Source organism: Burkholderia sp. KCJ3K979, assembly GCF_016759955.1.
Taxonomy (GTDB): domain Bacteria; phylum Pseudomonadota; class Gammaproteobacteria; order Burkholderiales; family Burkholderiaceae; genus Burkholderia; species Burkholderia orbicola.
Genome location: NZ_JACFYV010000036.1, coordinates 1 through 42482, shown reverse-complemented (window position 1 = coordinate 42482; position 42482 = coordinate 1). Strand labels below are relative to the sequence as shown.

At 68.6% G+C, this 42482-nt stretch carries 36 protein-coding genes and 2 pseudogenes; 8 read left to right on the top strand and 30 right to left on the bottom strand.

Annotated features, from left to right (window positions below; all coding sequences use genetic code 11):
• From H3O04_RS11310 to H3O04_RS11295, 4 genes and pseudogenes are all read right to left on the bottom strand, one after another.
• A pseudogene (locus H3O04_RS11310) lies at nt 1-487 on the bottom strand (glutathione synthase); the annotation flags it as partial.
• Nucleotides 488-514: 27 nt separating this feature from the next.
• Nucleotides 515-1804 (bottom strand): glutamate--cysteine ligase, encoded by a 1290-nt coding sequence (gene gshA / locus H3O04_RS11305; RefSeq protein WP_006477713.1) that lies wholly within the window; start codon nt 1802-1804, stop codon nt 515-517.
• 243 nt (nt 1805-2047) lie between these two features.
• Complete coding sequence (locus H3O04_RS11300) at nt 2048-3550, bottom strand: ammonium transporter (RefSeq protein ID WP_006477712.1); 1503 nt, start codon at nt 3548-3550, stop codon at nt 2048-2050.
• 37 nt (nt 3551-3587) lie between these two features.
• Nucleotides 3588-3926 carry a P-II family nitrogen regulator gene (locus H3O04_RS11295; RefSeq protein ID WP_006398175.1) on the bottom strand — a complete coding sequence of 113 codons (339 nt, stop codon included), beginning with the start codon at nt 3924-3926 and terminating at the stop codon, nt 3588-3590.
• Between the two features lie 355 nt (nt 3927-4281).
• Here H3O04_RS11295 and H3O04_RS11290 point away from each other — a divergent pair, with 355 nt between their 5' ends.
• A complete protein-coding gene (locus H3O04_RS11290; protein ID WP_006489451.1) occupies nt 4282-4533 on the top strand; it encodes an accessory factor UbiK family protein in 252 nt (83 codons plus the stop codon).
• A 261-nt stretch (nt 4534-4794) separates the two neighbouring features.
• Nucleotides 4795-6399, top strand: a complete 1605-nt coding sequence (locus H3O04_RS11285) for a YifB family Mg chelatase-like AAA ATPase (RefSeq protein ID WP_054928067.1) — start codon at nt 4795-4797, stop codon at nt 6397-6399.
• Nucleotides 6400-6732: 333 nt separating this feature from the next.
• Here H3O04_RS11285 and H3O04_RS11280 read toward each other — a convergent pair whose 3' ends face one another.
• The gene (locus tag H3O04_RS11280) at nt 6733-7305 is read right to left on the bottom strand and encodes a hypothetical protein (protein WP_202587679.1); all 573 of its coding nucleotides are present in this window, start codon (nt 7303-7305) and stop codon (nt 6733-6735) included.
• 157 nt (nt 7306-7462) lie between these two features.
• On the opposite strand from H3O04_RS11280, the gene H3O04_RS11275 reads away from it, so the two are divergent.
• Nucleotides 7463-7999, top strand: coding sequence for a peroxiredoxin family protein (locus H3O04_RS11275; protein WP_006477707.1), 537 nt, complete (start codon nt 7463-7465; stop codon nt 7997-7999).
• A 103-nt stretch (nt 8000-8102) separates the two neighbouring features.
• On the opposite strand, the gene H3O04_RS11270 is transcribed toward H3O04_RS11275, so the two are convergent.
• The 9 genes from H3O04_RS11270 to H3O04_RS11230 all read right to left on the bottom strand — a co-directional run bounded on the left by H3O04_RS11270 (nt 8103) and on the right by H3O04_RS11230 (nt 21076).
• Nucleotides 8103-9455, bottom strand: a complete 1353-nt coding sequence (locus H3O04_RS11270) for a sigma-54-dependent transcriptional regulator (RefSeq protein WP_054928068.1) — start codon at nt 9453-9455, stop codon at nt 8103-8105.
• 87 nt (nt 9456-9542) lie between these two features.
• Complete coding sequence (locus tag H3O04_RS11265) at nt 9543-11552, bottom strand: sensor histidine kinase (protein ID WP_202587678.1); 2010 nt, start codon at nt 11550-11552, stop codon at nt 9543-9545.
• A 4-nt stretch (nt 11553-11556) separates the two neighbouring features.
• Nucleotides 11557-12849, bottom strand: coding sequence for a dicarboxylate/amino acid:cation symporter (locus tag H3O04_RS11260; RefSeq protein ID WP_006477705.1), 1293 nt, complete (start codon nt 12847-12849; stop codon nt 11557-11559).
• A gap of 359 nt (nt 12850-13208) precedes the next feature.
• The gene (locus H3O04_RS11255) at nt 13209-14894 is read right to left on the bottom strand and encodes a cation acetate symporter (RefSeq protein WP_202587677.1); all 1686 of its coding nucleotides are present in this window, start codon (nt 14892-14894) and stop codon (nt 13209-13211) included.
• Nucleotides 14895-14905: 11 nt separating this feature from the next.
• Nucleotides 14906-15211 (bottom strand): DUF485 domain-containing protein, encoded by a 306-nt coding sequence (locus H3O04_RS11250; protein ID WP_006477703.1) that lies wholly within the window; start codon nt 15209-15211, stop codon nt 14906-14908.
• A 95-nt stretch (nt 15212-15306) separates the two neighbouring features.
• Nucleotides 15307-16512 (bottom strand): CaiB/BaiF CoA transferase family protein, encoded by a 1206-nt coding sequence (locus tag H3O04_RS11245; RefSeq protein WP_202587676.1) that lies wholly within the window; start codon nt 16510-16512, stop codon nt 15307-15309.
• A gap of 30 nt (nt 16513-16542) precedes the next feature.
• Nucleotides 16543-17688, bottom strand: coding sequence for an acyl-CoA dehydrogenase family protein (locus tag H3O04_RS11240; protein ID WP_077180381.1), 1146 nt, complete (start codon nt 17686-17688; stop codon nt 16543-16545).
• A 14-nt stretch (nt 17689-17702) separates the two neighbouring features.
• Entirely contained in the window at nt 17703-18911 is a 1209-nt protein-coding gene (locus H3O04_RS11235; protein ID WP_006477700.1) for an acyl-CoA dehydrogenase family protein, read from the bottom strand.
• A 38-nt stretch (nt 18912-18949) separates the two neighbouring features.
• On the bottom strand, nt 18950-21076 hold the full coding sequence (locus H3O04_RS11230) for a 3-hydroxyacyl-CoA dehydrogenase NAD-binding domain-containing protein (RefSeq protein WP_054928072.1): 2127 nt from the start codon (nt 21074-21076) through the stop codon (nt 18950-18952).
• Nucleotides 21077-21254: 178 nt separating this feature from the next.
• Here H3O04_RS11230 and H3O04_RS11225 point away from each other — a divergent pair, with 178 nt between their 5' ends.
• Nucleotides 21255-22217, top strand: coding sequence for a LysR family transcriptional regulator (locus tag H3O04_RS11225; protein WP_200161487.1), 963 nt, complete (start codon nt 21255-21257; stop codon nt 22215-22217).
• Nucleotides 22218-22318: 101 nt separating this feature from the next.
• Nucleotides 22319-24193, top strand: coding sequence for a gamma-glutamyltransferase (gene ggt, locus H3O04_RS11220; protein WP_054928074.1), 1875 nt, complete (start codon nt 22319-22321; stop codon nt 24191-24193).
• 63 nt (nt 24194-24256) lie between these two features.
• Here ggt and H3O04_RS11215 read toward each other — a convergent pair whose 3' ends face one another.
• The 6 genes from H3O04_RS11215 to H3O04_RS11190 form a co-directional block, all read right to left on the bottom strand.
• On the bottom strand, nt 24257-25222 hold the full coding sequence (locus H3O04_RS11215; protein ID WP_202587680.1) for an ABC transporter permease subunit: 966 nt from the start codon (nt 25220-25222) through the stop codon (nt 24257-24259).
• On the bottom strand, nt 25222-26019 hold the full coding sequence (locus tag H3O04_RS11210) for a taurine ABC transporter ATP-binding protein (RefSeq protein WP_011546301.1): 798 nt from the start codon (nt 26017-26019) through the stop codon (nt 25222-25224). The genes H3O04_RS11215 and H3O04_RS11210 overlap by 1 nt, the downstream gene beginning before the upstream one ends.
• A gap of 40 nt (nt 26020-26059) precedes the next feature.
• On the bottom strand, nt 26060-27076 hold the full coding sequence (tauA, locus tag H3O04_RS11205) for a taurine ABC transporter substrate-binding protein (RefSeq protein ID WP_054928076.1): 1017 nt from the start codon (nt 27074-27076) through the stop codon (nt 26060-26062).
• Between the two features lie 260 nt (nt 27077-27336).
• Nucleotides 27337-28329 (bottom strand): lipoyl synthase, encoded by a 993-nt coding sequence (lipA, locus tag H3O04_RS11200; protein WP_006477693.1) that lies wholly within the window; start codon nt 28327-28329, stop codon nt 27337-27339.
• On the bottom strand, nt 28322-29077 hold the full coding sequence (gene lipB / locus H3O04_RS11195) for a lipoyl(octanoyl) transferase LipB (RefSeq protein ID WP_054928077.1): 756 nt from the start codon (nt 29075-29077) through the stop codon (nt 28322-28324). The genes lipA and lipB overlap by 8 nt, the downstream gene beginning before the upstream one ends.
• Nucleotides 29078-29161: 84 nt before the next feature.
• The gene (locus H3O04_RS11190) at nt 29162-29488 is read right to left on the bottom strand and encodes a DUF2917 domain-containing protein (RefSeq protein WP_011546304.1); all 327 of its coding nucleotides are present in this window, start codon (nt 29486-29488) and stop codon (nt 29162-29164) included.
• 102 nt (nt 29489-29590) lie between these two features.
• Between H3O04_RS11190 and H3O04_RS11185 the strand changes: the two genes are divergently transcribed.
• Nucleotides 29591-30580 (top strand): transcriptional regulator GcvA, encoded by a 990-nt coding sequence (locus H3O04_RS11185; RefSeq protein ID WP_006485238.1) that lies wholly within the window; start codon nt 29591-29593, stop codon nt 30578-30580.
• 22 nt (nt 30581-30602) lie between these two features.
• On the opposite strand, the gene H3O04_RS11180 is transcribed toward H3O04_RS11185, so the two are convergent.
• The 10 genes from H3O04_RS11180 to H3O04_RS11135 all read right to left on the bottom strand — a co-directional run bounded on the left by H3O04_RS11180 (nt 30603) and on the right by H3O04_RS11135 (nt 39793).
• Complete coding sequence (locus H3O04_RS11180) at nt 30603-30911, bottom strand: HP0495 family protein (protein WP_011546305.1); 309 nt, start codon at nt 30909-30911, stop codon at nt 30603-30605.
• Nucleotides 30911-31837, bottom strand: coding sequence for a D-amino acid aminotransferase (locus H3O04_RS11175; RefSeq protein WP_011546306.1), 927 nt, complete (start codon nt 31835-31837; stop codon nt 30911-30913). The genes H3O04_RS11180 and H3O04_RS11175 overlap by 1 nt, the downstream gene beginning before the upstream one ends.
• 48 nt (nt 31838-31885) lie before the next feature.
• Nucleotides 31886-33196: a D-alanyl-D-alanine carboxypeptidase family protein gene (locus tag H3O04_RS11170; RefSeq protein ID WP_011694421.1), complete on the bottom strand. Its 1311-nt coding sequence runs from the start codon at nt 33194-33196 to the stop codon at nt 31886-31888.
• A gap of 548 nt (nt 33197-33744) precedes the next feature.
• Nucleotides 33745-34389: an alpha/beta hydrolase gene (locus tag H3O04_RS11165; RefSeq protein WP_012329296.1), complete on the bottom strand. Its 645-nt coding sequence runs from the start codon at nt 34387-34389 to the stop codon at nt 33745-33747.
• 13 nt (nt 34390-34402) lie between these two features.
• Entirely contained in the window at nt 34403-34720 is a 318-nt protein-coding gene (locus H3O04_RS11160; RefSeq protein WP_077180384.1) for a (2Fe-2S) ferredoxin domain-containing protein, read from the bottom strand.
• A 154-nt stretch (nt 34721-34874) separates the two neighbouring features.
• A complete protein-coding gene (locus H3O04_RS11155) occupies nt 34875-36026 on the bottom strand; it encodes a VanZ family protein (RefSeq protein WP_011546310.1) in 1152 nt (383 codons plus the stop codon).
• A 31-nt stretch (nt 36027-36057) separates the two neighbouring features.
• On the bottom strand, nt 36058-36681 hold the full coding sequence (locus H3O04_RS11150; RefSeq protein ID WP_011546311.1) for an ABC-type transport auxiliary lipoprotein family protein: 624 nt from the start codon (nt 36679-36681) through the stop codon (nt 36058-36060).
• A gap of 129 nt (nt 36682-36810) precedes the next feature.
• On the bottom strand, nt 36811-37740 hold the full coding sequence (locus H3O04_RS11145) for an MlaD family protein (protein ID WP_006477682.1): 930 nt from the start codon (nt 37738-37740) through the stop codon (nt 36811-36813).
• 17 nt (nt 37741-37757) lie between these two features.
• Entirely contained in the window at nt 37758-38672 is a 915-nt protein-coding gene (locus H3O04_RS11140; RefSeq protein ID WP_011546312.1) for an ABC transporter ATP-binding protein, read from the bottom strand.
• On the bottom strand, nt 38669-39793 hold the full coding sequence (locus H3O04_RS11135) for an MlaE family ABC transporter permease (RefSeq protein ID WP_041489611.1): 1125 nt from the start codon (nt 39791-39793) through the stop codon (nt 38669-38671). The genes H3O04_RS11140 and H3O04_RS11135 overlap by 4 nt, the downstream gene beginning before the upstream one ends.
• A gap of 367 nt (nt 39794-40160) precedes the next feature.
• Here H3O04_RS11135 and H3O04_RS11130 point away from each other — a divergent pair, with 367 nt between their 5' ends.
• Complete coding sequence (locus H3O04_RS11130) at nt 40161-42230, top strand: bifunctional 2',3'-cyclic-nucleotide 2'-phosphodiesterase/3'-nucleotidase (RefSeq protein ID WP_202587675.1); 2070 nt, start codon at nt 40161-40163, stop codon at nt 42228-42230.
• An 8-nt stretch (nt 42231-42238) separates the two neighbouring features.
• Nucleotides 42239-42482 (top strand): annotated as a pseudogene (locus tag H3O04_RS11125) (tetratricopeptide repeat protein); the annotation flags it as partial.

Below are 42482 nucleotides of genomic sequence, written 5' to 3'. Positions count from 1 at the left end.
GGATCACGTCGCCATGCTCGGCGTGGAACGCGCGCAGCCGTTTCGCGTCGCGCGTGACGAGCGTCGGTGCGACGAACTGCGGAAACTCGCCGATCGCGAGCTTCTCCGAATGGTCGCGGATCGACTGCGCCTTGTTGAACACGCGCGCACCCGCACGCTCGGCCAGCTCGAGCAGCCACGTCGACGTCACGTACTCCATGTCGAACGGCGGGTCCTTGCGCATCAGCACCGCGCCGAACGATTCGAGACGGCGCGCGTCGACCGGGCCCGCTTCGAACCAGGTGTCGCGATGCAGGTCGTCCAGCTCGCCGACGAACGTGATGCGCCGCACGTCGGCCTCGACGGCCGAGCCCGTCCACGCGAGATGGCGCGGTTCGCACGCGTACACCGCATGCCCGCGCCGGGCGGCCTCCGCCATCATCGCGTAGGTCGAATCCTTGTAGATCTTGAAATGCTCGAGCGGGTCGGCGATAAAAAGAATGTCCATGCGGGTCCTGTACGTAGCGAAGGTCCGTTACACCTGGATGGCTTCGGGATCGGTCTTTTCCAGTTCGATCGACGACGCGATCAGCGACAGCCGCGCGACGACGCCGTACATGTAGAAACGGTTCGGCGGCGCGGCGCCCGGCTTCGCGCCCGCATCCGGCAGCGCGGTGTGCTCGAAGCCGAGCGGCACGTAGTGCATGCCGGGCGCGTTCAGGTTCTGGTCGCGCTCGCGGCCGCCGTGCGTGCGGTAGAAGCCGCCGACCACGTAGCGGTCGATCATGTACACGACCGGCTCGGCCACTTCGTCGCCGACGCGCTCGAACGTGTAGACGCCTTCCTGCACGATCACGTCGCGCACCGCGAGGCCGGCCTTCGATTCGGCCATCTGCGCGCGCTCGGCCTTCGTCATGCGGCCGATCTCGGCCGCGTCGTGCACGGTCATCACGCCACGGCCTGCGGTGCCCGCGTCGGCCTTCACGACGACGTACGGCTTCTCGCTGATCCCGTATTCGCGATACTTGCGCGCGATCTTCTTCAGCACGCCGTCGATCGCGTCGGCGAGCGCCTGCTCGCCCTCATGCGCCTGCCAGTCGACGCCTTCCACGTGCGCGAAATACGGATTCACCATCCACGGATCGACGCCGACCATCTTCGCGAACTTCTTCGCGACGTCGTCGTAGCACGAGAAATGCGTCGACTTGCGGCGCACGGCCCAGCCCGCGTGCAGCGGCGGCAGCAGGTACTGCTCGTGCAGGTTTTCCAGCACGGCCGGGATGCCGGCCGACAGGTCGTTGTTCAGCAGGATCGAGCACGGATCGAAATTCTTCAGGCCGAGGCGGCGCTGCGAACGCTCGAGCGGTTCGAGCACGATCTTCTGGCCGTCGGCCAGCGTGATCGGCGTCATGTCGGTGATGCTCGGGTCGAGCGAGCCGAAGCGCACGTTCAGGCCGGCCTGGCGCATGATCGTCGCGAGGCGCGCGACGTTTTCCAGGTAGAACGCGTTGCGGGTCGGCAGCTCGGGAATCACGAGCAGATTCTTCGCGTCCGGGCAGATCTTCTCGATCGCGGCCATCGCGGCCTGCACGGCGAGCGGCAACACTTCGGACGGCAGATTGTTGAACGCGCCGGGAAACAGGTTCGCGTCGACGGGCGCCAGCTTGAAGCCGGCATTGCGCAGGTCCACCGAACAATAGAACGGCGGGGTGTGTTCCTGCCATTCGAGCCTGAACCAGCGTTCGATCGCAGGCGTCGCGTCGAGGATCTTCTGCTCGAGTTCGAGCAGCGGACCGTTCAACGCGGTAACGAGGTGGGGAACCATGAATCACTCGCGAGCGGGAGAATGAAGATTGTAGAGCAATTGCCTTGCCCATTTGGGGATTGTTCCCGGCTTCGCAAGGATATCGAGGAACTTTTCGGCTATTGACCCGATAGAGTGAAGGGTTATCCGCTACGGCAGCGGGTGGCAGGAGAAAAAAAGCCCGCCGGGTAGGCGGGCCGAAGTCGCTGCGCTCATTCGGAGCGGGCGCCGTCGTCGCGGCGGCCCGCCGTTGATTCGTGTGACTTATTCCACGTGCTCGCCGTGCAGGATCACGTCGAGACCTTCGCGCTCTTCCTCTTCGGTCACGCGCAGGCCGATCGTCAGGTCGATCAGCTTCAGCAGCACGAAGCTCAGCACGCCGCTGTAGACCAGCGTGATCAGCACGCCCTTGGCCTGCAGCAGCAGGCTGCCGTCGAACCCGCCGATGTCCTTGACCGCGAATACGCCCGTCAGCAGCGCGCCGAGAATCCCGCCGATGCCGTGCACGCCGAACGCGTCGAGCGAATCGTCGTAGCCGAGCTTGGACTTGAGCCAGGTTGCCGACCAGAAGCAGACGACGCCCGCCGCGATACCGATCACCAGTGCGCCCGCCACGCCGACGAAACCGGCGGCCGGCGTGATCGCCACGAGACCCGCGACCGCGCCCGACACGATGCCGAGCACCGACGGCTTGCCCTTCGCGATCCACTCGGCAAACATCCAGCCGAGCGCCGCGCAAGCGGTCGCCACTTGCGTGGTCAGCATCGCGAAGCCGGCACGGCCGTCGGCCGCGACCGCGGAGCCCGCGTTGAAGCCGAACCAGCCGACCCACAGCATCGAGCCGCCGATCATCGTCAGCACCAGGTTGTGCGGCGCCATCGATTCACGGCCGTAGCCGACGCGCTTGCCGAGCACGAGGCACGACACGAGGCCCGCGATACCGGCGTTGATGTGCACCACCGTGCCGCCCGCGAAGTCGAGCACGCCGTCGGCCGACAGCCAGCCGGTCGGCTCCCACACCATGTGCGCGATCGGCACATAGACGATCAGCGACCAGAGCGTCATGAACACGAGCATCGCCGAGAACTTCATCCGGTCGGCGAACGCGCCGCAGATCAGAGCCGGCGTGATGATCGCGAACGTCATCTGGTAGACGAAGTAGACCGATTCCGGAATCGTCGACGCGAGATGGCTGACGGTCAGCGTCGTCGCCTTGTCGCCCTTGATGTAGTTCATGCCGTGCAGGAACGCACGCGACAGGCCGCCGATGAAGCCGTTGCCCGGCGTGAACGCGAGGCTGTAGCCGACCACCGTCCACAGCACCGTGATCACCGCGGTGATCGCGAAGCTCTGCATCACGGTCGCGAGCACGTTCTTCTTGCGGACCATGCCCGCGTAGAACAGCGCGAGGCCGGGGATCGTCATGAACAGCACGAGCGCGGTGGACGTCAGCATCCATGCCGTGTCGCCCGCGCTGATCTTCGACGAATCGACCGAGAACGGGGCGGTGGGCGCGGCCGGGGCGGCCGGCGCGGACGCGGCGGCGGCAGCCGATGCGTCGGCCGTGCCCGAAGCCGGTGCGGCAGCGGCGGATGCGTCGGCGGCCGGCGCCGATGCGGCCGGTGCAGCGGCAGCCGACGCGTCGGAAGCGGTGGCGGCGGGCGCGGAAGCTGCCGCGGCGGACGCCGCGTCGTCGGCGAGCGCGGAGCCGACGCCGGTCGCGATCAGCGAACCGGCCATCAGCAGGGACATCAGAAGTTTTCGCATCTTGGGTTTCCTCTTGTCGCTTGTCTTGTCTGTTCTGTTACAGCGCGTCCGCGCCTGTCTCCCCGGTGCGAATCCGGATCACCTGTTCGATCGGCGTGACGAAGATCTTGCCGTCGCCGATCTTGCCGGTGCGCGCGGCCCGCTCGATCGCTTCGACCGCCTGGTCGACGAGATCGTCGGACACGGCCGCCTCGATCTTCATCTTCGGCAGGAAATCGACCACGTATTCGGCGCCGCGGTACAGCTCGGTGTGCCCCTTCTGGCGCCCGAACCCTTTCACCTCCGTCACCGTGATGCCGGAGACGCCAAGCGCCGACAGCGCCTCGCGCGTCTCATCGAGCTTGAACGGCTTGATGATTGCGGTAATGAGTTTCATGAAGTCCTCTCGCTGGGTTGTCCCGTCGAATGAGTTGGAATGTTGTAACGGACTCTTCTCAGCAACTCGCATGCCATGTTGGCCCGAACACCGTCTCGAACGGCTCCGGAACGGGGTCGCATCCCGCGATGTAAGGCGCAAAAGCCCGGCCGAATGGCCAACATGGCCCGGTTTGCTGGCGCGGCGAAAGGATCGTTGCTAGAGTGCACGCACGTCCCGGATCGCCGGGCCATTCACCCATGCGGGCGCCATGCCCGGAATTCGCGCCCCGCGCGCACCATTTCCGGTCATGCGTGCATCATGGGCACGTACGCAACTGAAGATGCACATTTTTTGTGCAAGGAAGGGGAATCACATGAAGCAACCCAGCGACGTTTTCAACGATCTGCAGTCGCGCGTCAGCGATTTGCTGAAAAACTCGCCGGCCAAGGACGTCGAGCGCAACGTGAAGGCCATGCTGTCGCAAGGCTTCTCGAAGCTCGATCTCGTCACGCGCGAGGAATTCGACACCCAGGCGCAGGTGCTCGCCCGCACCCGCGTGCGCCTCGAGGAACTCGAAAAGCGCGTCGCCGAACTCGAGCAGAAGCTCGCGGCCCCGCAGGCCTGACGCTCTACCCGGGTGCGGGCCGCGTCGTGCGGCCCGCATCCGCCACCGTCCGCCACGCTTCGTCGTCCGTCGTTCTTCGCTGCACCCCGCTCTTCGCTGCATCCCCGCTCTTCGCAGTCCATCGCTCTTCGCAGTTCGTCGTTCCGCAACACCTCGTTCTTTCCCCGCGCCACGCCGGCAAGCGCGCACCCGATTCCTCCGATTCCCGCGGCATGCGGCCCCCAACGGCTGTCGTCCGCCTGCTTTTACAGGAGCCTCGCCATGTCGCTCGCCGTGGTGCGCAGTCGCGCGCCCGCCTCCGGCCGCGCGCCGGACGTCACCGTCGAAGTCCATCTCGCCAACGGGTTGCCGTCGTTCTCGATCGTCGGCCTGCCCGATCTCGAAGTCCGCGAAAGCCGCGAGCGCGTGCGCGCCGCGCTGCAGAACTGCGGGTTCGAATTCCCGGTGCGCCGCATCACCGTCAATCTCGCGCCGGCCGATCTGCCAAAGGAGTCGGGCCGCTTCGATTTGCCGATCGCGCTCGGCATCCTCGCCGCGAATGGCCAGATCCCGGCCGACGCGCTGGCCGGCCGCGAATTCGCCGGTGAGCTGTCGCTGACGGGCGCACTGCGGCCGATGCGCGGCGCGTTCGCGATGGCGTGCGGCGCCGCGCGGGATTGGCGTGCGGAGGAATCCGGCGCGGGCCTCGCCGGCGGCCCGGGCCTGGATGCCGGCGAGACGCGCGCTTGCACCGCGACGTCGCGCTCGCCCGAGTTGTACTTGCCGCTCGACAGCGCCGCCGAGGCCGCGCTCGTGCCGGGCGTGACCGTATTCGGTGCACGCGACCTGCCCGCGCTGTGCGCGCACCTCGCCGATGCGCCGGACGGGCGGCTCGCGCCGGTCGCGGCGCCCTGCCTCGACGGCCTGCCGGCACCCGCCGCGCCCGACCTCGCGGACGTCGTCGGCCAGCGCGGCGCCCGGCGCGCGCTGGAAGTCGCGGCCGCGGGCGGCCATCACATGCTGATGGTCGGCCCGCCCGGCGCCGGCAAGTCCATGCTGGCCGCGCGCCTCGCGGGGCTGCTGCCGCCGCTGACCGACGACGAGGCGCTGACCTCGGCCGCGCTGCTGTCCGCGAGCCGGCTCGGCTTCTCGCCCGCGCAGTGGCGCCGCCGGCCGTTCCGCGCGCCGCACCACTCGTCGAGCGCCGCCGCGCTGGTGGGCGGCCGCAATCCGCCGCAGCCGGGCGAAATCACGCTTGCGCACCTTGGCGTGCTGTTTCTCGACGAACTGCCGGAATTCGACCGGCACGTGCTGGAAATGCTGCGCGAGCCGCTGGAAGCCGGCCGCATCACGATCTCGCGCGCGGCCCAGCAGGCCGACTTCCCCGCCGCATGCCAGCTGATCGCCGCGATGAATCCGTGCCCGTGCGGCTGGCATGGCGATCCGTCCGGGCGCTGCCGCTGCTCGCCGGACGTGGCCGCCCGCTATCTGCGCAAGCTGTCGGGGCCGCTGCTCGATCGCATCGACATCCAGATCGATCTGCCCGCGCTGTCGCCGGCGGAACTCGCGACCCGCGCGACGGCGCCCGGCGAACCGAGCGCGTCGGTGGCCGCCCGGGTTGCGCAAGCGCGTGCGCTGCAGCTCGCTCGGCAGGGCAAGACGAATCACATGCTGAGCGGCCGCGAAACCGACGACCTGTGCCGGCCCACCGACGAAGGTGAGCGATTGCTGCGCGAGGCCGGCGAGCGCTTCGGGTGGTCGGCGCGCGCGTATTTCCGCGTGCTGAAAGTCGCGCGGACGATCGCCGACCTGGCCGGCGACCCGTTGCCGACGGCCGCGCAGATCGCCGAGGCGATCCGCTACCGGCGTGCGCTGACGGCGCTGTAAGCGCGCTGGGAGGACAAAATCAGGCTGTCAAGACTTGACTTATGCACAATTCCCCTAATCCGGCCCCGGATCGCGGCTCGCCACGGCCTTTGCCGGACGGAATGCGTATCCCGTTGTTTTGATTGATTTTTCTCAAAGGGCGAATGGGCGACCAAACGAGCCGGAGGGCCGTCCGGCGCGGCTTTGCGGGAAATCCGTGCGACTTTTCAACAAAGTTATCCACATGCGCTGTGGATAGCCGAAAAACCCTCGCAAAATCCGGTGATTAGCGTCGAAAGCTGCGAATGAACTTTCAGTTGCCGTTGCCTGTCGGAGCGCCCTCGCCGGCCGTCGTCAATCGAGTTTGAACGAGCCGAAAAACTGGTCCAGCTGCTCCTGCGCGAGCGGCCCGTCGGCGATCACGACGGCCTGGTACGCGTGCCGGCCGCGCGCGGCAAGCCGCGCGACGATCGTCTTGCGCGCGCGATCGCCGCCGGCGGCGGCCCCCGCGATACGCAGTTCGAGCCCGTTCACCGCGCCGCCGGCGGCGAGCGGCACGGGCACCGCGGCCGTCTGCGGCGCGCCTTCGAGGTTGCGCGACAGCCCCGCGCGCAGGAAGTCGAGTGCCGTGCGGCGCGTGTCGTCGCGGTCGTCCGGCAGCGTCAGCGTGCCGACCGCGAACACCGCGCCGTCGACGTGCGCGGCCTGCATCCGCATCGGCATCGACGTGCCGCCGAGCGCCACCGGCTGCTCCTCGACGGTCGGCTTCGCCGGCAGGTCGATCGTGTAGCCGGCATCGTTGTGCAGCGTGCGCCAGTCGTACGACGGCGAGCACGCGGCCAGCGCAGCGCTCACGCAGGCCAGCGCGGCGAAGTGTCGCAGCGGGCGAAAAAGGGGGCGCAACGAATCGATGACTTCCTTCGGCATGGCGTGGATCGCGGCAGGCAAAGCGGCCATTATCCGCCGAACCTGAAAACCGGGATGCGAGGCCGCCGCCGGTGCACACGCCGCATTCGCGCTAAAATGAGCGCCGAATTTCGACGTCCTTTGCATCGATCCGCGTCATCGACTCCGAGAGCACCAGATGAACACCACGCCTCCCGCCCGCCGCAGTACCGGCCCCGTCCGCTATATCGTCGCGGCCGCCGTCGTCGCGGCGATCGCCGTCGCCGGCTTCTTCGCGTTCAACGGCAAGTCCAGCGTGCCGGACGCGACCTTCACGCTGCTGTCGGGCCAGAAGGTCTCGACCGGCGGCGACCTGAAGGGCAAGGTCTATCTGGTGAATTTCTGGGCGACCAGTTGCGCGACCTGCATGCAGGAAATGCCGCAGATGGTCGATACCTACAATCGCTTCAAGGGTCAGGGGCTGGAATTCGTCGCGGTCGCGATGAACTACGATCCGCCGATGTACGTCGCGAACTACGCGCAGACGCGCCAGTTGCCGTTCAAGGTCGCGCTCGACGACGGCAGCGTCGCGAAGCAGTTCGGCAACGTGCAACTCACGCCGACGACCTTCGTCGTCGACAAGGACGGCAAGATCCTGAAGCGCTACGTCGGCGCGCCGCAATTCGCGGAACTCGACGCGCTGCTCAAGAAGGCGCTCGACGGCAACGCGGCCTGAGCGCCGCCGAATCGGATTCGAAGGGGCGCGCACCGCACCGCCTCTTTCGGTAAAACAACGGACCGCATGACCGGGCACCCCGGTTCCGCGGTCCGTTTGCTTTTCAGCGCTCGGTTTCGCCTTTCGCCGACAGCCCGTAGCGCTTCATCTTCTCGTACAGCGTCGCCTTGCCGACATGCAGCCGGTCGGCCGTCGCGGCGACCGCGCCGCCCGTCTGGTTCAGCGCCTCGGCGATCACCGCGCGCTCGAACTGCTCGATGCGCTCCTTCAGCGTCTGGTCGTTGTCGGCGTCGTCGCCCGCGCCCGTTTCCGGCGGCATGTCGGCCACGCCGAGCACGAAGCGGTCGGCCGCATTGCGCAGCTCGCGCACGTTGCCCGGCCAGTCGCGCTGCATCAGGCTCGCGCGCTGCCGGTCGGTCAGCACCGGCGCGGGCCGCCCGTAGCGCACGGCCGCATCGAGCATGAAGTGCTCGAACAGCGGCACGATGTCCTCGCGGCGCTCGGCGAGCGGCGGCAGCGCGATCGTCACGACGTTGAGCCGGTACAGCAGGTCGCGCCGGAACGTGCCGGCCGCGACGAGTTCGCTCATGTCGCCCTTCGCAGCGGCGACCACGCGGCAGTTCACGCGGATCGGCTGGTTCGAGCCGAGCCGTTCCAGCACACCGTCCTGCAGCACGCGCAACAGCTTCACCTGCAGCGCGAGTGGCATGCTTTCGATTTCGTCGAGGAACAGCGTGCCGCCGGACGCGTATTCGAGCTTGCCGACGCGCCGCTTCGCCGCGCCGGTGAACGCCCCGGGCTCGTAGCCGAACATCTCCGACTCGAACATCGGCTCGGGCAGCGCGCCGCAATTGACCGCGATGAACGGCTTGTCGCGGCGCGGCGACAGCTCGTGCAGGCTGCGCGCGATCAGTTCCTTGCCGGCGCCCGTGTCGCCGTTGATCAGCACCGACGCGTCGGTCGGCGCGACGTTCGCGATCAGTTTGCGCACCTGCTCGATCGCGGGGCTGCGGCCGATGATGCGCGGCGCGACCACGTTCTGCCCGGCCAGCTCGCGCCGCAGCGCGTGGTTCTCGAGCACGAGCTCGCGGCGCTCGAGCGCGCGGCGCACCGTCTCGATCAGGCGCTCGGCCGCGAACGGTTTTTCGATGAAATCGTACGCGCCGTCGCGCATCGCCTGGACGGCCATCGAGATGTCGCCGTGCCCGGTGACGAGAATCACCGGCACGTCGGGCACACGCTCGCGGCACTGCGCGAGCACGTCGAGCCCGCTCGCGCCGGGCAGCCGGATGTCGCTGACGATCACGCCGGCGGTATCCGCGACGATCGCCTTCTCGGCCGCCTCGGCCGACTCGAAGCCGGCGACGTCGAAGCCCGCCAGTTGAAGGCTCTGCACGCTCGCCCGGCGCACGAGCGCATCGTCTTCGATATAGATCACTTGCAGCCGGTTGGCCATCTTGGTCACTTGCTCCTGACAGGCCGCGCGGCGCTGGTGCGTGCGGCTCTCGTTGATCCCGGTCGTTCGTCGACCGGCCTGTTCACGCTAATGCGAGCCCGCCGGCTCGGACACGGAGTCCGGATGATGCGTGCGGGCGCGCCGCAGCGTCAAGACGAACAGCGCGCCGCCCGATGGTGCGTTGCGCGCGGTCAGCGCGCCGCCCGCGTCACTCGCGATCGACGACGAGATCGCGAGGCCGAGCCCGAGCCCGCGCCCCATTTCCTTGGTCGTGAAGAACGGCTCGAACAGGCGCGGCAGCAGATCGGGCGCAATGCCGGAGCCGTTGTCGCGCACCTCGACCGAGAGTGTCGCGGCCGACACCGCGATCGTCACCTCGATGGCCGGCGCCGCGACGCCGGCCACCGCGTCGAGCGCGTTGCCGAGCAGGTTGATCAGCACCTGTTCGAGGCGCAGATCCTCGCAGCGCGCGACGAGTTCGGGATAGTCGCGCGCCAGGTCGAGCGGCGCGTCGTGCGCGGGCGACACGGTCGCGTCCTGCAGCGTCAGCGTGAGCGCGACGCCGCGCAGGCGCTCGCCGAGCAGCGACAGCACGCTGCGCAGCGCACGCACGACGAGGGCCCGCTCGTTGCGCGGCTTCGCTCGGCCGACGAACAGCTTCAGCTGGTTGGTGATCTTGCCCATCCGCTCGGTGAGCGCGGCGATCGCCTCGAGATTCTCGCGCGCGGCGGCCTGCTCGCCGCGATCGAGCAGCACGCGCGTGTTGTCCGAGAAGCTGCGCAGCGCCGCGAGCGGCTGGTTCAGTTCATGCGTGATGCCGGCCGCCATCTGGCCGAGCGCGGCGAGCTTGCTCGCCTGGATCAGTTCGTCGTGCGCGGCGCGCAACTCCTGCTCCGCGCGGATTCGGTCGCCGACTTCCTTCTGCAACTGCTCGTTCGCTTCGGACAAATCGGCCGTACGCTCCTCGACGCGCCGGTTCAGCTCCGCGTACGCCTGCTGCAGCAGCGCGCGGCCGCGGATCATCTCGCGCACGCGGGCGCGGCGCATCCGCCAGTAGAACGCCAGGAGCGCGACCGACACGAAGCCGAAACCGGTGACGATCGTCGCATTGCGCGCATCGGCATCGATCGGCGCGATCGGCGCGAGCGTGACGAGCAGCCAGTCGGGCTCGCCGATCCGGCGCTTGCTGGCGAGGAAGCGCGGCGCGCGCCGGCCGGCGCCGAGGCGCACGATTTCCGCGTCGGCGCCGAGCGTCTGCTCGACGCGCAGCGGCAGCGGCGTGACCGGTTGCTGCGCGTACTGGCGCGTTTCGTAGATCGATGCGGCCACAGGCCCCGTGAGCGGGCGCAGCGTGTGGTACTTCCACGCGGGCACCGACGACAGGAACACGACGCCGTGATCGTCCACGACGACGAGCGGCTCGGACGCGTCGGCGCCCTGGAACCATTCGAGATTGAGCTTCACGACGACGACGCCCGCGATCTTGCCGTCGCGCCACACGGGCTGCGAGATGTAGTAACCGGGATCGCGCGAGATCGTGCCGATCCCGAAGAAGCGGCCGACCTGGCCGTTCATCGCGTCGAGGAAATACGGGCGGAAACGGTATTCGATCCCGACGAAGCTGTCGGGCGCGCGCCAGTTGCTGGCGGCGACGCACAGGCCGTCCGCACCGATCACGTAGGTGACGGTCGCGTGCGCGTGTTCGTTGAGGTCTTCGAGATAGCGGTTGACGCGGGCGGTGTAGTCGCCGCGCTTCGGGTCGGCGAGCAGATCCTGCACGTACGGATGGCTGCCGAGCAGATAAGGCAGCGATTCGTAGCGGTCGAGTGTGCTCTTGAGCGCGCTGGTGGTGCGGTCGACCCGCACCGCGGCATTGCGCTGCAGCTCGGCGACGCCGCGCTGCCAGGTGATCGTCCACGTCAGCGCGCACGCCGCGACGAGCGCGGCGGCGAGCACGACGAGGATGAGCAGGCGGCGCGTCACGGTCGAGGCTTCCTGGCGATGCGGATCGCCTATTGTGTCATAGGCCTCCGCCTCGATGCCCCGGCCGCCGCGGGCCGCACGGCCGGCGGGCGGTGCCGCCGCCTGCTCCTTCATGACGTCAGACGCCGGCCGTCGTCTCGGTCGGCGCGACTTCGCCGCCGCCCTTCAGCGCCTGGCGCAGCTTGTTGCGGTCGAGCTCCTTCTCCCATGCCGACACGACGACCGTCGCTACGCCGTTGCCGACGATGTTGGTCAGCGCACGGCATTCGCTCATGAAGCGGTCGATGCCGAGGATCAGCACCATGCCCGACAGCGGGATCGTCGGCACGACGGCCAGCGTCGCGGCCAGCGTGATGAAGCCCGCGCCGGTCACGCCGCTCGCGCCCTTCGACGTCAGCATCGCGACGGCCAGCAGCGTGAGCTGCTGCATCCACGTCAGCTCGATGTTGGTCGCCTGCGCGATGAACAGCACGGCCATCGTCATGTAGATGTTGGTGCCGTCGAGGTTGAACGAGTAGCCGGTCGGCACGACGAGGCCGACGACCGAACGCGAGCAGCCGGCCTTCTCGAGCTTTTCCATCAGCTGCGGCAGCGCGGCTTCCGACGAGCTCGTGCCGAGCACGATCAGCAGCTCTTCCTTGATGTACGACACGAAGCGGATGATCGAGAAGCCGGTGAAGCGCGCGATCGCGCCGAGCACGACCAGCACGAACACGACCGACGTCAGGTAGAACGTGCCGATCAGCTTGAGCAGCGGCACCAGCGAGCCGACGCCGTACTTGCCGATCGTGAACGCCATCGCGCCGAACGCGCCGATCGGGGCCAGCTTCGTGACGATGTGCACGATGCCGAACAGCACGCGCGTCAGGCCGTCGATGAAGTCGGTGACCACACGGCCGCGCTCGCCGAGGTGCGCGAGCACGCTGCCGAACAGCAGCGCGATCAGCAGGATCTGCAGGATTTCACCCTGCGCGAACGCGTCGACCATCGTGTTCGGGATGATGTGCATCAGGAAGTCGACCGTCGACTGCCCGTGCGCCTTCGCCGCGTACGACGCGACGGCCTTGCCGTCGAGCGTCGCCGGATCGATGTTGAAGCCGACGCCCGGACGCAGCAGGTGCGTGGCCGCGAGGCCGAGCAGCAGCGCGAAGGTCGACACGATCTCGAAGTACAGCAGCGCCTTGCCGCCGACGCGGCCGACCTTCTTCATGTCCTCCATGCCGGCGATGCCGGTGACGACCGTACAGAAGATGATCGGGCCGATCACCATCTTGATCAGCTTGATGAACCCGTCGCCGAGCGGCTTCATGTCGGTGGCGATCGATGGGTAGAAGTGGCCGAGGATCACGCCGACGATGATGGCGAAAATCACCTGCACATAGAGCACTTTGTAGAAGGGTTTCTTCTTCACGATGGTTCCTGCTGAAGTAGATGATGAGCCGTGGAAACGGCGTCACGCGCGCAGGCGAATGTCTCAGGGGAAAGGCATTCGCCCGCGCGGCTGCCGTGCCGCAACAAGCGATGCCTCAGGACATCCGGAGGGGGAGGAAGGCATTGGTCATCGGTTGTCTCCTTGCTTGCTGTAGTAGTTCGGCCGGGGGATGGCCGTGCGCTTTATATCGCAAGGTCGATGCCAGGTTTCCGGAACCCCTCAAGCCGTTGTTTTCATTGTATTTCTCATAATGCGGCAGGCAAGGAAATCCGGGATTCCGGATTTCCGGAAAATATCCGTCCGGCGATCCGGACGGATGCGTCGTTTCACCAGAGGAATCAGTGCTGCACGGCCTCGCCGGCCAGCAGGCCGGTCTGCGCGTAGAACTCCTGCTGCGCGAACGCGTCGCGCTCGCGGCGTGCGCGCTCGCCGCGATCCGCGAGCGAGCCGACCACGATCCCGACGAACGCGAGCGGCACCGACACGAGCGCCGGGTTGTCGAGGAATACCGCCGCGTGCGCGTGGTGCAGCACGTCGACCCACACCGACTTCGACAACACCGTGAGCGCAACCGCCGACACGAGGCCGAGACCGCCGCCGAGCACCGCGCCGCGCGTGGTCATCCCGCGCCAGAAGATCGACATCGCGAGCACCGGGAAATTGGCGCTCGCGGCCACCGCCGCGACGAGCCCGACCATGAACGCGACGTTCACGTGCTCGAACAGGATCGACAGCGCGATCGCGACGGCCGACAGCCCGATCGTCGCCGCGCGCGAGATGCGCATCTCGAGCCGTTCGTCGGGCTTGCCGCGCGCCCACATCTGCGCATACAGGTCGTGCGAAATCGTCGTCGCGCCGGCGAGCGTAAGCCCGGCGACCACCGCGAGGATCGTCGCGAACGTGACGGCCGCGATGAACCCGTAGAACCAGTTGCCGCCCACTGCCTGCGCGAGCTTCACCGCGACCATGTTGGAGCCGCCGAGCAGGTCGTGCGTCAGGTTGAACGTGCCGTTCGCGCCGAGCCGGAAGAATTCCGGATGCTGCGCGAGCAGCACGATCGCCGAGAAGCCGATCACGAAGGTCAGCAGGTAGAAGTAGCCGATGAAGCCGGTTGCGTAGAGCACCGACTTGCGCGCCTCCTTCGCGTTCGGCACCGTGAAGAAGCGCATCAGGATGTGCGGGAAGCCGGCCGTGCCGAACATCAGCGCGATGCCGAGCGACAGTGCGTTGGCCGGGTCGCGGATCAGCTTGCCGGGCCCCATGATCGACAGCGCGCCCGGATGCACGGCCACCGCACGGCGGAACATCGCATCGATGCTGAAGCCGAATTCGCCGAGCGCGAGCCACGCGAGCAGCGTCGCGCCGCACAGCAGCAGCACGGCCTTGATTACCTGCACCCAGGTGGTCGCGGTCATCCCGCCGAAGAACACGTAGACGACCATCAGCACGCCGACGATCAGCTCGGCCGTGCCGTACGACAGCCCGAACAGCAGCTGGATCAGCTTGCCCGCGCCGACCATCTGCACGACGAGGTACAGCACGACGATGGTCAGCGCGTTCGCCGAGGTCAGCAGCCGGATCGGCCGCTGCGCGAAGCGGTACGCGACGACGTCGACGAACGTGAACTTGCCGAGGTTGCGCAGCGGTTCGGCGATCAGGAACATCACGAACGGCCAGCCGACCAGGAAACCGATCGAGTAGATCAGCCCGTCGAAGCCGAACATGAACACCATCCCGGACAGCCCGAGGAACGACGCGGCCGACATGTAGTCGCCCGCGATCGCGAGCCCGTTCTGCAGCCCGGTGATGCCGCCGCCGGCCGTGTAGAAGTCGCGCGTCGAGCGCGTGCGGCGCGCGGCCCAGCGCGTGAGCGCGAGCGTCGCGAACACGAACGCGAAGAACATCCCGATCGCGACCGGGTTCAGCTCGACCTTGTCGGGCATCGGGCCGGCGATGCCGGTGGCATGGACGGTGGAGGAAACGAGAACGGTCAGCGCGCCGAGCGCGCGCGAAATGCGTCGCATGCGGGCCTCCGTCACGAACGTTGCAGGATCGCGTCGACGCGGCGGTCGAACGCACGGTTCGCGCGCAGCACGTAGCATGCGGTCAGGCCGATCGCGATCAGGATGATCGCGACGCCCGCGGCGATCCCGACCGTCGTCGTCGCGCCGCGGTACAGCGGCGCGGCGAGCACATGCGGCGCGAGCGCGACGAGCAGGATGAAGCCGTAGTACGTGGCGATCATCAACGCGGTGAGCGTGAAGCTGAAGCGGCGCCGGGCCCGCACGAGCTGCTGGTAGTCGCGGCGCGCCGTGACCGATTCGATGACGGAAAGCTCCATGGTGTCTCCATTTCCGGCTCATCATTGCGAGCGGTGTTTTGTGGAATGGTCGGCGCGCGTCGACTCACCGCCCGCGCCGCGGCGGAACAAGCGATCTACACGACGCGATCCGCCCGCAGCCGCGCGACATCCTCCGCCGACATCCCGAGCCAGCCGCCGAGCACCGCGTCGGTATCGGCGCCGAGCACCGGCGGCGCACCGCGCACCGGCAGCCGCGCGCCGTCGAAGCGGTACGGCGGCGCGAGCACGTCGACCGCGCCCGCGGCCGGATGTGGCTGCCGCGTGACGAGCCCGGCGCGGGTGGCGCGTTCGGACGTCAGCGCTTCGTGCAATCCGAGCACTTCGCCGCACGGAATACCCGCGTCGGCGAGCGCCGCCAGCAGCGTCGCGCGCGAACGCCGCGCGAGTTCGCGGCGAATCTCGGGCAGCAGGTCGGCACGATTCTGCGAGCGGCCGAGGTTGGTCTTGTAGCGTTCGTCGGCCGCGAGATCGGGCCGCTCGATCGCGTCGCAAAAGCGCGCGAACTGCGTGTTGTTGCCGACCGTGATCACGAGCGGACCGTCGGCTGCGTCGAACACGCCGTACGGCACGATCGACGGATGCGCGTTGCCGTAGCGCGGCGGGTCCTCGCCCATCAGCAGCGCGTCGAGCCCGTAGTACGCGGTGATCATCAGCCCGCAATCGAACAGCGCCATCTCGATGCGGCGCCCGCGCCCGGTCGCATGGCGTTCGTACAACGCGGCGAGGATCGCCTGCGCCGAATACATGCCGGTGAACAGGTCGACCGCCGCGACGCCGAACTTCAGCGGCGGCTGGCCGGCCTCGCCGTTCAGCGCCATCAACCCGGCCTCGCCCTGCACGACGAGGTCGTAGCCGGGCCGCGCGGCCTCGGCGCCCGACCGGTCGTAGCCCGAGATCGCGCAGTGCACGAGGCGCGGATTCAGTTCGGCCAGCGCGTCGTAGCCGAGCCCGAGTTTCTCCGCGCCGCCGCACTTGAAGTTGTGGATCAGCACGTCGGCCTGCGCCGCCAGCTCGCGCGCGATGCGCTGGCCGGCTTCCGTCTGCAGGTCGACGCAGATCGACCGCTTGCTGCGGTTCACGCTGTTGAAATAGGTGGTTTCGGTGTCGCCGATCCGCAATCCCCAGTCGCGCGTATCGTCGCCGCGCGCCGGATGCTCGACCTTGATCACTTCCGCACCGAAATCGGCAAGCACCATCGCACACCACGGGCCGGCGAGCACGCGCGAGAAATCGAGCACCTTCACGCCGGCCAGCGGCAGCGCGCACCGTTCGTTCGTCATCGTTGTCTCCTCCATTCGCGCCGTGCGCCCTTACTGTTTCGACAGCGCGATGTAGCGCGCGAGATGGTGATCCTCGTCGCCGAGCTGGTGATCGATCATCACGAGCCGCTTCGCGTAGTGCGACAGCGGCAGCTCCCACGTCATCCCGATCCCGCCGTGCAGCTGGATGCTTTCCTCGGCGACGAGCGTGCCGATCCGGCCGATGCTGTATTTCGCCGCCGCGAGCGCGCGCTCGCGCACCGCGCGCGGCGCATCGAGCTGCGCGGCCGCGTTGATCACGGCCGAGCGCGCCTGCTCGACCTCGAGCAGCAGGTCGGCCATCCGGTGCTGCAGCGCCTGGAAGCTGCCGATCGGCAACCCGAACTGCTTGCGCGTGCGCAGGTAGTCGAGCGTGTGCGCCTTCGCGACGTCCATCGCGCCGAGCGCTTCCGCCGACAGCGCGAGCAGCCCGTAGCCGAGCACGCGTTCGAGCAGCTCGGCGCCCGCTTCGCCGTCGAGCGCATCCGGCGCGCCGAGCGCGGCGTCGGCCGGCAATGCGACACGCTCGAAGCGCACTTCGGCCGCGCGGCCGCCGTCGATCTTCTTGTAATCGCGCAACGACACGCCCGGCGCATCGGCCGGCACGACGAACAGGCCGATGCCGGCCGCGTCGTCGTCGTTGCCGGACGCGCGCGCGCTGACGACGAAAAACGCCGCCTGCGCAGCCTGGTCGACGACGCCCTTCGCGCCGGTCAGCACCCAGCCGTCGCCCGAACGTTCGGCGCGCGTGCGCACCGTCGTCAGTTCGTAATGCGAGCCCGGTTCGTCGTGCGCGAACGCGGCGCTCGCGCTGCCGTCGATCAGCGCGGCGAGCCGGTCGCGATGCGCATCGCCACCGGCGAGCGCGAGCGCACGGCCCGCGAGCAGCGCGCCGAGGAACGGCTCGACGACGAGTCCGCGCCCGAGGCATTCGAACACCACGGCGATGTCGAAGCCCGCGCCGCCGAAGCCGCCGTCGGCTTCGGCGAACAGCGCGCCGACCGAGCCGAGTTCGGCGAAGCGCTGCCACATCGCGCGATCGAACCCTTCGGCCGACTGCGCGATGCGGTCGCGCACCGGGAACGCGTACTGTTCGGCGATGAAGCGGTTCAACGTGTCCGCCAGCATCCGGCGGTCTTCTGTGTGCTGGAAATCCATCGTCGCGTCCCTCGTTACAGCCCGAGCATCATCTTCGCGATGATGTTCTTCTGGATCTCGTTCGAGCCGCCGAAGATCGACAGCTTGCGGTTGTTGAAATACTGCTGCGCGGCGCTCGCGGCTTCTTCCGGGCCGACCGGTTCGCCGTCGTAATCGGCGTCGAGCGCGTCGTCGACGAACGGCTGCGCGTACGGCCCCATCGCGCGCCGCATCAGCGCGGTGATCTCCTGGCGGATCTGCGTGCCGCGAATCTTCAGCATCGAGCTTTCCGCGCCCGGCACGCCGCCGCCCGCGACCGCGGCCAGCACGCGCAGGTTGGTCGTGCGCATGTTTTCCAGTTCGATCTCGACGCGGGCGAGCCGCGCCGCGAAGAACGGATCGTCCGCGAGCGGCCGGCCGTTCTTCGTGACCTTCGCGGCCACCGCGCGCAGCCGGTCGAGGGCGGCGGTCGAGAAGCCGATCCCCGCGATGTTGGTGCGCTCGTACGTGAGCAGGTATTTCGCGTAGGTCCAGCCGCGGTTCTCTTCGCCGACCAGGTTCTCGACCGGCACGCGCACGTCGGTGAAGAACACCTCGTTCACCTCATGCTCGCCGTCGAGCGTGATGATCGGGCGCACCTCGACGCCCGGCGTATTCATGTCGATCAGCAGGAAGCTGATGCCCTCCTGCTTGCGCACGTCGGTCGCGGTGCGCACGAGACAGAAGATCATGTTCGCGTAGTGGCCGAGCGTGGTCCACGTCTTCTGGCCGTTCACGACGTAGTGAGCGCCCTGCGCATCCACACGCCGCACCGCGCTGGTCTTTACCGCCGCGAGATCGGAACCGGCGCCCGGCTCCGAATAACCCTGGCACCACCAGTCGGTGCCGTCGAGAATGCGCGGCAGCCAGTGGCGCTTCTGCGCTTCGTTGCCGTACTTGATCAGCACCGGGCCGAGCATGTTCACGCCGAACGGCACGATGCGCGGCGCGCCGGCGAGCGCGCATTCGTTGTCGAACAGGAATTTCTGCGCGACGCTCCAGCCGGGGCCGCCGTATTCGCGCGGCCAGTGGCTCGCGAGCCAGCCGCGCGCGTTGAGGATCGCGTGCCATTCGCGCATGTCGTCGCGCGTCAGGTGCAGGCCGCCCTTCACCTTGCGCGCGGTACGCGCCGGCAGTTCGGCGGCGAGGAAGCGCTGCACTTCCGTGCGGAAGGCTTCCTCTTCGGGAGTGAAATTCAGGTCCATCTTCGGTCCGTGGCAAATGCGGTGGGTGCGGTGGGTGTTCAGTCGATGCGGTTCAGGCTCGCGAAATCGGCGCCGCGCGCGACGAGATCGACGAGCAGCGGCGACGGCTTCCAGAACAGCGGATCTTCCTTCGCGAACGCGCGGATATCGGCGAGCACGTTCGCGAGGCCGACCGTGTCCGCGTAGTGCATCGGGCCGCCGCGATAGCGCGGGAAGCCGTAGCCGTACAGGAACACCGCGTCGACGTCGAGCGGGCGCAGCGCGATCTTCTCGTGCACGACGTTCGCGCCTTCGTTGATCATCGCGGCGAGGTAGCGGCGCAGGATCTCGTCGTCGGTGAAGGTGCGCGGCGTGATGCCCTTCTTCGCGCGTTCTTCCGCGACGATCGCGTCGACTTCCGGGTCGGGCGTGCCGACGCGCGCGCCGTCCGGATACAGGTAGTAGCCGCGGCCGGTCTTCTGCCCGAACCAGCCGCGCTCGCACAGCCGGTCGGAAATCTCCACGTAGCGCGCGTTCGGATCGCGCGTCGCCGCGCGGCGCTTGCGGGTCGCCCAGCCGATGTCGCCGCCCGCGAGATCGACCACCTGGAACGGGCCCATCGGGAAGCCGAACCCGCGCACCGCGCGATCGATCTGGTACGGCGACGCGCCGTCTTCCATCAGGTAGTCGGCAGCCGTCCGATAAACGGCGAGGACCCGGTTGCCGATGAAGCCGTCGCAGACGCCCGCGCGCACCGGCGTCTTCTTCAATTGCTTGGCCAGCGCGAACGCGGTCGCGACGACGTCCGGGCTCACCCGCGCCGGCACGACGATCTCCAGCAGCTTCATCACGTTGGCCGGCGAGAAGAAATGCAGGCCGATCACGTCGGCCGGCCGGTCGATGCTCGCGGCGAGCGCGTCGATGTCGAGATACGACGTATTGGTCGCGAGCACCGCGCCCCGCTTGCACACGCGGGCGAGTTCGGCGAACACGGCCTGCTTCACGGCCATGTCCTCGAATACGGCTTCGATCACGACATCGGCCTGCGCGAGCGCGTCGTACGACGTGCTGCCCTTGAAGCGCGCGAGCCGCGCCGCGTGCGCGGCCGGCGTCATCCGCCCTTTCGCGACGAGGCCGTCATACACCTTCTCGACGTGCGCCCGGCCGCGCGCGAGCGATGCTTCGTCGCGCTCGATCATCGTCACCGGCAGCCCGGCGTCGAGCGCCGCGACCGCGATGCCCGCGCCCATCGTGCCGCCGCCGACCACGCCGATCCGCTCGACCGGCCGCGGGTTCGCGCGGCGCGCCTCGGGCGCCTTCGCCGCTTCGCGTTCCGCGAAGAACGCATGCACGAGGCCCGCGCGCTGCGGGCTGTCGAGGCATTGCAGGAACAGGCTGCGTTCGAGCTTCATCCCGGCGTCGAACGACTGCGTGAGCGCGGCCTCGACCGCGTCGACGATCTTCGCCGGCGAGAACAGGCCCCGCGCCTTCTTCGGCAATTCCACGCGCGCCGCGTCGATCGCGGCCTGCGCGGCCGCGCGGTCGGCCAGCCCCTGCGCGTCGCGCGTGCGGCGCACCGGCGCGCCGAGCGACACAAGTTCCTGCGCATACGCGAGCCCTTCGGCGAGCGTGTCGTCGCTGTGCGCGATGCGATCGACGAGGCCGAGCGCGAGCGCTTCCTCGGCGCTCGCATGGCGACCCGTCAGCATCAGGTCGAGCGCGGCCTTCGCGCCGATCAGGCGTGGCGCGCGCTGCGTGCCGCCCGCGCCGGGCAGCAGGCCGAGCGTCACTTCGGGCAGCCCGAGCTTCGCGCCGGGCACCGCGAGCCGGTAATGCGCGGCCAGCGCGACTTCGAGGCCGCCGCCGAGCGTCGCGCCGTGCAGCGCGACCACGACCGGCTTGGTACCCGATTCGATCCGCTCGCACACGTCGGGCAGCGACGGCGGTACGGGCGGCTTGCCGAATTCGCGGATGTCGGCGCCCGCGATGAAGTTGCGGCCGGCGCCGACGATCAGCACCGCACGGATCGCGTCGTCGGCCTGCGCGGCGTCGAGCGCGTCGGCGAGGCCGCGCCGCACGTCGGCGGACAGCGCATTGACGGGCGGATGGTCGATCGTGACGACGAGCACCTTGTCGCGCCGTTCGCGCGTGACCGTGCCGGTTGGGGGGATGGCGGGGGAATTCATGGCGTCTCCTTCGAAGCTGTCGAGGCAGCAGGCATGCCCTGATTCTCGATTGATCGAGATTCATTGACAATTCCCGCACGCCTTTACAAGCTGTCAAATCTGACTTGACACTGAATGTTTTCGGACCGTGTCGGACCGCTTCGATCCGATTAACGGGCCAGATCAGGAGAGACCCCGCATGGACCTGAACGCGCTGACGCTGCTCGTCGAGATCCTCGACGCCGGCAATCTCAGCAAGGCCGCCCAGCGGCTGAAGATGAGCCGGGCGAACGTCAGTTACCGGCTCAACCAGCTCGAGCGCTCGATCGGCCAGCAGCTCGTGCGGCGCACGACGCGCCGCATGGAGCCGACCGAGATCGGGCTGAAGCTGTACGAGCACGGCCGGCGCATCCGCAACGAGCTGCTCGCCGCGCAGGAATCGGTGACGACGCTCGGCCAGGACCTGCAGGGCCGCGTGCGGCTGTCGGTGCCGAGCGGCTACGGGCAGATCGTGATGTCCGACTGGCTGCTCGCGTTCAAGCGGCGGCATCCGGGCATCGTGCTCGACGTGGTGTTCGAGAATCGCGTGGAAGACCTGATGCGCGACGAAGTCGACATCGCGATCCGCGTGATGTCCGAGCCGCCGCAGAACCTGGTCGCGCGCGACATGGGCGCGGTGCGCTACGTCGCCTGCGCGTCGCCCGCGTTCGCGGCCGCGCACGGGATGCCGGCGAGCCTCGGCGCGCTGGCCGCGGCCCCGGTCGTCACCGCGACGGTGATGGGCCGGCAGCTCCGCATCGCCGCGTATCTCGGCGACGAACGCCACGAGGTGCTGCTCGAGCCGACGCTGATTTCGGAGAACTTCCTGTTCCTGCGCCAGGCGATCCTCGCGGGCATCGGCGTCGGCATCGTGCCCGACTACGTGATGCAGGACGACCTGCGGCACGGCACCGTCGTCACGTCGCTCGATGCGTACCGGCTCAGCATCTTCGGTACCCACATGTACATGCTGTACATGCCGAACCGCCACCACACGCGCGCGACTTCCACGTTCATAGAGTTCATCCTCGAACAGGCCGGAAAGACCGGCCGGGGCGGGCCCGGCGGGATGCGTCAGGGTTTCCTGACGGATGACAAGCCGCCGGGCGCGCGGCGACAATAGCGCGCCGGGGTGGGCCGCACCGTTGCGCCCGCACCGACGTAAACGTCAACGTCAACATCAACGCCGCCGTCTCCTTCGAATTCACTGCTGCCGAGGGTTCAATGTTCGACCGGATTCGTCCGCATTCGCGTCCCTGGACGCTGCTCGCCGCCGTCGCGTTCGTCGCGTTGAACGCCGGCTGCACGTCCCCGTCCGCGCCGTCGGGCGCCGTCGTCCCGGTCGCCGCCGCGTCGGGCGCGGCCGTCCCGCTGCCCGGCGTTCACGCGCCCGAACCGTCGTCCGGCTGGACCGACAAGTCGGGCTGGACCTCGCAGCACTTCATGATCGCGGCCGCGAACCCGCTCGCGACGCAAGCCGGCTACGACATGCTGAAGGCGGGCGGCACCGCGATCGATGCGGCCATCGCGACGCAGATGGTGCTCGCGCTGGTCGAGCCGCAATCGTCGGGCATCGGCGGCGGCGCGTTCATGCTGTACTTCGACGGCAAGACGACGCAGGCGTACGACGGCCGGGAAACCGCGCCGGCCGCCGCGACCGAGCGCCTCTTCTACGGGCCGACCGGCCAGCCGATGAGCTTCTACGAAGGTGTCGTCGGCGGGCGCTCGGTCGGCACGCCGGGCGTGCTGCGCATGCTCGACGCCGCGCACCGCGCGCACGGCAAGCTGCCGTGGCGCCGGTTGTTCCAGCCGGCCATCCGGCTCGCCGAGCGCGGCTTCACGATCAGCCCGCGCCTGGCGATGCTGATCGCGAACGACAGGTACCTGAAGAACGACCCGGCCGCCCGCGCGTACTTCTACAACGCGGACGGCACGCCGAAGGCCGCCGGCACGGTGCTGAAGAACCCGGCGCTCGCGACCGTGCTGCGCCAGGTCGCCGACCGCGGCGCGAACGCGTTCTATGGCGGCGCGATCGCGCGCGACATCGTGACGAAGGTGCGCAAGCACCCGACCAACCCGGGGCTGCTGTCGCTGCAGGATCTCGCGCGCTACAAGGCGAAGGTGCGCGCGCCGCTGTGCGCCGACTACCGGCGCTCGGTCGTGTGCGGGATGCCGCCGCCGTCGTCGGGCGGCCTCGCGATCGCGCAGATGCTCGGCATCCTGGAAGCGATGCCCGACTGGCAGCAGATCGGCGCGCAGAAACCGGTGCGCAACGAGGTCGGCTACGAGCCGACGCCGTTCGCCGCGCACCTGTTCAGCGAAGCCGGGCGCCTCGCGTACGCGGACCGTGCGCGCTACGTGGCCGATCCCGATTTCGTGCCGCTGCCGGGCGGCACCTGGGCGAGCCTCACCGACAAGACCTATCTCGCGCAGCGCGCGCGGCTGATCGGCGACACCAGCATGGGCGTCGCGCAAGCCGGCACGCCGCAGGGCGCGGCGCTCGCGCTGGCCGACGACCGCAGCCCCGAATTGCCGTCGACCTCCGACATCGCGATCGTCGACCGCTACGGTCAGGCGCTGTCGATGACGACCAGCATCGAGGACGCGTTCGGCTCCCGGTTGATGGTGCGCGGCTTCATGCTGAACAACCAGCTCACCGATTTCTCGTTCGCGTCGAACGACAACGGCCGGCCGATCGCGAACCGCGTGCAGCCGGGCAAGCGACCGCGCTCGGCGATGTCGCCGGAACTCGTGTTCGACAAGAAGACGAAGCAGGTGACGATGATCGTCGGTTCGGCCGGCGGCCCCGCGATCATCAATCACGTGACGAAGACGCTGGTCGGCGTGCTCGACTGGGGCATGACGATGCAGCAGGCGATCGCGCTGCCGAACTTCGGGTCGATGAACGGGCCGACGCAGCTCGAACGCGGCCGCGTGTCGGACGCGCTCGCCGACGGGCTGAAGGGCCGCGGGCACGACGTGCAGATCGTCGAGATGAACTCGGGGCTGCAGGGCATCCAGCGGCTGAACGTGCAGGGGCAGACGGTGTGGTTCGGCGGCGCGGACCCGCGCCGGGAAGGGGTCGCGATGGGCGATTGAGCGCAACAGCACGGGCGACACGGGCGGCACGTACGCGTTCGTGCCCGTGCCTTCAGCGTGACGTCAGCCGCGCCCCTTCCACGGCACCACCCGCCGCTCGATCCAGCGCATCGCCAGATCGAACAGCCACGCGATCGCGCCGATGATCAGGATGCCCATCACGACGATGTCGGTGCGCAGGAAACTCGACGCATTGAGCACCATCTGCCCGAGCCCGGCCGTCGCGGCGACCATCTCGGCCGCGACGAGCGTCGTCCAGCCGAACCCGACCGCGATCCGCAGGCCGGTGAGGATCTCCGGCAGCGCGGCCGGCAGCACGACATGCCGCACGATCTGCGCGAAGCTGCCGCCGAGCGAATACGCGGCGTTGATCTGCTCGACGGTTGCCGCACGCACGCCGGCGCGCGCGGCCATCGCGATCGGCGCAAAGCAGGCGAGAAAGATCACGACCAGCTTCGCCGTTTCGTCGATGCCGAACCAGATCACGACGAGCGGCAGATACGCGAGCGGCGGCAGCGGCCGATAGAACTCCAGCAACGGATCGAGCACGCCGCGCGCGATGCGGCTCACGCCCATCAGGATGCCGGCCGGCACGCCGATCGCGGTCGCGAGCAGGAACGCACCGAACACGCGCGCGGCGCTCCACAGCAGATGTTCGGACAACGGCAGGCCGCCCTGGATGCGGCCGTGCCATGCGTCGACGAACGCGGTCCACACTGCTTCCGGTGCGGGCAGGAACAGCGGCGGCAGCCACTGGAAATGCGTCGCGACCCACCAGAGCGCGGCCAGTACCGCGATCGTCGCAGCGCTCAACCCGGCCGTCTTTCCTTGCCCCGGCAACCGGTAACGATGTGATGTCCGGGCGGGACGCGCCGCATGGCGCTGTTGCGCCGCGCGCGCATCCCGTTCGGAGTCGGCGGTCGCGCGATCGGCCGCCCAGGAATCCTGCGTGCTCATGTCGTCCTGCCTGTGCAATGTACTGATCCGGCCGCGCCCGACGGACGCACCCTGCCGCGCGAACTCGTGCATCACGCGGGCTCCGCGACCGCCTCGTCGCGATGCAGGTACGCGATCAGCCGCTCGCGCCACCCGATGAAATCCGGCGATGACTTCACCGCACGCGCGTCGCGCGATTCGACGTAGCGGCGTGCGAACGGCAACTCGAAGGTTTCGGCGATGCGGCCCGGGCCCGGCGTCATCACGACGAGACGCGTCGCGAGGAACAACGCCTCCTCGACGTCGTGCGTGATGAAGAACACCGTCTTGCCGGTGCGCGCCCACACGTCGAGCACGAGCGCCTGCATCGTGCCGCGCGTCATCGCATCGAGCGCGCCCATCGGTTCGTCCATCAGCAGCACGCGCGGGTCGCTGGCGAGCGCACGCGCGATGCCGACCCGCTGCTGCATCCCGCCCGACAGTTCATACACGCGTGCATGCGCGTGACGCTCGAGACCGACGAGCGTGAGCATCTCGCGCGCCCGCGCTTCGCGTTCGGCTTTCGACACACGCGCGAAGCGCAGCCCGAGCGCGACGTTGTCGAGCACGTCGAGCCACGGCAGCAACGCGTATTTCTGGAACACGACGCCACGATCGGCGCCGGGGCCCGCGATCGGCACGCCGTCGACGCGCACGTCGCCCGTCGTCGGCGCGACGAAGCCGGCCATGCAGTTCAGCAGCGTGGTCTTGCCGCATCCGGACGCACCGAGCGCGACGACGAATTCACCGGCATCGATGCGCAGGTCGACCTGCGCGAGCGCCTGCGTCGTCGGCCTGCCGCGCTCGCCCGGATAGGCAACCGATACCTGGCGGACTTCCAGCGTGCTCATGATCGAAGGCCTCCGCGATGAGTGGGCTGAGTGGCCGCGCTCAGCGCGCGGCCTTCTGCACGAACTGCGGATCGACGCCGACCGAATAGTCGGACAGCACCGTCTGGATCGTGCCTTGCGATTTGAGGAACGTGGCCGTGGCCGCGAGCGACTTCGCGGCGCCCGATTGCGCGCCGCCGCCGAGCCACGTCGGCGATACCTGTTCGGCCGCCGTCGGGAATGCGTAGAGCGCGAGGCTGGCCGGCACGTCCTGCGCGTTCGCGCCGGACACCTTCGCGACCGCCGCGACCTGCGGCGAGCCGACCTTCCACGCCGCCGCATGCGCGCGGTAGTCGGCGTCCGCCGCCGCGAGCACCTTCACGAAGCGCGTGACGAACTCGGGGTTCTCGCGCGCGAACTTGCGGCTCACGACGAAGCCGTCGAAGGTCGCCTTGCCACTTTCTTTCGCAACCTGGCCGGACGTCGTCAGCACGGTGCCCGACTGCTTGACCTTCGCGAGCACCGGGTCCCAGATATAGGTCGCGTCGATGTCGCCGCGCGTCCATGCGGCGGCGACTTCGGGCGGACGCAGGTTGACGATCTTCACGTCGTTCGGATTGACGCCCGCGGCCTGCAGCGCGACGAGCGTATGGAAGTGCGACGTCGACACGAACGGCACGCCGATCTTCTTGCCCTTGAGCGCGGCGATGCTGGTCACGCCCGAGCCGTTGCGCGCGACGAGCGCCTCGGCGTCGTTGATGTTGTCGAGCACCCAGAACAGCGAGATGTCGAGCCCCTGCGACAGGCCTGCCGCGATCGGGCTCGAGCCCGCTTCGCCGAGCTGCACGGAGCCCGACGCGAGCGCGCGGATCACGTCGGCGCCGCTGTCGAGCTTGCGGAACGTGACCTTGTAGCCGGTCGCCTTTTCGACTTCACCGCTCGCCTGCGCGTAGCGCCACGGTACGACCATGTCCTGGTACGCGATCACGACTTCGCGCGATTCGGCGTGCGCCGCGCCGAGCGCGGCAAAGGCGGTCAGCGCGACGACGGCGCGGCGGATGAAGCTGAAACGGGACATGCGGCTCTCCTTCGGAATGCGGGCATTGCTGCGGGAGAGCCGACTTTACGGGCTTTGCGCGCGGCGGGAGCGAACTTATCCTGCGAAGCTATCGATGCCGTTTCAGCTTTGCTTTCCACGCTAGACCGGATTGCGCATCCGGTCGGATGACGATTGCCGCGCGCATGCACGGATAACCGCCGCGTCAACGAAAAAGCCCGCATCGCTGCGGGCTTTTTTCGACTGCTCGAGACTGTTGCAGATGGAAGTGAGCGCGACGCTCAGACCACCCCGGCCCCATGCGCCTGCAGATCGGCGTGATAGCTCGAGCGCACCATTGCGCCGACGGCCGCGTGCGTGAAGCCCATCTTGTACGCCTCTTCCTCGTACATCTTGAACGTGTCCGGATGCACGTACGCCCGCACCGGCAGGTGGTGCTCGGACGGCTGCAGGTACTGGCCGATCGTCAGCATGTCGACGTCGTGCGCGCGCAGGTCGCGCATCACCTGCAGGATTTCCTCTTCCGTCTCGCCGAGGCCGACCATCAGGCCCGACTTCGTCGCGACGTCCGGATGCAGCGCCTTGAAGTCCTTCAGCAGCTTCAGCGAGTGCGCGTAGTCCGAACCCGGGCGCGCTTCCTTGTACAGGCGCGGCACCGTTTCGAGGTTGTGGTTCATCACGTCGGGCGGCGCGGCGTTCAGGATCGAGATCGCGCGGTCGAGACGGCCGCGGAAGTCCGGCGTCAGGATCTCGATGCGCGTGTCCGGCGACTGCGCACGCGTTTCGCGAATGCACTCGACGAAGTGGGCGGCGCCGCCGTCGCGCAGGTCGTCGCGGTCGACGCTCGTGATCACCACGTACTTGAGCTTGAGCGCCGCGATCGTGCGCGCGAGGTTCTTCGGTTCATCCGCGTCGAGCGGATCGGGACGGCCGTGGCCGACGTCGCAGAACGGGCAGCGGCGCGTGCACTTGTCGCCCATGATCATGAACGTCGCGGTGCCCTTGCCGAAGCATTCGCCGATGTTCGGGCAGCTCGCTTCCTCGCACACGGTGTGCAGGTTGTGCTCGCGCAGGATCGTCTTGATCTCGTTGAAACGCGAGCTGCCGGTGGCCGCCTTCACGCGGATCCACTCGGGCTTCTTCAGCTTTTCGATCGGAATGACCTTGATCGGGATGCGCGCCGTCTTCGCCTGCGCCTTCTGCTTGGCGGTCGGATCGTAGGCCGGGGTCGCGGCCGTATCGGCCGGTGCGGGAGAAGCGGTAACGTCAGTCATTCGATTGTTCCAGTGCGTGCGGCTTGTCGGCGGCCGCGGATGCGCCGTCGAGGTTGGCGATCAGACGGCCCACCAGCGTGTGGGCGACGTCGTTCCAGTCGGCGGCAACCGCGAGGCTCGCCATGTCGACGGTTTCCAGTCCGGCATAGCCGCACGGGTTGATCGCAAGAAACGGGCGCAGATCCATCTTCACGTTCAGGCTCAGCCCGTGATAGCTGCAGCCGTTGCGGATCTTCAGGCCGAGGGCCGCGATTTTCGCGCCCTCGTGCACGCCGGATGCCACGTAGATCCCGGGCGCGCCCGCCTTGCGGACCGAAGCGAGATTATACGCCGCGAGGGTTTCGATCACGGCCTCCTCGATCTTCGTCACGAGCGTGCGCACCATCAGCTTGCGCCGGCGCAGGTCCAGCAGCAGATAGACGACGATCTGGCCGGGGCCGTGGTAGGTGATTTGTCCGCCGCGGTCGACCTTGACGAGCGGCACGCCGCTGTCGGCCACCAGCAGGTGCGCCGGGTCGCCGGCCTGGCCGAGCGTGTAGACGGGCGGATGCTCGACCACCCAGATCTCGTCGCCGGTGTCGGCCGTGCGCGTGTCGGTGAACGCGCGCATCGCGTCGAAGCTCGCCTCGTATGCCTCGCGACCCCGCCACCGCACGGTGACCGGCTGGACCGGCTGATCCGGGGCTCCGGCGGGCGATGCGGAAACGGCGACAGGCGTGGACACGATGGAAACCGGCGAAACGGACATGGGCGGTAGTTTACCGAAAACCCGTGGGTCTCGCCGGCCTGGGGAGGGGGACGGATCGCCGGTATCCGTCGGATGAAAGAATGGTCAGACCGTGCGCCAGCCGTCATGGAATAGCGCGCTCACGCGTTCGCGCAGCCGGGTCAGCCCGCCCAGCGCGACCTCCCGCGGCGGCCGCGACACCGAGAACGCGACGCACGCGCCCTCGCGGCCTTCCGCGCTGAGCCACAGCCGCTCGCCGCGACGCAGCTTGAGCGTCTCGCCGTCGACCAGGAAGTAGTCGTCCACGTCGTTGCTGCGCGTCGCCCAGACCGGCCCGCACTGGACGGTCAGCCGCGTGCTGCGCTGCACCTTCATCGGCACGGTCTCGCCGGCGGGAATTTCAAAGGTGATGCTTGAAGAGATTTCTTGCATGATCGACTCCGCCAAAAAGTGCTTCGATGGCTACAATCGTAGACACTCAAAGGCGTCCGACCAAACGACCAATTTTCACGTCGATGTGAGGAAAATTAGCAAATGGACCTCCGCCAGCTCCCGGCGCTGAACGCGATTCGCGCGTTCGAAGCCGCCGCCCGCCACGAGAACTTCTCGCGCGCCGCCGACGAGCTGTTCGTCACGCACGGCGCGGTCAGCCATCAGGTGCGCGCGCTCGAGGAAGAGCTCGGCGTGCAGCTGTTCACGCGCAACGGCAAGCGGCTGTGCCTGACCGACGCCGGCATGCGCTACGCGCAGCAGATCCGCACCGCGCTGATGGTGATCGCCGACGCGACGCGCGACGTGCGCGCGAGCGACCGCGACCGGCGGCTGGTGGTGTCGATGCTGTCGTCGTTCGCCGCGCGCTTCATCACGCCGCGCATCGGCACGTTCATCGAGCGGCATCCGGAAATCGACGTCGAGCTGCAGTCGACCAATTCGCTGACCGATTTCGCGCGCGACGACGTCGATCTCGCGATCCGCTTCGGCTTCGGCAGCTATCCGGGGCTGCACGTGGAGCCGCTGTTCGAGGAGGTGTTCTTTCCGGCGTGCGCGCCAACGCTGAACGGCGGCAAGCTGCCGCAGACGCCCGCCGATCTCGTGCACTACCCGCTGCTGCGCTCGGACGACGAGCTGTGGCGGCCGTGGTTCGACGCGGCCGGGCTCGATACGCTGACCGAGCCGAAACGCGGGATTCTGTACCAGGATTCGTCGAACCTGCTGCTGGCCGCGATCGAGGGCCAGGGCATCGCGCTGGTGCGCCGCTCGCTCGCGGTGCACGACCTGCTCGACGGACGCATCGTGCGCCTGTTCGACATCGACGGGCCGAGCCCGTGGCACTATTTTTTCGTGTGCCCGCCGCCGCTGCTGAACACGCCGCGCGTGCAGGCGTTCCGGACCTGGCTGTTCGAGGAAGTGGCCGAATACAAGCGGCTGTGCGACGAGCTGGACGCGCGGCGCGCGGCGGGGAAATGTCCCGCCGAGTGCGCGCTGGAGGGAGGATGGAAAGGGATCAGCGGCCGTTTGCGCTGATCCCGGACGCCGGAACGAGCGCTTAAAGGACGACCTTGACCATCGGATGGCCGGTCAGCGCACGGTAGATGTTGTCGAGCTGTTCCTGGCTCGTCGCGCGCACGGTGATCGTGAGGCCCGTGTAATTGCCGCCGCTCGACGCACGCTCCTCGATCTTCTCGACGTCGATCTCGTTGTCGTGAACGGCCACGACCTTGAAGATCGTGTCCTTGAATTCGGGGTGCGCCTTGCCCATGATCTTGATCGGGAAATCGCACGGAAACTCCAGCAGCGACTCCTTCCGGGTCTCGATCGCGCCGGTCACCTCGACGGTTTTGGTCGGTTCGCTCATCATTTTCTCCGGGTCAGGTCAAACTGTTCAAATTCGCGTGCCTTCGCACGCTGGTACGCGTCATACAGCGCCGCGAACACGGGGCCCGGCTTGCCGCCCTGCACGGGCAGATCGTCGAGCGACGTCACAGGCAGGATTTCCTTGGTGGCCGACGTCAGCATGATCTCGTCGGCCGAGCGCAGCTCGACCTCGCTGATCTCGCGCGCGACGAACCGGATCCCGCACTCTTCGGCCAGCTGCTCGACCAGCGCGTAGCGGATCCCTTCGAGGATCTTGTTGCTGCGCGGCGGTGCGAACAGTTCGCCATTCTTCACGATCCACACGTTCGACGACGAGCCTTCGGTCACGTTGTCATCGCGCAGCTGGATCGTCTCGAACGCGTCGCGTTCGGCCGCATGCTGCGCCATCAACACGTTGCCGAGCAGCGAGATCGACTTGATGTCGCAATGCAGCCAGCGGCGATCCTCGGCCGTCACGCAGCGCACGCCCTTCGCGCGCTCCGCTTCCGACGGCAGGCGCAGCGGGCTCGTCATCGCGAACACGGTCGGCACCGCGTTCGCCGGGAACGCGTGGCCGCGCTTCGCGACGCCGCGCGTCACCTGCAGGTAGACGAGCGCGTTGCCGTCGCCGAGGCCTTCGGCATTCGCCGCGACCACCCGCTCGATCAGCGCGCGCCAGCCCGCCGCATCGTGCGGGTTGTCGATGCCGATCTTCTTCAGGCTGCGCGCGAGCCGGTCTAGATGCTGTTCGATCCGGAACGGCACGTGCGCGCCGTCGTGCGCATAGACGGGCACGACTTCATACACGCCGTCGCCGAAGATGAACCCGCGGTCGAGCACCGGTACACGGGCTTCGGACAGCGGCACCAGTTCCTCCTGCGCCGAGACGCTGAGGTAGACGATCGGTTCGAATTCGGCTTGGCTCATGGCTATGACAGATGGGGATGAAGTCGTGAAAACAAAGGCCCGTCGTGCTTACTTCTTCTTGCTGAACATCAGCAGGATCGAGTCCCAGATACGTCCGAAGATACCCGCTTCCGGCACGGCTTGCAGCGCGACGACCGGGAATTCGGACAGCGTCTTGCCGTCGGCGACGATCTTCACGGTGCCGACCTGCTGGCCTTCGGCGAGCGGCGCGATCAGCGGTGCGTTGACGTCGACTTCGGTCTTGACCTTGTCGCCGAGGCCGCGCGGCACGGTCGCCCACTGGTCGCCCTTCACGCCGACCTGCACGGTGTTGTCCTTGCCCTTGTAGATGCGCGGCGTCGAGATCGCCTGGCCGCCCTTGAACAGGCGCACCGAATCGAACGCGCTGTAGCCGTAGTTCAGCATCTTCATGCTGTCCTGCGTACGCTCGCTTTCCTTCTGCTCGCCCATCATCACCGACACCAGGCGGCGCTGGCCGTCGACGCCCGGGATCGCGCGCTTCGCCGACGCGATCAGGCAGTAACCGGCCGCCTGCGTATGGCCGGTCTTCAGGCCGTCGACCGTCGGGTCGAGCCACAGCAGCCGGTTGCGGTTGCCCTGGCGGATGTTGTTGTACTTGAATTCCTTCTCCGAGAAGATGCTGTAGTACTGCGGAAAATCGCGGATCAGGTGGGCCGACAGCTTCGCGAGGTCGCCGGCCGTCGTGTAGTGGTTCGGATCGGGCATGCCGTTCACGTCGGCGAAGTGCGTGCCCTTCATGCCGAGGCGCCCTGCCTCGTCGTTCATCATCGTGACGAACTGCCCCTCGCTGCCGCCGACGAGCTCGGCCAGCGCGATCGCGGCGTCGTTGCCCGACTGGATGATCATCCCGTACACGAGGTCGTGCACGGACACCGGCTTGTTCGCCTCGATGAACATGCGCGACTCGTCGCGGCCGACGCGGCGCACCGCGTCGCTCGGCGTGACGATCTGCTCCATCGAGATCTTCTTCTTGTCGAGCGCCTCGAACACGAGGTAGGCCGTCATCAGCTTCGTCAGCGACGCCGGCTCGACGCGCTCGTCCGCATTGCCCGATGCGAGCACCGTGTTGCTCGTCGCGTCGACGAGCACCCACGAGCGCGCGTTCACGCCCGGCGGCGGCACCGCGCCCGGCATGTAGGTCGCGGGCGCGCCGGTGAACTGCTCGGCGGCCGGCGCCGCATGCGCGGCCTTGGCCTTGGCGGCCGGCTTCGCCTCGGCGACGACGATCGTCGAGGCGAGCGCGACGGGCAGCATCACGCCGAGCGCGACGTTGCGCGCGGCGGTGCCGAAGGCGATGGAGGAAGCGAGGGACTTGAGGCCTTGGGAAGACAGACGCATGATCGATTCAGGCTGATGGCAGAAAGTGCGGTGCGAGACGCGCAGGGTTGAACGGCAAGGCGGCGGGCGTCTCGGGCACTCGCCCGACACCGTCGGGCGACGCGAAACGCGCCGGTTGGACTCGTGCGGGCGCGTTCGGTTCGCGGCCGTCGCGAGCGGGCGGACAGGCGGCAAAACGAGCGCCGCATGGGCCCAGCCGGGCCGCGGGCAACGCGAAATGCGGCCATTATACGTGGCCGCGAACGGCGTTTTCGCGAACCTGGCAGCGGACACCCGCATACCGGTTGCGAGAGCATCGCACGGGCATGCAGCGGGCACGGGCACTCGAAGCCGCGCGAAAGGCGTGCGCAGGCGGCGTGCAAGTCGGGTTGCGCCGCCATGCGGCACGCGGCGCGCCGTGCGGGGCGGCGCGATGTCGCATGAAGTTTCGGGAAGGGGCGCGCCTCAGCCGCCCGGGCGCCGGTGCGCGGCGCGGTCGCCGGCGCTCACGCCGGCCATCGCATGCGGGCCAGGGGCCTGTTCACACTGGTGACGGGCTTGCGCCAGCCCTAGCGCCACGCGTCGACGATGATGCGCTTCAGCACGTGCAGCTTGCGATGGAGAAAATGCTCGGCGCCGGGGATCACGACGACCGGCAGCTCCTGCGGCCGCGCCCAGTCGTACACCGACGCGATCGGCACCGTGTCGTCGGTTTCGCCGTGGATCACGAGCGTGTTCTCGGGCACGTCGGCCACTTGCCAGCGGCTCGCGGCCGTGCCGACGAACACCATCCGCTCGATCGTCTCGCCCGCGTCGCGCAGCCGCTTCGCGACGTGCGACAGCACGAAGGTGCCGAACGAGAAGCCCGCGAGCACGAGCGGCAGGTCCGCATACGCGGGCTGCGCGCGCATGTGCGCGAGCACCGCGAGCAGGTCGTCGGCCTCGCCCGTGCCGTTGTCGTGCACGCCTTCGGTCGCGCCGACGCCACGGAAATTCGACCGGTAGACGACGTAGTTCAACTGCACGAGCGTGCGCGCGAGCGTCTGCGCGACCTTGTTGTCCATCGTGCCACCGAACAGCGGATGCGGATGCGCGACGAGTGCGATGCCGCGCGGCGCGGCGCCGCCTTCGCGCACGGCGTCGGGCAGGTCGACCGCGATTTCGATCTGGCCGACCGGGCCCGCGATCAGCGATTTCTGCGTATGAACGTTCATTCGGCCGGCCCGCTCAGATCTTCAGGCGCTCGACGACGTTGCCGTCGCGCAGGTGCGACTCGACGATCTCGTCGATGTCGGCCTGATCGACGTACGTGTACCACGTGCCTTCCGGATACACGACCATCACCGGCCCTTCCTCGCAGCGGTCGAGGCAGCCGGCCTTGTTGATGCGGACCTTGCCGGGCCCCGCGAGACCGAGTTCCTTCACACGCTTTTTCGCGTATTCCTGCATGGTCTGTGCATCGCATTGCGCGCAGCTCGGGCGTTCGGCGCCCGGTTCACGCTGGTTCAGGCAGAAGAAGACGTGGTGCTGGTAGTAGGAATCCATGATGGTGACGAGCGGCCCGGCACGAAGCCGTGCGGAAAGAGGGGCGATGGATTGCCGTTGCGCGAGGCGGCAACGGAGGATGCGGACGATTATAGCGACCGGCGCACGCGGCTGCCCGCGGCACGGCCGCCGCCGCACGGCTCCGGCCGTCGCGTCAGCGGCGCAGCGCGGCCGGCAGCCACGCGTGTTCGACGCGCTGGCCGAGCCAGATCAGCGCCGCGTAGGGCCAGATCCATGCGAGCCAGCGCGCGATGCTGTTGAAGTGCACGTAGCGGCCCTGTCGCCACCCCGACAGCGTGAAGTCGAAGAACGGGTTGACCGGCAGCAGGTTCACGAGCGCGACGCCGGCCAGCAGCGCGAGCGCCGCGAGCAGCGCGCGCCACGTCGCCGGCACGCGCAACGCGACGAGCGCCGCCGCGAAACCGAGCTCGATGCCGAGCCGCGCGCCGGGTGTCGCCCACACGACGACGAGGCCGGTGGCCGACTGCATGAACGTCGCGGCCGCCTTCAGCACGAGCGTGGCGACCACCAGCGCGATCAGCAGCCGGATGCGCGGCGCGCGCGCGCGCATCGCGAGCGACGCGATCGCCAGCGCGGCGAACAGCATCAGCCCGCCGAGCACGGCTTCCCATGCGGAATCGGACAGCCAGCCGTCGACCCGCTCGGGCCATTCGCTGACGCGCCATGCGGCCGGCAGCCACGCGAGCAGCGCGTCCTGCATCGACGCGTCGGCGCGCTCCCACAGCGCGGCCGGCCAGTCGCCGATGCCGAACAGGAACGGCGACGGAAACACGATCGCGAACGGCCACAGCGCGGCGAGCAGCAGCGGCGTCGAACCGTCGGGCTCCAGCCACGCGAAGCGCAGCCGGCGCAGCGCGCCGCGGTCGAGCAGCGCGCCGGTGGCCGGCGCCGCGAGCGCCGCGCCCAGCAGCGCGCCGAGCGCGTTGGCGCCGAGATCGAGATTCGACGCGACGCGCGTCGGCAGGTAGGTCTGCAGCGCTTCCATCGTGCCCGACAGCAGCACGCCGAGCGCGCCCGCGATCAGCGTCGCGGCCACGCCGCGCCAGCGCGGATGCAGCGCGAGCACGCCGAGCGCGCCGAACGGCAGATAGCCGAGCACGTTCGTGACCACGTCGAATGCGGTCACATAGCGCTGCATCGGCGCGAACAGGTAATCGAACGGGCCGATGCCGAGCGACACCCAGCCTTCGAACGGATACAGCGACGCATAGACGATCAGCGCCGCGTAGGCGGCAAACGCCTGCCGCGCGAGCGGCGACGCGCGATGCGTGCCGGGCACGTTCATCGCGGATGCAATCGCGGCGGCACGTCGGGCGTCACGGCGTGCCCGCGTACGCCTGCACGCCGACCCACGCGGCGATCTGCGACACGAGTTCGTCGCTGGCCGCCGCGAGCGCACGCGCGCCGCCGGCGGCGTCGGGCGTGCTCGACGGCGCGCGCGCGACGAACGTGCGCTGGCCGAGCACCTTGCCGTCGAGCATCAGGGTTGCGCGCGCGGTGACCGCGCCGTGGCTTTGCGACTGCCCGTCGAAGACCTGTTCGAATTCGCTGAGGTCGACCTTGAGGGTCGGCGCACGCACGCCGTCGGCGCCTTCGAGCACCGTGCCGCGCGACGACAGCGCGCCGCGCAGCCGCTGCGTGAGCAGTTGCGCGGGCGGCGCGGTCCAGCGGCTGTCGCGATAGACGGCCACGTGCTGCGCATCCGCGTACGCGAGGCGGTACGCGAACTTGTCCGAATCGAGTGCGTCGGGCGCGGCAACGTCGAGCACCTTCAGCGCGGGGCCCGAACCGGTGGTCGTCACCGACGAGGCAGGCCCGAGGTCGTAGCGGATGTTCGACAGCACCGCGTCGTTGCCGGCGCAGCCGGCCGCCAGCGCGAGCGTCAGCACGGCAAGCGCGGCCGCGGCCGGGCGCAGCGCGCGGTCAAGGATTCGTGGCATGGCGTATTCCTGCATGATGTGTCCGGTTTCGATGGGCGTCCTGTCCGGCCGTTCCCGGCCGGACGATCGATCAACTGCTGCGGGGCGTCCCGGATCGGGGTGTCCCGTATGTTCCGTACGTCCCGCCTGTCACTTCCCGGCCGTCGCACCCGGCCAGACGAAGCCCGCCTCGCCGGGCCCCGGCGCGGCGCCGGGCGAACCGAACAACAGACTGCGCGGGTTGCGGCCAAGTTCACCGGCGACGTCCTTCAATTGCCGCGACGCGTCGCCGACGCTGTCGGCCAGCGCATTGAAGCGCGGCAGCGTGTCGTACTGCACGCGCGCGTTGAGGCCGTTCAGCGCGACGCCGACCTGCTCGGCGGCCGTGCCGGCCTTGTTCAGGTTCGACACGAGCGGCCCGTTCGGCTGCAGCAGCGTGTTCGCCGACGCCATCGCGCGGTTCACCTCGTGCATCGTCTCGGGCAGCGCGGTGACTGCCGGGCCGAGCTGCTTCGTCAGCGTCGCGGCGCCGTCGGCCGCGTGCTGCAGGCTTTCGGCGGTCGCGCGCAACTGCTCGCGCATCTCGGGCGACATCAGCGCGTTCGCGCTCTTCGCAGCGAGCTCGAGCTGCCGCAGCAGCACGTCGCCGCGCTCCTGGATCTGGTCGAACAGGCTCGGCCGCATCGGAATCTGCGCGATCGCCTTCGGCGACGACGGTAGCGGCGACAGATCGCGCCCCGTATCCTCCAGTTGCACGAACGCGATGCCCGTCACGCCCTGGAAGCCGAGGCTGCCGTAGGTCGACTGCGTGATCGGCGCATCGTGATCGACGAGGATACGGATGCGGATCTGGCCCGGATGCGTGCGATCGAAGCCGATCGACTGCACCTTGCCGACGTCGAGGCCGCGAAAGCGCACCGCCGCATCCGGGAACAGTCCCGTCACGTTGGTGCGCGCGAGCAGGTCGTACGGCACGCGCACGGTGCGGTCGACGTTGAACCAGAACACGGTGCCCGCGATCGCGAGCGTCAGCGCGATCGTGAACAGGCCGGCCCAGAACGCATGTGATTTGTTTTCCATTCGCGGGTTCCTTGCTTCTACAGCTCGACGCTCGAGAGCGCCGGTTCGAGGGCCGCCTTCGGCAGCTTCGCGCGCCGCTCGGGCGGCAGCGCCTGCAATGCGCGGCGCCCGCGCAGCCCCAGGAAATATTCGTGGATGAACGGATGGTCGACGTTCGCGGCCTCCTCGACGGGCGCGGCGACCAGCACCTTGCGGTCGGCCAGCACCGCGACGCGCGTCGACAGCGCGACCATCGTGTCGAGGTCGTGCGTCACCATCACGACGGTCAGCCCGAGCGTGCGATGCAGCGTCGCGATCAGCTCGACGAATTCGTCGGACGCCTGCGGATCGAGGCCGGCCGTCGGCTCGTCGAGGAACAGCAGCTCGGGCTCCAGTGCGATCGCGCGCGCGATGCCAACCCGTTTCACCATCCCGCCCGACAGCGCGGCCGGCATCTTCGACGCGTGCTTGCACGGCAGCCCGACCATCTCGAGCTTCAGCATCACGATGTCGTGCAGCAGGTCCGGCGGCACGCGGCCGAGCTCGCGCAGCGGCTGCGCGACGTTGTCGAACACCGTCATCGACGAGAACAGCGCGCCCTGCTGGAACAGCATCCCCGAGCGCGTGCGCATCATCCGCGCGCTTGCATCGTCGATCGTCGACGTATCCTCGCCGAACACCTTGATCGTGCCCGACGTCGGCCGTTCGAGGCCCAGGATCTGCCGCACGAGCGTCGTCTTGCCGGAGCCCGACCCGCCGACGATCGACACGATCTCGCCGCGCCGCACGTCGAAATCGAGCTTCTGGTGAACGATGTTGCGCCCGTAGCGCTTGGTCAGGTTGCGCACCTCGATCACGAGATCGCCGGCGTCGGCGGCCGCGTCCGGCCGGGGGCCGACCGCCCCGGCGCCGATGGCCGCGGCATGCGCGGTCGTTTCGTTCGATGCGTTCATCCGAGCCCCACGTTCTGGAACAGGATCGCGAACACCGCGTCGGCGAGGATCACGACCGTGATCGACGACACCACCGACGTGGTCGTGCCTTCGCCGAGGCTCTGCGAGTTCGCCTTGATCCGGAAGCCGAAATGGCACGCGACCAGCGCGATCAGCATGCCGAACACGACGCCCTTGCCGACGCCGATGTACAGGTTCGCGATCGGCACGACGCCCGGCAGCGAGCGCACGAAATAGTTGATGTCGATGCCGAGCACCAGCTTCGCGGCGAGCGCGCCGCCCGTCAGCGCGATGATGTTGGTCCACATCACGAGCAGCGGCATCGCGACGCCGAGCGCGAGCACGCGCGGCAGGATCAGCCGCAGCCCGTGCGGAATGCCCATCACGCGCATCGCGTCGAGCTCCTCGGTCACCCGCATCACGCCGATCTGCGCGGTGATCGCCGAGCCGGAGCGGCCCGCGACGAGGATCGCCGACAGCACGGGGCCGAGCTCGCGGATCACCGACAGCCCGAGGATGTTCACGATGTAGCGGTTCGCGCCGAACATCTGCAGTTGCTGCGCGGACAGGTAGCTGAGCACGATGCCGATCAGGAACGCGACGAGCGCGGTGATCGGCAGCGCCTGCGCGCCGGCGCTGTAGATGTTCGCCGAGGTTTCCTTCCACGGCATCGTCTTCGGGCGGCGCAGCACCGACAGCGCATCGAGGATCACGCGGCCGAACATCGTGATGCCGCCCTGCAGGTGTTCGCCGAACGCGAAGATCGCCAGGCCGAGCCGCGTGACGGGATCGAAGCGCACGATGCGCTCCGGCGCCTCGCGTTCGCTGTCGAGCCGCTCGATGCGCTCGAAGATCGTGCGCTGCGTGGCGCTCAGCGCGACGCCGGCCGGCAGCTTGCGGCCCCATACGCGCCACAGCGCCTGGCCGCCGACGTGGTCGAGCCGCTCGATGCCGGACAGATCCCATTCGCTCACGCGCCCGGCGGCGATGCTCGCGATGCGGCGCGCCACGGCGCCGCGGTTGCGCGCGAGCGAGAGCGCGGTCCACTGGCCGGTCAGGCGCACCGTCTGGCCCTGGCCGCCGGCGTCGACCGACAGGCCGGGAGGAGTCTCGAAGTCCAAGGGCAGGTTGTTTGCAAAAGGATGACAGCGGCCATTGTAGCGAACCGCCCGATGCCGCGACGTGAGGATTTCGGCGGGTTGCGCAGCCGGCGGCGCGAACTCGGGAGGCGCCGCCGGGGCGCGGGGCCGGGGGCGCCGATCGAGGCGCCGGGCTCGGGCGCGCAGCCGGGGCGCCGGGCTGGTGCCGGCCGGGACCGGCCCGAAACCGAGACGGGCCACGGCCCGCTGCCCGCGTCGCGACCTTTCATTGTTCCGTCACGTTTCCTTTCGATACTCTCACGCGCCGCACCTCAGGCCGACGGCGCGCCGCGCCGCCATTCGTGCGTACCTCGCGTTTCATAAAACAGAACACCGAACAGGACAACCGATGCGTCTCCCCCCGCTTTCCCGCCGTCACGTGCCGGCCGCCGCCGCGCTCGCCAGCCTCGCCTTCGTCCTCGCTGGCTGCGGCGGCGACGACGTCACCGCCACGCCGCCGGCTCAGCCGGAGGCCCAGGCGCCCGTCGGCACGACGGCCACGCTCGCGCTGCTCGAGACGACCGACCTGCACACCAACGTGCTGTCGTACGACTATTTCAAGCTCGCCGCCGACAATTCACTCGGCTTCGAGCGCGTGTCGACGCTGATCGCGCAGGCGCGCAAGCAGTACCCGAACACGCTGCTGCTCGACAACGGCGACACGATCCAGGGCACCGCGCTATCGGACTACCAGGCGCTCGTGAAGCCGGTCGGCTGCGACCAGACGCTCGCGATCTACAAGGTGATGAACGCCGCGAAGTTCGACGGCGGCGGGATCGGCAACCATGAATTCAACTACGGGCTGCCGTACCTGTCGCAGGTGACCGGCAACACGTTCGAGGTCGACGGCCTGCCGGCGCCGGCCCAGCAGAAGAAGTGCGCGGGCCCGAACTTCCCGCAGGTACTCGCGAACGTGATCAGCGCGAAGACCAACGCGCCGCTGTTCACGCCGTACACGATCCTGACGCGCACGGTGACGGCCACGACGCCGGACGGCAAGACGGTCAGCGCGCCCGTGAAGATCGGCATCATCGGCTTCACGCCGCCCGCGATCATGAACTGGGACAAGCGCTGGCTCGACGGCAAGGTCTATACGACCGGGCTGAAGGAAGCGGCCGAGAAGTACATTCCGGAAATGCGCGCGAAAGGCGCCGATCTCGTCGTCGCGATCTCGCACGGCGGCCTCGACAATTCCGCGTACTCGCCGACGATGGAAAACGGCAGCTGGTGGCTGTCGAAGGTGTCCGGCATCGACGCGATGCTGATCGGCCACTCGCACCAGGTGTTCCCGGACGCGAACAGCACCGTGGCGCAGTTCAACCTGCCGGGCGTCGACAAGGTCAAGGGCACCGTCAACGGCGTGCCGACCGTGATGGCCAACTACTGGGGCAAGCATCTCGGCGTGATCAAGCTCGGCCTGAAGTTCGACGGCAAGATCTGGGCCGTCGACAAGTCGCAGACGACCGTCGAGGCACGGCCGATCCAGAACGCCGACAAGAGCTACGTCGCGGCCGACCCGTCGGTGTCCGCCGCGATCGCGGCCGAGCACCAGGCGACGATCGATTACGTGAAGACGCCGATCGGCTCCACCGACTACCGGATGAACTCGTACTTCGCGGACGTCGGCGATCCGGGCGCGATCCAGATCGTCAACGAGGCGCAGGCCGACTACGTGAAGACCTACGTGCAGGCGAACCTGCCGCAGTACGCATCGCTGCCGGTGCTGTCGGTCAGCGCGCCGTTCAAGAGCGGCTTCGGCGGCGGCACCGACTACACCGACGTCGCGCCGGGCGCGCTCGCGATCAACAACGCGGCCGACCTGTACCTGTATCCGAACACCGTGTACGCGGTGAAGGTGAGCGGCGCCGACGTGAAGAACTGGCTCGAGACGGCCGCCAAGCGCTTCAACACGATCGACCCGACCAAGGCCACCGTACAGCCGCTCGTCAGCACCTTCCCCGGCTACAACTTCGACATGTTCACGTCGGCCGATCTCGCGTATGAAATCGACGTCACGCAGCCGGTCGGCAGCCGGATCAGGAACCTGACGTACAAGGGCGCGGCGATCGACCCGAACGCGCAGTTCATCGTCGCGACCAACAACTACCGCGCGAGCGGCGGCGGCAATTTCCCGGGCCTCGACGGCAGCAAGACGATCTTCGCGTCGCCCGATGCGAACCGCGACGTGCTGATCGCGTTCATCAAGAAGCGCGGCGCGATCACGCGCGCGGCCGACGGCGCGCAGCGCAGCTGGCGCTTCACGAAGCTCGCGAGCTCGGTCGCGCACGTGCGGTTCGCGTCCGCGCCGAACCGCCTCGGCGACGCGGCGGCGGCCGGCCTGACCGGCATCACGCAGGTCGCGGCCGACGACGGCTCGGGCAAGAACCTCGCGACCTACGAAATCGACCTCACGCAATGAGACACGCGATGCAACCGATCCGGACGATGCGGCCCGCCGAAACCGGCGTCGCCGCCGCCGCGCGGCGCGTGCTGCGCGCGAAACTCCCGCCGGCCGCGCTGCTCGCGGCGGCGGCCGTGACCGTCGCGGCCGTCGTCGTGGCGACCGGCCTGCGCGGCGCCGGCCCCGCGCCGAGCGCCGCGCAGCTCGACGAATGGCAGGCGATGGTCACGCAGGCGACCGAGCCGCATGCGCTGGCCCAGTTGCGCACGC

Excerpts from the sequence above, each read along its gene's own strand:
- gshA (WP_006477713.1), bottom strand. The coding sequence starts at position 1,804 with ATGGTTCCCCACCTCGTTACCGCGTTGAACGGTCCGCTGCTCGAACTC.
- H3O04_RS11300 (WP_006477712.1), bottom strand. The coding sequence starts at position 3,550 with ATGCGAAAACTTCTGATGTCCCTGCTGATGGCCGGTTCGCTGATCGCG.
- H3O04_RS11295 (WP_006398175.1), bottom strand. The coding sequence starts at position 3,926 with ATGAAACTCATTACCGCAATCATCAAGCCGTTCAAGCTCGATGAGACG.
- H3O04_RS11290 (WP_006489451.1), top strand. The coding sequence starts at position 4,282 with ATGAAGCAACCCAGCGACGTTTTCAACGATCTGCAGTCGCGCGTCAGC.
- H3O04_RS11285 (WP_054928067.1), top strand. The coding sequence starts at position 4,795 with ATGTCGCTCGCCGTGGTGCGCAGTCGCGCGCCCGCCTCCGGCCGCGCG.
- H3O04_RS11280 (WP_202587679.1), bottom strand. The coding sequence starts at position 7,305 with ATGCCGAAGGAAGTCATCGATTCGTTGCGCCCCCTTTTTCGCCCGCTG.
- H3O04_RS11275 (WP_006477707.1), top strand. The coding sequence starts at position 7,463 with ATGAACACCACGCCTCCCGCCCGCCGCAGTACCGGCCCCGTCCGCTAT.
- H3O04_RS11270 (WP_054928068.1), bottom strand. The coding sequence starts at position 9,455 with ATGGCCAACCGGCTGCAAGTGATCTATATCGAAGACGATGCGCTCGTG.
- H3O04_RS11265 (WP_202587678.1), bottom strand. The coding sequence starts at position 11,552 with ATGAAGGAGCAGGCGGCGGCACCGCCCGCCGGCCGTGCGGCCCGCGGC.
- H3O04_RS11255 (WP_202587677.1), bottom strand. The coding sequence starts at position 14,894 with ATGCGACGCATTTCGCGCGCGCTCGGCGCGCTGACCGTTCTCGTTTCC.
- H3O04_RS11250 (WP_006477703.1), bottom strand. The coding sequence starts at position 15,211 with ATGGAGCTTTCCGTCATCGAATCGGTCACGGCGCGCCGCGACTACCAG.
- H3O04_RS11245 (WP_202587676.1), bottom strand. The coding sequence starts at position 16,512 with ATGACGAACGAACGGTGCGCGCTGCCGCTGGCCGGCGTGAAGGTGCTC.
- H3O04_RS11240 (WP_077180381.1), bottom strand. The coding sequence starts at position 17,688 with ATGGATTTCCAGCACACAGAAGACCGCCGGATGCTGGCGGACACGTTG.
- H3O04_RS11235 (WP_006477700.1), bottom strand. The coding sequence starts at position 18,911 with ATGGACCTGAATTTCACTCCCGAAGAGGAAGCCTTCCGCACGGAAGTG.
- H3O04_RS11230 (WP_054928072.1), bottom strand. The coding sequence starts at position 21,076 with ATGAATTCCCCCGCCATCCCCCCAACCGGCACGGTCACGCGCGAACGG.
- H3O04_RS11225 (WP_200161487.1), top strand. The coding sequence starts at position 21,255 with ATGGACCTGAACGCGCTGACGCTGCTCGTCGAGATCCTCGACGCCGGC.
- ggt (WP_054928074.1), top strand. The coding sequence starts at position 22,319 with ATGTTCGACCGGATTCGTCCGCATTCGCGTCCCTGGACGCTGCTCGCC.
- H3O04_RS11215 (WP_202587680.1), bottom strand. The coding sequence starts at position 25,222 with ATGCACGAGTTCGCGCGGCAGGGTGCGTCCGTCGGGCGCGGCCGGATC.
- H3O04_RS11210 (WP_011546301.1), bottom strand. The coding sequence starts at position 26,019 with ATGAGCACGCTGGAAGTCCGCCAGGTATCGGTTGCCTATCCGGGCGAG.
- tauA (WP_054928076.1), bottom strand. The coding sequence starts at position 27,076 with ATGTCCCGTTTCAGCTTCATCCGCCGCGCCGTCGTCGCGCTGACCGCC.
- lipA (WP_006477693.1), bottom strand. The coding sequence starts at position 28,329 with ATGACTGACGTTACCGCTTCTCCCGCACCGGCCGATACGGCCGCGACC.
- lipB (WP_054928077.1), bottom strand. The coding sequence starts at position 29,077 with ATGTCCGTTTCGCCGGTTTCCATCGTGTCCACGCCTGTCGCCGTTTCC.
- H3O04_RS11190 (WP_011546304.1), bottom strand. The coding sequence starts at position 29,488 with ATGCAAGAAATCTCTTCAAGCATCACCTTTGAAATTCCCGCCGGCGAG.
- H3O04_RS11185 (WP_006485238.1), top strand. The coding sequence starts at position 29,591 with ATGGACCTCCGCCAGCTCCCGGCGCTGAACGCGATTCGCGCGTTCGAA.
- H3O04_RS11180 (WP_011546305.1), bottom strand. The coding sequence starts at position 30,911 with ATGAGCGAACCGACCAAAACCGTCGAGGTGACCGGCGCGATCGAGACC.
- H3O04_RS11175 (WP_011546306.1), bottom strand. The coding sequence starts at position 31,837 with ATGAGCCAAGCCGAATTCGAACCGATCGTCTACCTCAGCGTCTCGGCG.
- H3O04_RS11170 (WP_011694421.1), bottom strand. The coding sequence starts at position 33,196 with ATGCGTCTGTCTTCCCAAGGCCTCAAGTCCCTCGCTTCCTCCATCGCC.
- H3O04_RS11165 (WP_012329296.1), bottom strand. The coding sequence starts at position 34,389 with ATGAACGTTCATACGCAGAAATCGCTGATCGCGGGCCCGGTCGGCCAG.
- H3O04_RS11160 (WP_077180384.1), bottom strand. The coding sequence starts at position 34,720 with ATGGATTCCTACTACCAGCACCACGTCTTCTTCTGCCTGAACCAGCGT.
- H3O04_RS11155 (WP_011546310.1), bottom strand. The coding sequence starts at position 36,026 with ATGAACGTGCCCGGCACGCATCGCGCGTCGCCGCTCGCGCGGCAGGCG.
- H3O04_RS11150 (WP_011546311.1), bottom strand. The coding sequence starts at position 36,681 with ATGCCACGAATCCTTGACCGCGCGCTGCGCCCGGCCGCGGCCGCGCTT.
- H3O04_RS11145 (WP_006477682.1), bottom strand. The coding sequence starts at position 37,740 with ATGGAAAACAAATCACATGCGTTCTGGGCCGGCCTGTTCACGATCGCG.
- H3O04_RS11140 (WP_011546312.1), bottom strand. The coding sequence starts at position 38,672 with ATGAACGCATCGAACGAAACGACCGCGCATGCCGCGGCCATCGGCGCC.
- H3O04_RS11130 (WP_202587675.1), top strand. The coding sequence starts at position 40,161 with ATGCGTCTCCCCCCGCTTTCCCGCCGTCACGTGCCGGCCGCCGCCGCG.